47 protein-coding genes (1 of these 47 running past the window's edge) are annotated in these 57,671 nt (G+C 57.0%); 14 read left to right on the top strand and 33 right to left on the bottom strand.

The window, feature by feature from the left end:
• The 17 genes from QMX84_RS06450 to mtnA form a co-directional block, all read right to left on the bottom strand.
• Positions 1–801, bottom strand: partial view of a hypothetical protein gene (locus tag QMX84_RS06450; RefSeq protein ID WP_282363419.1) — the 5' portion only. Its footprint begins 426 nt before the window's first position; 801 of the gene's 1,227 nt are visible here — the first part of the coding sequence; the start codon lies at positions 799–801; the stop codon falls past the left edge of the window.
• A gap of 68 nt (positions 802–869) precedes the next feature.
• On the bottom strand, positions 870–1,427 hold the full coding sequence (gene rfbC / locus QMX84_RS06445; RefSeq protein WP_282363418.1) for a dTDP-4-dehydrorhamnose 3,5-epimerase: 558 nt from the start codon (positions 1,425–1,427) through the stop codon (positions 870–872).
• A complete protein-coding gene (gene rfbA / locus QMX84_RS06440) occupies positions 1,424–2,317 on the bottom strand; it encodes a glucose-1-phosphate thymidylyltransferase RfbA (RefSeq protein WP_282363417.1) in 894 nt (297 codons plus the stop codon). The genes rfbC and rfbA overlap by 4 nt, the downstream gene beginning before the upstream one ends.
• Positions 2,314–2,448: a hypothetical protein gene (locus QMX84_RS06435; RefSeq protein WP_282363416.1), complete on the bottom strand. Its 135-nt coding sequence runs from the start codon at positions 2,446–2,448 to the stop codon at positions 2,314–2,316. Before QMX84_RS06435 ends, rfbA begins: the two co-directional genes overlap by 4 nt.
• A 24-nt stretch (positions 2,449–2,472) precedes the next feature.
• Positions 2,473–3,000, bottom strand: coding sequence for a transcription/translation regulatory transformer protein RfaH (gene rfaH, locus QMX84_RS06430; protein ID WP_282363431.1), 528 nt, complete (start codon positions 2,998–3,000; stop codon positions 2,473–2,475).
• 88 nt (positions 3,001–3,088) lie between these two features.
• Positions 3,089–4,567, bottom strand: coding sequence for an MBL fold metallo-hydrolase (locus QMX84_RS06425; protein ID WP_282363415.1), 1,479 nt, complete (start codon positions 4,565–4,567; stop codon positions 3,089–3,091).
• Between the two features lie 46 nt (positions 4,568–4,613).
• The gene (locus QMX84_RS06420; protein WP_282363414.1) at positions 4,614–5,888 is read right to left on the bottom strand and encodes a Wzz/FepE/Etk N-terminal domain-containing protein; all 1,275 of its coding nucleotides are present in this window, start codon (positions 5,886–5,888) and stop codon (positions 4,614–4,616) included.
• Between the two features lie 255 nt (positions 5,889–6,143).
• Positions 6,144–6,392, bottom strand: a complete 249-nt coding sequence (locus QMX84_RS06415; protein WP_123750438.1) for a LapA family protein — start codon at positions 6,390–6,392, stop codon at positions 6,144–6,146.
• 24 nt (positions 6,393–6,416) lie between these two features.
• Positions 6,417–6,713, bottom strand: a complete 297-nt coding sequence (gene ihfB / locus QMX84_RS06410; protein ID WP_003447108.1) for an integration host factor subunit beta — start codon at positions 6,711–6,713, stop codon at positions 6,417–6,419.
• A 364-nt stretch (positions 6,714–7,077) separates the two neighbouring features.
• Positions 7,078–8,772 (bottom strand): 30S ribosomal protein S1, encoded by a 1,695-nt coding sequence (gene rpsA, locus QMX84_RS06405; protein ID WP_019826775.1) that lies wholly within the window; start codon positions 8,770–8,772, stop codon positions 7,078–7,080.
• Positions 8,773–8,895: 123 nt separating this feature from the next.
• Positions 8,896–9,582 carry a (d)CMP kinase gene (gene cmk, locus QMX84_RS06400; protein WP_153330386.1) on the bottom strand — a complete coding sequence of 229 codons (687 nt, stop codon included), beginning with the start codon at positions 9,580–9,582 and terminating at the stop codon, positions 8,896–8,898.
• A complete protein-coding gene (locus tag QMX84_RS06395; RefSeq protein ID WP_282363430.1) occupies positions 9,582–11,789 on the bottom strand; it encodes a bifunctional prephenate dehydrogenase/3-phosphoshikimate 1-carboxyvinyltransferase in 2,208 nt (735 codons plus the stop codon). The genes cmk and QMX84_RS06395 overlap by 1 nt, the downstream gene beginning before the upstream one ends.
• A gap of 28 nt (positions 11,790–11,817) precedes the next feature.
• Positions 11,818–12,930, bottom strand: a complete 1,113-nt coding sequence (hisC, locus tag QMX84_RS06390; RefSeq protein WP_282363413.1) for a histidinol-phosphate transaminase — start codon at positions 12,928–12,930, stop codon at positions 11,818–11,820.
• A 10-nt stretch (positions 12,931–12,940) separates the two neighbouring features.
• Entirely contained in the window at positions 12,941–14,035 is a 1,095-nt protein-coding gene (gene pheA, locus QMX84_RS06385) for a prephenate dehydratase (RefSeq protein ID WP_048368510.1), read from the bottom strand.
• The gene (gene serC, locus QMX84_RS06380; protein WP_262123916.1) at positions 14,035–15,120 is read right to left on the bottom strand and encodes a 3-phosphoserine/phosphohydroxythreonine transaminase; all 1,086 of its coding nucleotides are present in this window, start codon (positions 15,118–15,120) and stop codon (positions 14,035–14,037) included. The genes pheA and serC overlap by 1 nt, the downstream gene beginning before the upstream one ends.
• 184 nt (positions 15,121–15,304) lie before the next feature.
• Positions 15,305–18,076, bottom strand: a complete 2,772-nt coding sequence (gene gyrA / locus QMX84_RS06375) for a DNA gyrase subunit A (RefSeq protein ID WP_282363412.1) — start codon at positions 18,074–18,076, stop codon at positions 15,305–15,307.
• A 384-nt stretch (positions 18,077–18,460) separates the two neighbouring features.
• Positions 18,461–19,537, bottom strand: a complete 1,077-nt coding sequence (gene mtnA / locus QMX84_RS06370; protein ID WP_282363411.1) for an S-methyl-5-thioribose-1-phosphate isomerase — start codon at positions 19,535–19,537, stop codon at positions 18,461–18,463.
• A gap of 108 nt (positions 19,538–19,645) precedes the next feature.
• On the opposite strand from mtnA, the gene QMX84_RS06365 reads away from it, so the two are divergent.
• The 4 genes from QMX84_RS06365 (at position 19,646) to QMX84_RS06350 (ending at position 23,199) form a co-directional block, all read left to right on the top strand.
• Positions 19,646–20,977 carry a TRZ/ATZ family hydrolase gene (locus QMX84_RS06365; RefSeq protein ID WP_262123913.1) on the top strand — a complete coding sequence of 444 codons (1,332 nt, stop codon included), beginning with the start codon at positions 19,646–19,648 and terminating at the stop codon, positions 20,975–20,977.
• Between the two features lie 62 nt (positions 20,978–21,039).
• Positions 21,040–21,738, top strand: a complete 699-nt coding sequence (gene ubiG / locus QMX84_RS06360; RefSeq protein ID WP_262123911.1) for a bifunctional 2-polyprenyl-6-hydroxyphenol methylase/3-demethylubiquinol 3-O-methyltransferase UbiG — start codon at positions 21,040–21,042, stop codon at positions 21,736–21,738.
• A gap of 3 nt (positions 21,739–21,741) precedes the next feature.
• Positions 21,742–22,413 (top strand): N-acetylmuramic acid 6-phosphate phosphatase MupP, encoded by a 672-nt coding sequence (mupP, locus tag QMX84_RS06355; protein WP_262123910.1) that lies wholly within the window; start codon positions 21,742–21,744, stop codon positions 22,411–22,413.
• Between the two features lie 45 nt (positions 22,414–22,458).
• Positions 22,459–23,199 carry a YciK family oxidoreductase gene (locus QMX84_RS06350; protein WP_282363410.1) on the top strand — a complete coding sequence of 247 codons (741 nt, stop codon included), beginning with the start codon at positions 22,459–22,461 and terminating at the stop codon, positions 23,197–23,199.
• 76 nt (positions 23,200–23,275) lie between these two features.
• Here the strand turns inward: QMX84_RS06350 and QMX84_RS06345 are convergent, their stop codons facing one another.
• From QMX84_RS06345 to QMX84_RS06315, 7 genes are all read right to left on the bottom strand, one after another.
• Positions 23,276–24,061, bottom strand: a complete 786-nt coding sequence (locus QMX84_RS06345; RefSeq protein WP_262123908.1) for an iron-containing redox enzyme family protein — start codon at positions 24,059–24,061, stop codon at positions 23,276–23,278.
• A 45-nt stretch (positions 24,062–24,106) separates the two neighbouring features.
• The gene (locus QMX84_RS06340; RefSeq protein ID WP_262123907.1) at positions 24,107–26,566 is read right to left on the bottom strand and encodes an EAL domain-containing protein; all 2,460 of its coding nucleotides are present in this window, start codon (positions 26,564–26,566) and stop codon (positions 24,107–24,109) included.
• Between the two features lie 144 nt (positions 26,567–26,710).
• A complete protein-coding gene (locus QMX84_RS06335) occupies positions 26,711–28,528 on the bottom strand; it encodes an ABC transporter ATP-binding protein (RefSeq protein ID WP_282363409.1) in 1,818 nt (605 codons plus the stop codon).
• Positions 28,521–29,156 carry a DsbA family protein gene (locus QMX84_RS06330; protein ID WP_282363408.1) on the bottom strand — a complete coding sequence of 212 codons (636 nt, stop codon included), beginning with the start codon at positions 29,154–29,156 and terminating at the stop codon, positions 28,521–28,523. The genes QMX84_RS06335 and QMX84_RS06330 overlap by 8 nt, the downstream gene beginning before the upstream one ends.
• A gap of 1 nt (position 29,157) precedes the next feature.
• Complete coding sequence (locus tag QMX84_RS06325) at positions 29,158–30,096, bottom strand: rhodanese-related sulfurtransferase (protein WP_262123904.1); 939 nt, start codon at positions 30,094–30,096, stop codon at positions 29,158–29,160.
• A gap of 100 nt (positions 30,097–30,196) precedes the next feature.
• Complete coding sequence (locus QMX84_RS06320) at positions 30,197–30,493, bottom strand: BolA family protein (protein WP_048368522.1); 297 nt, start codon at positions 30,491–30,493, stop codon at positions 30,197–30,199.
• 11 nt (positions 30,494–30,504) lie between these two features.
• On the bottom strand, positions 30,505–31,023 hold the full coding sequence (locus QMX84_RS06315; protein ID WP_048368523.1) for a DUF2059 domain-containing protein: 519 nt from the start codon (positions 31,021–31,023) through the stop codon (positions 30,505–30,507).
• 194 nt (positions 31,024–31,217) lie between these two features.
• Between QMX84_RS06315 and QMX84_RS06310 the strand changes: the two genes are divergently transcribed.
• Entirely contained in the window at positions 31,218–32,609 is a 1,392-nt protein-coding gene (locus QMX84_RS06310) for a class II fumarate hydratase (protein WP_153338107.1), read from the top strand.
• Positions 32,610–32,708: 99 nt separating this feature from the next.
• On the opposite strand, the gene pap is transcribed toward QMX84_RS06310, so the two are convergent.
• Positions 32,709–34,235, bottom strand: a complete 1,527-nt coding sequence (gene pap / locus QMX84_RS06305; protein ID WP_123750424.1) for a polyphosphate:AMP phosphotransferase — start codon at positions 34,233–34,235, stop codon at positions 32,709–32,711.
• 138 nt (positions 34,236–34,373) lie between these two features.
• On the opposite strand from pap, the gene mnmC reads away from it, so the two are divergent.
• The 4 genes from mnmC (at position 34,374) to QMX84_RS06285 (ending at position 41,456) form a co-directional block, all read left to right on the top strand.
• Complete coding sequence (mnmC, locus tag QMX84_RS06300) at positions 34,374–36,353, top strand: bifunctional tRNA (5-methylaminomethyl-2-thiouridine)(34)-methyltransferase MnmD/FAD-dependent 5-carboxymethylaminomethyl-2-thiouridine(34) oxidoreductase MnmC (protein ID WP_262123903.1); 1,980 nt, start codon at positions 34,374–34,376, stop codon at positions 36,351–36,353.
• Positions 36,354–36,660: 307 nt separating this feature from the next.
• On the top strand, positions 36,661–38,433 hold the full coding sequence (locus QMX84_RS06295; protein ID WP_262123902.1) for an N-acetylglutaminylglutamine amidotransferase: 1,773 nt from the start codon (positions 36,661–36,663) through the stop codon (positions 38,431–38,433).
• A gap of 3 nt (positions 38,434–38,436) precedes the next feature.
• Positions 38,437–40,182 (top strand): N-acetylglutaminylglutamine synthetase, encoded by a 1,746-nt coding sequence (gene ngg, locus QMX84_RS06290; RefSeq protein WP_282363407.1) that lies wholly within the window; start codon positions 38,437–38,439, stop codon positions 40,180–40,182.
• An 86-nt stretch (positions 40,183–40,268) separates the two neighbouring features.
• Positions 40,269–41,456 carry an osmoprotectant NAGGN system M42 family peptidase gene (locus QMX84_RS06285; RefSeq protein WP_282363406.1) on the top strand — a complete coding sequence of 396 codons (1,188 nt, stop codon included), beginning with the start codon at positions 40,269–40,271 and terminating at the stop codon, positions 41,454–41,456.
• A 258-nt stretch (positions 41,457–41,714) separates the two neighbouring features.
• Here the strand turns inward: QMX84_RS06285 and cysG are convergent, their stop codons facing one another.
• From cysG to QMX84_RS06255, 6 genes are read right to left on the bottom strand one after another with little or no spacing between them, the layout of a single operon-like run.
• Positions 41,715–43,109 (bottom strand): siroheme synthase CysG, encoded by a 1,395-nt coding sequence (cysG, locus tag QMX84_RS06280; RefSeq protein WP_153334744.1) that lies wholly within the window; start codon positions 43,107–43,109, stop codon positions 41,715–41,717.
• Positions 43,110–44,390, bottom strand: a complete 1,281-nt coding sequence (gene serS / locus QMX84_RS06275; protein ID WP_048368531.1) for a serine--tRNA ligase — start codon at positions 44,388–44,390, stop codon at positions 43,110–43,112.
• A gap of 16 nt (positions 44,391–44,406) precedes the next feature.
• Positions 44,407–44,781 (bottom strand): fluoride efflux transporter CrcB, encoded by a 375-nt coding sequence (gene crcB, locus QMX84_RS06270; protein ID WP_048368532.1) that lies wholly within the window; start codon positions 44,779–44,781, stop codon positions 44,407–44,409.
• Positions 44,778–46,103, bottom strand: a complete 1,326-nt coding sequence (locus tag QMX84_RS06265; protein ID WP_048368533.1) for a replication-associated recombination protein A — start codon at positions 46,101–46,103, stop codon at positions 44,778–44,780. The genes crcB and QMX84_RS06265 overlap by 4 nt, the downstream gene beginning before the upstream one ends.
• Positions 46,104–46,130: 27 nt before the next feature.
• Positions 46,131–46,754, bottom strand: coding sequence for an outer membrane lipoprotein chaperone LolA (gene lolA, locus QMX84_RS06260; RefSeq protein WP_048368534.1), 624 nt, complete (start codon positions 46,752–46,754; stop codon positions 46,131–46,133).
• Between the two features lie 52 nt (positions 46,755–46,806).
• On the bottom strand, positions 46,807–49,209 hold the full coding sequence (locus tag QMX84_RS06255; protein WP_282363405.1) for a DNA translocase FtsK: 2,403 nt from the start codon (positions 49,207–49,209) through the stop codon (positions 46,807–46,809).
• A gap of 415 nt (positions 49,210–49,624) precedes the next feature.
• On the opposite strand from QMX84_RS06255, the gene aat reads away from it, so the two are divergent.
• The 3 genes from aat (at position 49,625) to infA (ending at position 51,386) form a co-directional block, all read left to right on the top strand.
• Positions 49,625–50,302 (top strand): leucyl/phenylalanyl-tRNA--protein transferase, encoded by a 678-nt coding sequence (aat, locus tag QMX84_RS06250; RefSeq protein WP_048387749.1) that lies wholly within the window; start codon positions 49,625–49,627, stop codon positions 50,300–50,302.
• 58 nt (positions 50,303–50,360) lie between these two features.
• Positions 50,361–51,068, top strand: coding sequence for an arginyltransferase (locus QMX84_RS06245; protein WP_262123897.1), 708 nt, complete (start codon positions 50,361–50,363; stop codon positions 51,066–51,068).
• A gap of 99 nt (positions 51,069–51,167) precedes the next feature.
• The gene (infA, locus tag QMX84_RS06240) at positions 51,168–51,386 is read left to right on the top strand and encodes a translation initiation factor IF-1 (RefSeq protein WP_002553999.1); all 219 of its coding nucleotides are present in this window, start codon (positions 51,168–51,170) and stop codon (positions 51,384–51,386) included.
• 284 nt (positions 51,387–51,670) lie between these two features.
• Here infA and clpA read toward each other — a convergent pair whose 3' ends face one another.
• Positions 51,671–53,941, bottom strand: a complete 2,271-nt coding sequence (clpA, locus tag QMX84_RS06235; RefSeq protein WP_262123896.1) for an ATP-dependent Clp protease ATP-binding subunit ClpA — start codon at positions 53,939–53,941, stop codon at positions 51,671–51,673.
• Positions 53,942–53,970: 29 nt separating this feature from the next.
• On the bottom strand, positions 53,971–54,333 hold the full coding sequence (gene clpS, locus QMX84_RS06230; protein WP_048368539.1) for an ATP-dependent Clp protease adapter ClpS: 363 nt from the start codon (positions 54,331–54,333) through the stop codon (positions 53,971–53,973).
• Positions 54,334–54,558: 225 nt separating this feature from the next.
• On the opposite strand from clpS, the gene QMX84_RS06225 reads away from it, so the two are divergent.
• Together QMX84_RS06225 and QMX84_RS06220 are read left to right on the top strand one after the other, a co-directional pair.
• The gene (locus QMX84_RS06225) at positions 54,559–54,837 is read left to right on the top strand and encodes a cold shock domain-containing protein (RefSeq protein WP_262123895.1); all 279 of its coding nucleotides are present in this window, start codon (positions 54,559–54,561) and stop codon (positions 54,835–54,837) included.
• Between the two features lie 461 nt (positions 54,838–55,298).
• A complete protein-coding gene (locus QMX84_RS06220; protein WP_262123894.1) occupies positions 55,299–57,524 on the top strand; it encodes an NADP-dependent isocitrate dehydrogenase in 2,226 nt (741 codons plus the stop codon).
• The last annotated feature ends 147 nt before the right edge of the window (positions 57,525–57,671 follow it).

Below are 57,671 nucleotides of genomic sequence, written 5' to 3'. Positions count from 1 at the left end.
TGGATCTCCTGCAGCAAGCCTGTTTAACACCAGCGGTTCTTCAGCATTGCTGAAAAACACGAACCCACCACTGTACAGTATCAACAAGCCTATGCCACACACGCCTAGCACCAATGAGCACAGAACGGCCGCTTTAGGTTTCAAGTATGCGCAGAGCACAACAAATAACAGCGCTATCACCGCAAGAATCAAAAATCCGGTTCGACTTGAGTCAGACTTCAACAAGAACAAACCGCCTAGCATGGCCAGCAGAGAAAGCATTTTATTCCCTGCCCCGAAAATCATTCCAGCAAACACAAAACCGACAAAAAATACGGGAGTTTTCCAAAGGACCCCTGGATAGGCAAATTGGCTGCCTTGACGCCCATCTCCCAACTCCACATAGAACTCGCGCAGGTAAAATTTAGATATCAAGAACATAAACAAGCCAATAGCAATACAGATCAGACTTATTTTATAGATATCCGCTCCGGCTAAATCACGGGCATTGATATAAATACAACAAAATGCCAATGCGATAAAAAACACTTTCACGCCCTGATAAATTGTATATTCATCCTGATTGATGATACCGCTCAGGAAAAACGACACTAGAATCAGAAAAAAACCTGTCATGTATACAAATAATTCAGCACTGATCGTTCGACCAAACTGACGCGATGAACACAAGAACCCTGCAAATATCACCGCACACCAAGCAACCCAATAACCGGCCGAACCAATGACAAATCGTACATCCCCCAACACGACCAACAGGCACGCTAATAAAATCACAAATACCGAAACTTTATCACTCTTCAACTTTGCCTCTCCGAATCAAAACACACAAAACACTTAATACCCAGCGTGCCCAGACTCCAGAAGATTTCTTATACGGGGAGTTTTACAAAAGCCGGTGCAGATTTGTCTTTGTCACTCAAATAATATTCAGCCAAGGTTGGCCATTGAATACCCAGATTAGCGTCGTCCCACACCACACTCCGCTCCGAATCCTTATTGTAATATTTGTCAACTTTATAACTGACGCACGTGTCTTCTTCCAAAGATAAAAACCCATGGGCAAACCCTGCAGGTATCCATACCATCTTTTTATTTACAGCACTCAATTCCAGTGCAAACCATTCGCCGTAACTTATTGAGTCAGGCCGCAGATCGACTGCCACATCAAAGACTGCTCCATGAAGAACGCTCACGAGTTTGCCTTGGGCATAGGGCTCGTGCTGATAATGCAATCCTCTTACCACACCCTTTTTCGAGCTAGACACATTATCCTGGACAAAATAGTCAGGACTATTTAAACCGAGTGCCAGTAAACCAGACTTAAAACCCTGTAGATTAAATATTTCCAAAAACCAGCCACGGTCATCCCTGAAAATATCAGGCTCAATAACCACTAACCCTGTAATAGATGTCGTCGTAAATTTCATGTATCACGCTTTTCCGTGAGCAAACGCAGGAGGTATTGCCCATAACCGGTTTTTTGAAACTTCACAGCCTGTCGTGCCAACTGCTCGGAGTCAATCCAACCAAAATTGAAAGCAATTTCTTCAAGGCATGCCACTTTTAAACCCTGCCGCTGCTCAATGGTTCGAACAAAACAACTCGCATCCAACAACGATTCATGGGTACCCGTATCTAACCATGCGAAGCCGCGCCCCAATATTTCAACTGTTAAACTACCCTGTTCTAAATAAAAACTGTTGATATCGGTGATTTCGAGTTCACCGCGTGATGAGGGTTTGATTTTCTTGGCAATATCCACAACTTGGTTATCATAGAAATACAGACCCGCCACGACATAGTTAGACTTCGGTTTCTCTGGCTTTTCCTCAATGCTGACGACTCGTCCAGCGTTATCGAATTCAACCACACCAAAGCGTTCAGGGTCAGAAACGTGATACCCAAATATTGTGGCCCCAGAAGGTTTTGACGTCGCTGCTTTCAGATTTTCTGAGAAGTAGTGCCCATAAAAAATATTGTCACCAAGAATCATGCAGACAGGATGATTACCAATAAACGTTTCCCCAATGATGAAGGCTTGCGCCAACCCTCCTGGCATAGGCTGTTGTTCATAACTCAACTCAATGCCGTATTGGCTGCCATCCCCCAGCAGTTTTCTGAAACAAAGCACGTCTTCAGGGGTTGTAATAATCAATATTTCACGGATACCCGCCAGCATGAGGACAGACAGCGGATAGAAAATCATGGGCTTGTCATAAATGGGCAACATTTGTTTGGACACCCCAAGTGTCAAGGGATACAAACGTGTACCTGCACCGCCAGCGAGGATGATGCCTTTACGTTGGAGGTTGGTCATGTAGCGAGTACTTCCTTAATTTTTCTGCGTACTCTTCCGGCCCCCTCAGGCACAGGAAAAGTCCTGCCTTCAAGCACGCTACCGCCCCAGGATTTATCGTTAATTTCCTGAGAACGGTTTTCCTTGGTCATGGCTAAGCTCCAGCCCTGATTTGCCTACCGAGTGGAAATACTCGTGACAGGCAAACTGATTTGCTGCTGACGGTTCATCAGGTTGATGAGCAGAATGACCCGCTCCTCGCCGTCCATAGACATGAATATGGACTCAATACCCGCGAAGCCTTGGTCAAGGATGGTGACTTTGTCGCCAGCATTAAATTTGGAGATGACGTGCGTATTTGCACGTGATTGTAGTTGAAGGATCAACTCGTGACTGACGGCCAATGGTCGCCCGCCAAATGCAACAACCCGCGCGACTCCACGGGTTGAGCGTAGGGGTGCCCAGTTGGCGCCTTCCGGCATGTTGATAAACAGATAGCCAGGGAACAAAGATTCTTTAACGCAGCTCAGCTGACCACGTAGCAACTTTTCACGTCGGCAAACCGGGCGTGAGCATTCGTAGCCTTGGCGCTGGAGATTTTCCTCTGCACGTTCGTCTTGTTTGGGCTTGCATTGCACCAGGTACCAGTCATCAGATTTCGGCGTGCTGGGATCAGGCGGTACTGGGGTGTTTGTTATTTGCATGGGGACTTCATTAATGGGTTCATCCGTGTTTACCATTTTGCTCTGCATCTGCGCATGGTAAGCCACTGGGTTCTTATCATGACTGCAATCAGCTTCGCGCAAGCGGCTCAGCGCCTGTCGGGACAAGGACATCGACAACTCTGTTTTGAGCGCGATACAGGCTCAACAGTTCCCTTGCCAATGCTTTCTTTGCCGGCTCATCACCGTGTACCAAACGTATCTCTTCAGGCCATTCAGTCATGCCTGAAACAAAGTTGAGCAAGTCTTGCTGGTCGGCATGGGCGGAATATCCACCCAATGTGCTGACGCCAGCATGGATCATACAGCGCTCACCTTCCAATTCAACAAAACCGCCTGACGGAGCGTATTTTTGTATAGCCGCCCCAGGTGTTCCCTTCGCCTGATACCCCGTAAAAAGCACATTATGCCGTTGGTCAGCCAACATCCTTTTCAGGTAATTGACTATGCGACCGCTGGAACACATCCCTCCTCCGGCGATGACGATTGCCGGACGCCCCGTGCTGGCCAGATAGTTAACGGTCTGCAAGTGCCGGGCATGGCTGTCGATAGTGATCAATTGCTCAAAATGCAAAGGTTTGCGTCCATGCCCCAGACGCACTTGCGCCTCTTCATTCCAATAATCGTGCAACTCACGATAGACCTTGGTTAGACGACTTGCTAACGGGGAATCAAGAATAACCGGTACTTGTGGCCATGTGATGGGAAGAAATTGATCGTCATCACATACAGCTTGCGCCGGCCCAAGCAACGCCTTGCGATGCAGGATATCTTCGATTTCGTAGAGTAGCTCTTGAGTACGGCCCATGCTGAATGCCGGTATCAATAACGTTCCATGATCAGCCAAAGCCCTGTCGATAGCGATTTCCAGGCGTTCTTGGCGGTTCAGACGATTTTCGCGTAAACGGTCGCCGTATGTGCTCTCAAGAATTAACACATCTGCTCTCTCGGGCGACACAGGCGCGGGCAAAAATGGCGAATGCGGAGCCCCCAAATCACCCGAAAAGACGATGCGTCGCGTCAACGCTGCCTGAGGATAATCAAGATCGCACTCCACATAGGCTGATCCCAGTATGTGACCTGCTCTCTGCAGCCTGATTTGAGCGCGCAGGTTATCTGTTTGCTCGATGTTGAACCAATGGCCAAAAGGCAGCGCAATCACTTGTTGGTGCACACGCTGTAAATATCGCTCGATGATCTTCGGCTCACGGCTCACCTCAAGCTTGAATGCATCTTCAAGTATCAATGGCAGCAATTTGGCTGATGGCTCACTGCACAGGATCGGCCCCTTGAATCCTGCAGCCAGCAAATGAGGAAGACGCCCCACATGGTCGGCATGGATATGGGTGATGACCAAGGCCTTTATGCCTTCAAGCGAAAAGTCGATTTGCGGGTACCGTGGGTTCCTGTCTAAAGCGATACGTTCGTCACTGCCTTGAAAAAGCCCGCAGTCGATCAGAATACTGCTCTGGTTTGTCATCTGTAATTGATGACACGAGCCTGTGACGCCGTTGATGGCACCATGATGTTTTACAATCGGATATGCCATGTACTGCTCTCGCCAGTCAGACCTAGGGGCATTCGACATACGAGCTTTAGAATCTGCGCGCAGCCAACGAATCTCGCATCAACACAATCAAGGCCCCTGCCGCACAACCAAAAGCCACACCCAGAACTACAAACAAGATTTTCCTGGGTTTGATAGGACTCAGAGGTTCCAGTGCTTTACGGTCAATTGCCACTAACTGAATACCACTGAAATCAAGATTGCCAGCCTTACCCAAGCGTGAAATTTCAGCTCGAAAGGGCTGTACCCCATTCAGGAAAACCTCTTCATTTTCACGCTGTTCAAGCACTTCAACTTCACGATTATTTTGTAGCATCCACATTTCACGCGCGATGTGAGCGATACGCACCTCAGTGAAGTCATCACTGTTACGCTTCAACAATGCAGAGCGTTCCGCTTCGAGGATCTCGACCCCCATAAAATAAAGTGGGATCTGCTGATTATTGATCTCGGTGTACATGGTAGGCCCTTCACCCGCGCGAGAACTCTCAGCCAAACCCGAAGGCGTCGTTGGCTTTTGAATCCCCAGCGATTGAGCAATATCGATGGCCTCCTTTAATTGAGCAATTCGATCCCTTCGCCCAACCTTGAGCTGCTTACGCAGCGCGACAAGTTCGTCCTGCAATTGCGAACGCTGCACGCCATCGGCCTCCAGCAATGTTGCAATGCGGGCTTGCTTGCTCACGTCATATTCAGCGCGAGCCGCGTCGATGCTGCCCTCAAGCTCCACAAGACGGTTCTCGATGATGATTTTTAGGTCAGCTTCGATCCGTTTACGCTCCACTTCAATTGCATATTCAACGAAGCCATTGAGAATTTGTGCACCGTCAACGCCTTCGGGATAGTTCAGCTCCAGGCGAATAAGAGCATTTCTCGACCCGTCCTTGCTGATAGAAGGCGTGATCACCTTCAACGAAGCTCTATTGAAAGACTCAAAGCTCTGCTCAAGCGTAACGCCTGGCCGCTGCAAATAACTGAACAGTGCCTGATTCGCTTTAAAAAAACCTAAGCGCACTCCATATGACTCAAGAGCTGAGCCCACTCTTGTCAGTGCCTCATCGGGAGGAAGTGTGTATACACCTGAACGATTAAGTGCATCCAGCGCATTAAGCGCAACCGGACGAAGCACGCTGGCAACCTGATACTCAGATGTGACGAGCCTGGTATAGGTATAAGCAGACAAACCAAAGAGTGTGCCCAGTAGCAGAATCAGACGCCTGCCCTGCCAAATCAGTTTGTAAATGCCAAAAATATCGATGTTATGCCTTGAGACGGCACTGGAAACAGAGGAAGTATTGCTCACCAACAAAGCCTGCTTTCAATGAAACATGGCGGGCTCGGTTGCAGGGATATTCATTGCTGGACAGCAGGTGTGTAAATCAGAGCACCTGAATAAGCAGGGAAATAGCTGGCAATCGAGGATTGGCCGTATTCTGCATGCATTACCAAGGCGTACATAGAATACGAAGCCTGACTTTCTGTAGGATTTTTCCTATGAAAAGCGACTACTACCAACCAAGGAGGCGCTCCTTGCCCCGATGCATCAAGCTCTTTGTTTTTAAGGCTGCAACACGCTGCGCTTCAATCTGGCAGCCTTTCGCTTGTATGCAATAAAGCCCATTGCAGGCCCAATCAGCATGCCGAGCAGCAATGCGCCGATAAAAAACAGTGAAGCTGGCAGCTCAGGTGTACGCCACCCTAGAAAAACCAAAGACGTGGGCTGCTGGTTTTCGAGAATGAAAATCATCGTCCCGAAAATAACTACCAGCGCAAAAGCCACCAGAACTGCACGCTTAACGCTACTCATCTGTAACTCCCATGTCCTTAAGGATTAAATATCGTCTTCCTCATCTTCGTTCACTCGATCCCGTAGCTCTTTGCCCGGCTTGAAATGAGGAACAAATTTACCGTCGAGACTTACAGACTGGCCGGTCTTTGGGTTACGGCCGACCCGTGGTGCACGGTAATGCAGCGAAAAACTACCAAAGCCACGGATTTCAATTCGATCTCCGGTCGCCAGGCACTGTGACATTTGTTCAAGCATGGTCTTGATAGCCAGCTCTACATCTTTGGATGAGAGTAGCCCTTGATGGGTGACAATTCGTTCGATCAACTCCGACTTCGTCATATTTTTCCCTTCTTTTTCAAGCAGCTAGATCAGCGCTCCAAAGGTTTTAGCATGATCAATCGAATTTGAACAGCCCAGATCTTGACTTATCTTTGCAGACCTCTGCGCATTTGCTCAGGTATGCCTGTCATACCTGTCAACCATCACTTCAGATGCAGCGCACCATCAACCTGCCCAACATGCGCGCAGAGAGCTCCTGACCGGTAATTGAGACAGATACCGTATACAGGAGCCGAGCACCACAAAAACCTCCAGAATCGCGTCGTACTGGCTCTGTATGCTTTATGCCTAAGAAAACAATACTCAAATCGCAGGCACAAAAAAGGGCGACCTAAGTCGCCCTTTTTCTATGGCCAATCAGAACTTAGTTCTGTTTTTCCATTTGTGCACGCAGCAGGTCGCCCAGAGTGGTCGGACCAGCAGCGATCTCAGAGGTAGCTGGCTTGTCGCGCAGGCTCTGGATTGCTTCCTTCTCGTCTTCAACGTCTTTCGACTTGATGGACAGTTGGATTACGCGGCTCTTGCGATCAACGCTGATGATCTTGGCTTCTACTTCTTCGCCTTCTTTCAGAACGTTACGCGCGTCTTCGATGCGGTCACGGCTGATTTCGGAGGCTTTCAGAGTTGCTTCGATATCGTTGGCCAGAGTGATGATGGCGCCTTTAGCGTCAACTTCTTTCACGATGCCCTTAACGATTGCGCCTTTGTCGTTCTCTTGTACGTACTCGGAGAACGGATCGCTTTCCAGCTGCTTGATACCCAGGGAGATACGCTCACGCTCTGGATCAACAGACAGGATAACGGTGTCAAGCTCGTCGCCCTTCTTGAAACGACGTACAGCTTCTTCGCCCACTTCGTTCCAGGAGATGTCGGACAGGTGAACCAGGCCGTCGATGCCGCCGTCCAGACCAATGAAGATACCGAAATCGGTGATCGACTTGATGGTGCCGGAGATTTTATCGCCCTTGTTGAACTGGCCAGAGAAATCTTCCCATGGGTTAGATTTGCACTGCTTGATGCCCAGGGAGATACGACGACGCTCTTCGTCGATGTCCAGAACCATAACTTCCACTTCGTCGCCGACTTGTACGACTTTCGAAGGGTGGATATTTTTGTTGGTCCAGTCCATTTCAGAAACGTGTACCAGACCTTCAACGCCTTCTTCCAGCTCAGCGAAGCAGCCGTAGTCGGTCAGGTTGGTTACACGAGCGGTAACGCGAGTGCTTTCTGGGTAACGGGCTTTGATAGCAACCCATGGATCTTCGCCCAGTTGCTTCAGGCCCAGGGAAACACGATTGCGTTCGCGATCGTACTTCAGAACCTTGACATCGATCTCGTCGCCAACGTTGACGATTTCGGAAGGATGCTTGATGCGCTTCCAGGCCATGTCAGTGATGTGCAGCAGGCCATCAACGCCACCCAAGTCGACGAATGCGCCGTAGTCGGTGAGGTTTTTGACGATACCTTTAACTTGCTGACCTTCTTGCAGGGATTCCAGCAGAGCTTCACGCTCAGCCGAGTTCTCTGCTTCAAGTACGCTGCGACGCGAAACAACAACGTTGTTGCGCTTCTGGTCAAGCTTGATGACCTTGAATTCCAGCTCTTTGCCTTCCAGGTGCGTGGTGTCGCGCACTGGACGAACGTCAACCAGAGAACCTGGCAGGAACGCACGGATGCCGTTAACGTCGACAGTGAAGCCGCCTTTAACCTTACCGTTGATAACGCCCTTGACCACTTCTTCAGCTGCGAAGGCTGCTTCCAGAACGATCCAGCATTCAGCGCGCTTGGCTTTTTCACGGGACAGCTTGGTTTCGCCAAAGCCGTCTTCGACCGCGTCCAGCGCAACGTGAACTTCATCACCGATGTTGATGTTCAGTTCGCCAGCGTCGTTGTGGAACTGCTCCAGCGGGATGAGGCCTTCAGACTTCAAACCAGCGTGAACGGTAACCCAACCAGCTTGGTAATCGATATCAACGATGATAGCGGTGATGATCGAGCCAGCCTGAAGATTCAGGGTTTTTAGGCTTTCTTCAAACAGTTCTGCAAAGCTTTCGCTCATTTTAATTCCTGTTGATCAAGGGCGAAGGAATACGCCCATCTGCCACATTCCAGACAATGTGGGTTACGTTCATATAAAAGAAGGCATGCAGGACTATTTCTGGTCTCCTGCACGCGTTCTTGGTCATCCGGCGAGATCGCGAAGGGCGATTTCACTCTTGATGCGTTCTAACACCTGCTCGATGGATAACTCCGTGGAGTCAAGCTGTATGGCATCAGCCGCCGGCTTTAGCGGGGCTATTGCACGCTGCGTGTCACGCTCATCACGGGCACGTATCTCATCCAACAGACGCGGGAGACTAACATCATCCCCCTTGGCCTTCAACTGCAAGTAACGGCGACGGGCCCTCTCCTCGGCGCTGGCCGTCAGGAAAATCTTCAGCGGCGCCTCAGGAAAAACCACTGTTCCCATGTCGCGACCGTCGGCAACCAGCCCCGGAAACTCCCTGAATGCACGCTGACGCTGCAGCAAAGCCTCGCGAACAGCGGGTAACGCCGCCACTTGCGATGCACCCTTAGCAACCGTCTCATTACGAATAGCCAGCGTGACGTCTTCACCTTCAAGCACGATCCGCGCCGACTTACCTTCCGTCGCCCCGACGAACTGCACGTCAAGGTGAGCCGCCAACTGACTTAACAACGCTTCGTTATCGAGCGCGACACCATGATTAACAGCAGCAAACGCCAGCAAACGGTACAAGGCGCCAGAATCCAGCAATGCCCAGCCCAAATGCTCGGCCAGGCGACCTGCAACGGTGCCCTTGCCCGAACCGCTAGGTCCGTCGATGGTGATGACTGGCGCCACCGACATCACGACTGCGCCTCTTGCGCCACACGAATACCGACCTGCTTGCACAGCGCCAGGAAGTTCGGGAAAGACGTCGCGACGTTAGCGCAATCGTGAATACGGATTGGCGCCGTAGCACGCAGCGAAGCAATGCTGAATGCCATCGCAATACGGTGGTCGCCATGACCATGAACCTCACCGCCACCGATGGAGCCGCCATCAATAATGATGCCGTCCGGGGTCGGTTCGCATTTGACGCCCAAGGTCAGCAAGCCGTCAGCCATCACCTGGATACGGTCCGACTCCTTGACCCGCAGCTCTTCGGCGCCGCGCAGAACAGTACGACCTTCAGCCACCGCCGCAGCCACGAACAGCACCGGGAACTCATCGATGGCCAATGGCACCAGCGCTTCCGGGATATCGATGCCTTTAAGCTTGGCAGCCCGTACACGCAGGTCTGCCACCGGCTCGCCACCCACTTCGCGCTGGTTTTCGAGGGTGATGTCAGCACCCATCAAGCGCAAGATGTCGATCACGCCTGTACGAGTAGGGTTGATACCTACGTGCTCAAGTAACAGGTCCGAACCTTCAGCAATAGAAGCCGCTACCAGGAAGAACGCAGACGACGAGATATCGCCTGGCACTTCGATATGCGTCGCCTTGAGCTTGTGGCCCGATTCGACCGACGCCGTAGGTCCGTTGACGCTGACCGGGTAACCAAAACCACGCAACATGCGCTCGGTGTGATCGCGGGTTGGCGCTGGCTCAGTGACAGAGGTCGTGCCTTCGGCATACAAACCCGCCAGCAACAGGCAGGACTTCACCTGGGCACTGGCCATTGGCAATGTGTAGTTCACACCTTTGAGCGCGTGACCGCCACGAATGGTCATGGGCGGGCGACCCTCAGCCGCCGTTTCAATCACAGCGCCCATTTCACGCAGCGGGTTGGCCACACGGTTCATTGGGCGCTTGGTCAGCGATGCATCACCGGTCAGCGTCGTGTCAAAGCTCTGTGCGGCCAAAAGACCCGACAACAAGCGCATCGACGTACCCGAGTTACCCAGATATATGGGCCCGGGCGGCGCTTTCAAGCCATGAAGGCCAACGCCGTGAATGGTCACGCGCCCCTGGTGCGGTCCTTCAATGACAACGCCCATGTCACGGAACGCCTGCAACGTTGCCAGAGCGTCTTCGCCCTCAAGAAATCCTTCAACCTGCGTCGTGCCCTCAGCCAACGAGCCGAGCATGATCGAGCGGTGAGAAATGGACTTGTCGCCTGGCACACGGATTTGGCCAGTTACAGTGCCACCTGGTTCAGCCAGGAAAATCAGATCATTTGAATTCATAGGGTCCACATATGCCCGGCGGGCCAGGATTTTACTGAAATGCTCTCGAGCAACCCGGGCGCGGGTAAAAACGCCCAGCAATTGATGCCCGTCCCCTGCATCGACCGCGTCGCGCAAGGCGTCGAGGTCGCTACGAAATGTATCCAATGTGCGCAGCACCGCCTCGCGGTTAGCGAGGAAGATGTCATGCCACATTACCGGCTCGCTCCCGGCGATTCTTGTGAAATCGCGGAAGCCCCCCGCAGCGTACCGAAAGATCTCCAGATTCTCATTGCGCTTGGCAAGCGAATCGACCAACCCAAACGCCAGCAGGTGCGGCAGATGACTGGTTGCAGCGAGGACTTCGTCGTGGCGTTCGACCTGCATGTGTTCTACATCTGCACCCAGTGCGCGCCATAGCGCATCGACCAGGGCCAGCGCAGCAGGATCGGTTTCAGCCACAGGCGTCAAAATGACTTTGTGCCGCTCGAACAGGCTGGCATTTGAAGCCTCGACACCGCTTTGCTCAGACCCGGCAATAGGATGACCCGGCACGAAACACGCCGGCATGGCACCAAACGCCTGAGCAGCAGCGCGCACCACGTTACCCTTGGCACTGCCGACATCGGTCAATACCGCGTGGCCCAGATCAATGCCCGCCAACAAGCCGAGCATTTTCTCCATGGCCAGAATTGGCACGGCCAACTGAATAACGTCGGCGCCACGGCAAGCCACCGCCAGCTCAGCTTCACAGCGATCAACCACACCCAGCTCGACTGCCAGGGCTCGCGACTTCGGGTTCAGATCAACACCGACCACCTCGCCACACAAGCCACTTTCACGTATACCTTTAGCGAAAGAGCCACCAATCAGGCCCAATCCTACAACCACCAGCCGACCTACAATAGGCGCAACAGGTTTCAGCGATATAACATCAACCACGAGCAAGAACCTTGGCCAGCGCCTCAAGCAAGCGGGTGTTTTCCGCTGGCAGACCAATGGTGATACGCAAGTGATTCGGCATGCCGTAGTTGGCCACCGGACGCACAATTACGCCTTCACGCAACAAGCCTTGATAAACCGGCGCTGCAACCTGCCCCAGATCCACCGCAATAAAATTGCCTTTGGAGGGAATCCACTGCAAGCCCAACTCACGGAAGCCGTCTTGCAACTGCTGCATGCCCCCCTCGTTGAAGCGGCGGCTTTCGGCCAGATAATCGGCATCTTGCAGCGCAGCGCAGGCCGCGGCCAGCGCCAGGCTGTTGACGTTAAATGGCTGGCGAACGCGGTTCAACACGTCAGCCACCACAGCGCTCGACAACCCGTACCCTACCCGCAAGGCGGCCAGGCCGTATGCCTTGGAGAAGGTTCGCGAGACCAGCAAGTTAGGGTAAGCCGACAAAAACTCCACGCCATCCGGCAATTCACTGCCTTCAGCGTATTCGATATACGCCTCGTCCAGAACCACCAGCACGCGCTCAGGCACATCCTGCAAAAACTCGTTGAGCGCATCGGCGCTGAACCAGGTACCCGTCGGATTGTTCGGGTTGGCTAGGAACACCACACGTGTGTTCTCGTCTATCGCCCCCAGCATGGCTGGCAAGTCATGGCCCCAGTCTTTGGCCGGGACAACATGCGCCGTCGCGCCAATGGCCTGGGTCACGATCGGATACACCGCAAACGCATGCTCGCTGAACACGGCATTCAGGCCTGGCGCCAGGTACGCACGAGCAACCAGTTCCAGGATATCGTTGGAACCATTGCCCAGCGTCACTTGATTCAGTTGCACGCCAGTTTGCTCAGCCAGCAAGGTTTTCAGGGCGAAACCGTTGCCGTCTGGATAACGCGTCAACTCAGCCAGTTCTTCACGAATGGCCGCCAGCGCCTTGGGGCTTGCACCCAAAGGGTTTTCATTGCTGGCCAGTTTGACGATGGTCGCCGGATCAATATCCAGCTCACGCGCCAGCTCGTCCACAGGCTTGCCCGGGACGTATGGCGAAAGTTGCTGCACGCCCGGCTGTGCCAGGGCGAGGAAATCACCGCTCATATAAACCGCCTCAGAGAACCGCTTTCGGATAGGAGCCCAGCACTTTGAGCGCTACGGCTTCCTGACTGATCTGCTCCAGCACACTTTTGACCAACGGGTCGCGGTGGTGGCCTGCAAAATCAATAAAGAACACATAGGTCCACTTACCACTGCGCGATGGACGCGTCTCGATACGCGTGAGGTCGATGCCGTTTTCATGGAATGGCACCAATAGCTCATGCAGCGCACCGGGACGGTTGCTCATCGACACGATAATCGAGGTTTTGTCGTCCCCGGTCGGCGGCACTTCCTGGTTGCCAATCATCAAGAAACGCGTGGAGTTATCCGGGCGATCTTCGATTTTTTCAGCCAGACGGGTCAGACCGTACAGGCCTGCCGCCATGTCGCCAGCAATGGCAGCGGAGTTCCACTCGCCCTTGACCCGCTTGGCTGCCTCGGCGTTGCTCGACACGGCAATGCGCTCAACGTTCGGGTAGTGCGCGTCCAGCCATTTGCGGCACTGGGCCAACGACTGGGCATGCGAATAGATACGGCTGATGCTGTCAGTCTTGGTGTTTTCGCCCACCAGCAGGTGGTGATGGATACGCAGCTCAACTTCGCCGCAGATCACCATATCGTGCTCAAGAAAGCTGTCCAGCGTATGGTTAACAGCGCCTTCGGTGGAGTTCTCTACCGGCACCACACCAAAGTTCACCGCCCCCGCCGCCACTTCACGGAACACTTCATCAATCGCAGCCATCGGCTTGCTGATGACCGCGTGACCAAAGTGCTTCATGGCCGCAGCTTGGGTAAAGGTGCCTTCAGGGCCCAGATAAGCCACTTTCAGCGGCTGCTCCAATGCCAGGCAAGAAGACATGATTTCGCGGAACAACCGCGCCATTTCTTCGTTGCCCAACGGGCCCTTGTTGCGCTCCATCACACGCTTAAGGACCTGAGCTTCACGCTCAGGACGGTAAAAGACCGGCACTTCGCCTTCAGCCAGCGACGCCATCTTGACCCGTGCCACTTCCTGAGCGCAGCGGGCACGCTCACTGATCAGCTCCAGAACCTTCTCGTCCAGGCTGTCGATACGCAGGCGCAAGGCCTTGAGTTCTTGCTCGGACATTAGCCGTGTTCCTTCTCGAACTCTGCCATGTAAGCCACCAGCGCATTCACTGCGTGGATGTCCACGGCGTTATAGATCGACGCGCGCATGCCGCCTACCGAGCGATGGCCTTTGAGGTTCAACAGGCCGCGAGCTTCAGCACCCGCCAGGAATGGCTTGTCGAGACGATCGTCAGCCAGACGGAACGGCACGTTCATCCACGAGCGGTCAGTCTTGTTGATCGGGTTGCTGTACAAGCCACTGGCATCGATGAAGTCATACAAGGTGCGCTTTTTAACTTCATTGAGCTTACCGATGGCCTCAACGCCACCCTGCTCTTTCAGCCACTCAAACACTAGGCCAGACAAGTACCAGGCCAGCGTTGGCGGGGTGTTGTACATCGAGCCATTATCAGCGGCGACCTTGTAATCCAGCATGGTCGGGCAGAACGAGCGGGCACGCCCCAGCAGGTCTTCGCGAACGATGTTCACCACGATACCGCTTGGGCCGATGTTCTTCTGCGCGCCAGCGTAGATCATGCCGAAACGGGAAACGTCGACTGGACGCGACAGGATGTCCGAGGACATATCGGCAACCAGTGGAACGTCGCCGGTTTGCGGAATCCAGTCAAACTCCAGGCCGCCGATGGTTTCGTTCGGCGCATAGTGAACATAGGCCGCGTCTTTGGAGAGGTTCCACTCGTTCTGGCCAGGAATCGCAAAGTAATCGTAGTTCTTGGCGCTGGCAGCCACGTTGATGTGGCCATAGCGTGCCGCTTCTTCGATGGCTTTTTGCGACCAGATGCCGGTATCGATGTAATCCGCCGAGCCATTTTCAGGCAGCAGATTCAACGGGATCTGGGCAAATTGCTGGCTTGCGCCGCCTTGCAGAAACAGGACTTTATAGTTCGAGGGAATAGACAGCAGGTCGCGCAGATCCTGCTCAGCCTTGGTTGCAATGGACACGAACTCATCGCTGCGATGGCTCATTTCCATAACCGAGAGGCCCTTGCCATGCCAGTCGAGCAACTCAGACTGGGCACGCAACAGGACGGCTTCAGGAAGCGCAGCAGGACCTGCGCAGAAGTTATAGGCTCGTTTGCTCACATCCACTCTCGCTCTGATTTGGTGGGTCATGCAATAAATCAACAAGAGCTGCACCGCATGGCAAAGCGGCAATCTGTTCTGTGCACACCGGTCTGGCGACTCAAAAATCAGTGCCTCGCTACACGTTGCAGCCCCAACACATACAACAAGGGGGCGAATCTTCATCCGCCCCCTGTGTGTCCGCTTATTCCTGCGGTTCTTCTTCGTCAGCGCCAGTCTCTAGCGGCTGCTCGGCGTCAACGCCATCCTGGATGGCCTCGCCCTCGAGCTCAACGTCATCGTCGAGTTCTTCGCCTTCCACTTCCGAAGGCTCTTGCACCCGCTCAAGCCCGACCAGCTTTTCATCGCTGGCCAGTTTGATCAAGGTAACGCCCTGGGTGTTACGACCCAGGCTCGACACTTCGTCAACACGTGTACGCACCAACGTCCCCTGGTCAGAAATCAGCATGATTTCTTCGCCATCCTGAACCTGAACAGCGCCAACCAGGCGACCGTTACGCTCGTTGCTGACCATGGCAATAACGCCTTGACCGCCACGCTTGTACTCAGGGAACTCACTGATCGCCGTACGCTTGCCGTAGCCACGCTCGGACGCTGTGAGGATCTGGCTGCCTTCTTCCGGGATCAACATCGAGATCAGCTTTTGACCTTCTGGCAGACGCATGCCGCGAACACCACGGGCCGTACGACCCATCGCACGTACGTCAGACTCTTTAAAGCGAGTCACCTTGCCACCGTCGGAGAACAGCATGACTTCGCGCTCGCCATCGGTAATGGCGGCGGAGATCAGAATATCGCCTTCGTCCAGCTCCAGCGCGATCAAACCGACGCTGCGCTGACGACTGAAGGCCACCAGCGGGGTCTTCTTGACGGTACCGTTGGCGGTTGACATGAAGATGAACGGTGCCTTCTTCTTGTCCGCTGCCTTGATGCGCGCCTTGCGCTCATCTTCGGTTTCGTTGCTGTTTTCGACGTCTTCTACATCAGCCTCGGTGCCTTCGGCTTCTTCTTCATCAGCCTGACGCTTCATGGCTTCGAGATCGACCGGCAGCATGGTGGTGATGTATTCACCCTCGCTCAGCGGCAACAGGTTGACCAGCGGACGACCGCGCGCGGCACGGGACGCTTCTGGAATTTCGTAAGTCTTGAGCCAGTACACCTTGCCCTTGCTGGAGAACAGCAACAGCGTAGTGTGGCTGTTGGCTACCAGCAGGTGAGCGATGTAGTCCTCATCCTTCACGCCAGTGGCCGACTTGCCTTTACCGCCACGACGCTGAGCCTGGTACGCAGCCAACGGCTGGGTCTTGGCATAGCCACCGTGGGAGATGGTTACCACACGCTCTTCTTCCGGAATCATGTCGCCCAGTGTCAGGTCGAGACGATGATCCAGAATTTCGGTACGGCGCACGTCGCCGTATTCCGCACGAATGACTTCCAGCTCTTCGCGGATCACTTCCATCAAGCGCACAGCGCTGTTGAGGATGCGGATCAGCTCGCCGATCTGGTTCAGAATCTCTTGGTACTCAGCCAGCAGCTTCTCGTGCTCAAGACCGGTCAAACGGTGCAGGCGCAATTCAAGAATAGCCTGAGCCTGTTCTGGCGACAGGAAGTACTTGCCGTCGCGCAGACCATATTGCGGGTCAAGGTTTTCAGGGCGGCATGAGTCGGCACCGGCACGTTCAACCATCGCCACTACCGCCGTCGACTCCCAAGGGGTGCTGATCAGCGCTTCCTTGGCTTCAGATGGCGTAGGAGACGCTTTGATCAGCGCAATCACCGGGTCGATGTTGGACAGTGCAACGGCCTGACCTTCAAGGATATGGCCACGCTCACGGGCTTTACGCAGCTCGAAGACGGTACGACGGGTCACCACTTCACGACGGTGACGCACGAACGCTTCAAGCAGGTCCTTGAGGTTCAGGATGCGCGGACGGCCGTCGATCAGGGCAACAATGTTGATCCCGAACACGCTTTGCAGCTGGGTCTGTGCATAGAGGTTATTGAGAATAACCTCAGGCACTTCACCACGACGCAGCTCGATCACAACACGCATGCCGTCTTTGTCGGACTCGTCACGCAGCTCGGTGATGCCTTCGAGCTTCTTCTCTTTAACCAGTTCAGCGATCTTCTCGATCAGACGCGCCTTGTTCAACTGGTAAGGCAGCTCAGTGATCACGATCTGCTGACGGCCGCCAACCTTGTCGATGTCTTCGATAACCGAACGGGCGCGCATGTAAATGCGACCACGGCCAGTGCGATAGGCTTCGATGATGCCGGCACGGCCGTTGATGATGGCCGCTGTTGGAAAATCCGGGCCCGGGATGAACTGCATCAGTTCGTCGACGCTCAACTCCGGGTTGTCGATCAACGCCAGGCAGCCATCAATGACTTCACCCAGGTTGTGCGGCGGGATGTTGGTGGCCATGCCCACAGCAATACCGCTGGAGCCGTTGACCAACAAGTTGGGAATACGCGTTGGCATGACCGCCGGGATCAGTTCAGTGCCGTCATAGTTCGGCACCCAATCCACGGTTTCTTTATGCAAGTCGGCCAGCAGTTCGTGAGCCAACTTGGTCATGCGCACTTCGGTGTATCGCATGGCAGCGGCGTTGTCGCCGTCAACCGAACCGAAGTTACCCTGACCGTCTACCAGCAGGTAGCGCAGGGAGAATGGCTGAGCCATTCGAACGATGGTGTCGTAAACGGCCGTATCACCATGCGGGTGATACTTACCGATAACGTCACCGACCACACGGGCAGATTTCTTGTACGGCTTGTTCCAGTCGTTACTCAGTTCGCTCATCGCAAACAGCACACGCCGGTGCACGGGCTTCAAGCCATCGCGCGCATCAGGCAGTGCCCGGCCGACAATTACGCTCATTGCGTAGTCGAGGTAGGACTGTTTCAGCTCGTCTTCGATATTGACCGGGAGGATTTCTTTGGCCAGTTCGCCCATGAGAAGCCTGATTCCTTTTTCGGGTGAAACTTCGCCACATCCATTCGGGACGAACGAAGCTCGCCGCCGCTGGCCACGTGCCACGCAACGACTTACGACAAATCAACGAGTTAACCTACGGATTTGCGCAGTAAGGGCAACCCTTGCAGGGCACCCCGGAAACCGCCGGATGTTATCACAATCGCCGCCACGCACCTATCCCCCAGATGCGCATGGAGCATAGTAATTGGACCGATTGCAGGCTTGAGCGTGTCCAGAGGGACTCTGAGCCCACTTGAGGGGCCCTGCCACCCAGGTTTTTAGTGAGCACCGAAGGCTGCGATAGGCGCCGCAGGCCTTCGTTTGTATCATCTGGCAATAAGGGGGGGAGCCTGCGTCAGCGCATCAATGCAACCGCTTGCGGCACATCAATTGCGCCATTTTGGCAGCGTCCGGGCGCTCAACAATGCCCTTCTCGGTCACGATCACGTCAATCAGGTCTGCCGGGGTCACGTCAAACACCGGATTGAACGCCTGAACGTCCGCGCCGACACGCTTGCCACCCACTTCCAGCAATTCACTGCCGTTACGCTCTTCAATCGGGATGTCTTCGCCGCTGGCCAGATCCATGTCGATGGTTGAACTCGGCGCAACCACCATAAAGCGCACACCGTGGTGCATGGCGTTGACCGCCAACTGATAGGTGCCGATCTTGTTTGCCACGTCACCGTTGGCGGTAATCCGGTCAGCGCCGACAATCACCCAGGTCACGCCCTTGGTTTTCATGATATGGGCTGCGGCCGAGTCCACGTTCAAAATCACCGGGATCCCTTCGTTGGCCAGTTCCCAGGCAGTCAGGCGCGAGCCTTGCAGCCACGGCCGGGTTTCATCGGCATACACCTGCTCGATCATGCCCTCGATCCATGCGCCGCGAATCACCCCCAGTGCCGTGCCAAAGCCGCCGGTTGCCAGCGCTCCGGTGTTGCAGTGGGTCAATACGGTTTGAGCATTGCCCTGATGGCGACGAATCACATCGACACCCAACTGCGCCATCGTCAGATTGGCCTCGCGGTCGCTCTCATGGATCGCGACGGCTTCGTCTTCCAGCGCCTGCAGCGCATCGGCGTTGTCTTTGCAGCGCTCCAGACGGTCGCGCATGCGGTTAAGCGCCCAAAACAGGTTCACTGCGGTCGGTCGCGAGTTCGCCAGCAGGGAAAAATCCTGCTCCAGCGCCGCCACCCAGTCACCGCCTGCCGCCTTGCGATCACGCGCCGCCAGCACTACGCCATAGGCCGCCGCAATACCAATCGCCGGGGCGCCACGCACCACCATGTCACGAATGGCCTGGGCAACCCCGTCAGCGCCGGTATAGGCCAGCCAGTTCTCTTCAAAAGGCAAAATGCGCTGATCCAGCAGATGCAGGGCTTCACCCTGCCAATCAATGGCCTTTACCTTTTCAGCGGCCAACAGTCGATCGCGCATGACTTCCCCTATCACCCTGATACAAAACCGCCGATTATAGCGAGCCCGCCCCCAAGACGCTCGGGTATACTTCGCGTCCTTTTTATAATGCACCGGAAGTCGTTTTTGATGCCAACCCAGCCCCTGACCTTCGACTTATTGCTGCTCCCCACCTGGCTCGTACCTGTTGAACCCGCCGGAGTCGTACTCAAGGACCATGCTGTGGGCATCCAGGACGGACGCATTGTATTCATGGGGCCACGCCACCTCGCCGAAAAACACACCGCCCTTGAAACCCGCGAACTCCCCGAAATGCTGCTCAGCCCGGGGTTGATCAACGCTCACGGTCACGCGGCAATGACGTTGTTCCGCGGCATGGCCGATGACCTGCCCCTGATGACCTGGCTGGAAAACCATATCTGGCCGGCCGAGGCCAAGTGGGTCGATGAGGCGTTTGTTCGCGACGGCACCGACCTGGCCATAGCCGAGCAGATCAAAGGCGGCATCACCTGCTTCAGTGACATGTATTTTTTCCCCAAGGTGGCCAGCGAGCGCGTGCACAACAGCGGTATCCGCGCACAAATTGCCTTCCCCATCCTGGACTTCCCGATTCCGGGCGCCAGCACCGCAGACGAATCCCTGCGCCAGGCGGTAGAACTGTTTGGTGATTTGAAATACCACCCGCGCATCAAAATCGCGTTCGGCCCGCACGCGCCGTATACCGTCGGTGACGAAAACCTCGAGAAAGTCCGGGTAATTGCCGACGAACTCGATGCTGCCGTACAGATGCATGTACACGAGACCGCCTTCGAAGTGCAACAGGCCGTCGAGCACAATGCCGAGCGCCCGGTGGCCCGCCTTGCCCGCCTGGGCTTGCTGGGCCCGCGCTTTCAGGCCGTGCACATGACTCAAATCAACGATGAAGACCTGAGCCTTCTGGTAGAAAGCAACTCCAGCGTGATCCATTGCCCTGAATCCAACCTCAAATTGGCCAGCGGTTTCTGCCCGGTTGAGCGTTTGTGGCAAGCCGGCGTCAATGTCGCGGTTGGCACCGACGGGGCCGCCAGCAATAATGACCTCGATTTGCTCGGTGAAACCCGCACTGCTGCCCTGCTGGCCAAAGCCGTATCCGGCTCGGCCACGGCACTGGACGCTCACCGCGCACTGCGTATGGCAACGCTCAACGGCGCTCGCGCCCTGGGCCAGGAGAGCGAAATCGGCTCGATCGAAGTCGGCAAAGCGGCTGATATGGTGGCATTCGATCTGAGCGGTCTTGCCCAGCAGCCGGTCTATGACCCCGTCTCACAGCTGATCTACGCCACTGGCCGCGATTGCGTGAAGCACGTGTGGGTCGCCGGCAAACAACTGCTGGACGACGGCCAACTGACGCGCCTGGACGAGCAACAACTGTGCGCCACTGCCAAAGCCTGGGGCGAGCGTATAAACAGCCATACTCATTGATTCCAAGCCTCAGGGCCCCGGCCCTGAGTTTTACCGGTTTTTTAGCTTTAGAGGATTTACCCATGAGCAACGTCGACCACGCCGAGATCGCCAAATTCGAGGCGCTTGCCCATCGCTGGTGGGACCGCGAAAGCGAGTTCAAGCCGCTGCACGACATCAACCCGCTGCGGGTCAACTGGATTGACGAGCGCGTTCATCTGGCCGGTAAAAAAGTCCTCGATGTAGGCTGCGGCGGCGGCATCCTCAGTGAGTCCATGGCTCAGCGCGGGGCTAGCGTCACCGGGATCGACATGGGCGAAGCCCCCCTCGCTGTCGCGCAACTGCACCAGCTCGAGTCCGGTGTCAACGTTGAGTACCGCCAAATCACTGCCGAAGAACTGGCGCTCGAAATGCCGGGCCAGTTCGACGTCGTCACCTGCCTTGAAATGCTCGAACACGTGCCGGATCCTGCGTCAGTCATCCGCGCCTGCTACCAGATGGTCAAACCGGGCGGCCAAGTGTTCTTCTCGACCATCAACCGCAACCCCAAGTCTTACCTGTTCGCGATTATCGGCGCCGAATACGTCCTCAAGCTGATGCCACGCGGGACCCACGACTTCAAGAAGTTCATTCGCCCTTCCGAGCTGGGCGCCTGGAGCCGCCAGGCAGGTCTTAGCGTCAAGGACATCATCGGCCTGACCTACAACCCGCTGACCAAGCACTACAAACTGGCCAACGATGTAGACGTCAACTACATGATCCAGACCCTTCGCGAGGAGTAATACATGCGTTTAAGAGCAGTTCTTTTTGACATGGACGGCACCCTGCTCGACACCGCGCCGGACTTCATCGCCATCTGCCAGGCCATGCGCGCAGACCGTGACCTGCCACCCGTGGCCGACAAACTGATTCGCGATGAAATATCCGGCGGTGCCAAGGCGATGGTTGCCGCGACGTTTGGCATCAGCCCTGACGCAGACAACTTCGAAGCCCTGCGCCTTGAGTTCCTTGAACGCTATCAGCGTGACTGTGCAGTCCACAGCAAGCTGTTTGACGGCATGGCCGAACTGTTGGCCGACATCGAAAAGGCGCATTTGGTATGGGGCGTTGTTACCAACAAGCCCGTACGCTTCGCCGAGCCGATCATGCAACAGCTTGGGCTGGCCGAGCGTTCCGCCCTGCTGATCTGCCCCGATCACGTCACCCGCAGCAAGCCCGACCCTGAGCCGCTTATCCTGGCCTGCAAGATGCTCGACCTGGACCCGGCCAGCGTACTGTTTGTCGGTGACGACCTGCGTGACATCGAGTCTGGCCGCGATGCCGGGACCAAGACAGCCGCTGTGCGTTATGGCTATATCCACCCCGACGACAACCCTGACCATTGGGGCGCTGACGTGGTGGTCGACCATCCGGCCGAATTGCGTAAAGTTCTGGATAACGCTATGTGCAGTTGCTGACACCCATGCGCTGCACATGTTTCCTGCTTTTTGTTGAGGTGCTTTATGTTTGATTACACCGCCCGCCCCGACCTGCTTCAGGGCCGCATCATCCTGGTCACGGGGGCCGGTCGTGGTATTGGCGCAGCCGCTGCCAAAACCTATGCAGCCCACGGAGCGACCGTGTTGCTGCTCGGCAAGACAGAAGCCAACCTGAGCCAGGTCTACGACGACATTGAAGCCGCCGGGCACGCCAAGCCGGCGGTTATCCCGTTCAACCTCGAAACCGCCCTGCCGCATCAGTACGACGAACTGGCGGCCATGATTGAAAGCGAGTTCGGGCGCTTGGACGGGCTCCTCCACAACGCCTCGATCATCGGCCCGCGCACGCCGCTGGAGCAACTGAGTGGCGAGAACTTCATGCGCGTGATGCACATCAACGTAAACGCCATGTTTATGCTGACCAGCACGCTGCTGCCGTTGCTCAAACTGTCTCAAGACGCCTCGGTGATCTTCACCTCCAGCAGCGTTGGCCGTAAAGGCCGTGCCTACTGGGGCGCTTATGGCGTGTCCAAGTTCGCCACCGAAGGCCTGATGCAAACCCTCGCCGACGAAGTTGAAAACGTCTCGGCGGTGCGTTCCAACAGCATCAACCCGGGCGCAACCCGCACCAGCATGCGCGCGCAGGCCTACCCCGCAGAAAACCCGCAGAACAACCCTGAACCGCAAGACATCATGCCGGTTTACCTTTACCTGATTGGCCCGGACAGCACCGGGATCAATGGGCAGGCGTTCAACGCACAGTAAAAACCCATAAAAAAACCGGAGCCTGCCCATGCAGCCTCCGGTTTTTTAAACCCTTCAGGTCGTCATCTTCCGACAATCAGGACTCGACCAGCTCGCGCCGCGCACGCACTACCGGCGCCCCCTCAAACTGCAAGCAGCTCTGCAAAAACAGGTACTTGTAGTCATAGCTCTTGCAAATCGCTTTACGCAACTCGGTTTTCAGCTCTTCCGAAGGGTTCAACCCCGCCAGCGTGCAAATGATCTCCAGCGCTTCCCACGGGTGCTCATCGTCATACTGCGCGTGCATCTTCAGCCATTTCATGGAGCGCTTGCGCCCTTCTTGCGGAAACGACTCTTCGTAGATGCTTTTTGAGCACACCACAGCCGCCCACTCACCGACTGCGCCTTCGATGGCGTAGTTGGTGGCGGCCATCGCCACGGCTAACGAGTCGGTAGCACAGCTGTGCCAGCACCAGTCGTTGAGCGCCTGAAACTCTGCAGGTATGTCCTGCGCGTTCATGTCTTCAAGGCTTACACCGTGTGCACGCGCCCAATGCACCCAATAGTCGGCATGGTTAAGCTCGACACGAATGTTGCGGATAAGCCAGCGCCGCGCCATGTCCTCACCCGGATGGCGCCCATAACGGGTTTTGCCCAGGTTATGACCCATGTACAACGAAAACTGCTCGACCACTGGCCAGCCGCCGATCAGGAAAATACGCATGGTCTTTTCGCTGAGGGTGTTGTCGCGCATGCGTCGGTAAATTTCGTGTTCAACAACCCGGCGTTTGCTCTCGCTGCAGTCGCGGATCAATTGCTGAGCCCACTCGGGGTAGCTGGTCGCCTCCATCAGAGGGCCAGTTCGGTTATAGGTCTCGGTCACTATCAGGCTCCTTATGACACGCTGGTTTTCCAAATCCGGAAATACTTAACGCAACGTGCCTGGCGACTTCAAGGCCAAAGGCGCGGGACGTTTGGGCCGGCACCACAAACTGTCACACGTCAGCACGTGAGGACGTTCAACTGCATATCCCTGCGCATAATCGACACCGATCTCGACCAAAGCCTGCTCAATGTGCGAAGACTCAACGAACTCTGCAATCGTACGCTTACCCATCACGTGCCCAATGTGATTAATCACTTCTACCATAGCCCGATTAATCGGATCATCCAGCATGTCTCTGACGAAACTGCCATCAATCTTCAAAAAATCCACCGGCAGGTGTTTTAGATAAGCGAACGAAGACATTCCCGCACAGAAGTCATCCAGCGAGAAACGGCACCCCAGCGCCTTCAGGTCATTGATAAAGCGAATGGCGCTACCGAGATTGGCGATGGCGCTGGTTTCAGTGATTTCAAAGCAGATTTGCCCGGGCGAAACGCCATAGCATTCAAACTGTTCGTGCAAGAACGCCAGAAACTCATCATCACCAATGGTCGTGCCAGACAAGTTAATCGCACACATTTCCATCGGGCGCCCGGGGTGCTGAGCCGTGCATTCGGAAATGATCTTGAACACATTCTCGACCACCCAGCGGTCAATCAATGGCATCAAGCCATAACGTTCGGCGGCCGGGATGAAATGGTCAGGCATGATCATGCGTTCATTTTCATCATGCAGACGCAAAAGAATCTCAATGTGACCGCTGTGCTCCTCCACGTGCCCCAACGGAACGATTGCTTGGGAGTAAAGGCAAAAGCGGTTTTCTTCCAGTGCCACGTGCAGGCGCTGCACCCAGTTCATTTCACCAAAGCGCAGGGATAGCTCAGAGTCGTCCTCGTGATACACCTGCACCCGGTTTCGGCCTTTCTCTTTGGCCATGTAGCAGGCCATGTCGGCAGCCCGCATGCAGCCTTCCAGCGTGATCGGGACGTCGTGAATATGCACCAGGCCAATACTGATGGTGTTGAGGAACGGGCGGCCCTTCCAGGCAAAATGCAGACTCTGCACGGCATGCCGCAACCCTTCGGCAATTTTCTCGGCCACATCGGCCGGGCAGTTTTCCAGCAAAATGCCGAATTCATCTCCGCCCAGCCGCGCCAGGGTATCGCCTTCACGCAGACCGGATTGCAGCAGCGCACAAATATGGCGCAGAAGCTCGTCACCCGCCGCGTGACCGCAGGTGTCATTCACCAGCTTGAATTGGTCCAGATCCAAAAACATCAGCGCATGCCGACCTTGTTGCCGCGCCAGGTTTTGCAGCACCAGTTCCAGGCGGTATTCGAACTCACGCCGGTTGGCCAGCCCGGTGAGCGCATCATGGGTGGCCTGCCACGACAGATTGGCGATGTACTGCCGCTCCTGGGTCATGTCATGCAGCACCAACACCGCGCCGCTGAGTTTGCCCGCGTGCAAGATCGGCGCGCCGGTCAGGGTGACCGCCACGGTGCTGCCATCCATACGCTGGATAAACCTGGAGTTCTCACTGTTGCTGCCCAACTGGCCGCTGAGCACATGATCAATCAGCTTGAAGCCTTCATCCGGCCTGTTGTCATCAAGGATTTTGAACAGCGCCCCCAGAGGTACACCCCGGGCCTGTTCGGATTGCCAGTGAGTCAAGTGCTCGGCAGCCGGGTTCATGTACGTGATGGCACCATCAACATCGGTACTGATCACGCCATCTCCAATGGATTCCAGGGTAATTTGCGCCCGCTCTTTTTCGAGTTGCAGCGCTTCGGCAAAGATGCGGCTCTGAACCAGAATCTTGTGGGTGCGCAACAACGCCAGGCAAATCAACCCCAGGGCCACGGCCAGGTTGACCGCCACCAGCAACTTCAAAATAAACCGTGAGGCTTCACCCAAGGCATCGCTAAACGCCTTGGCAGCGGGGGTGACCGCGTCGTTGATGGCATAAATCTGCGCGCGCCATTGCGCGACATCGGCCTCTGACACCTGATTCGTGCTGACCTGGCGGTGTATCTCTTGCGCCAGATTATCGAGCTTGTCCAGATACTCGTCGCCCACGCTCCATTTCGCGATGGCTTTCTCCAGGTAGCTGAAATGTCGGAAATTTTGATAAAGCCAAATCAGCCCGTAGACGTCTTCGGGGCGATTACCCCCTTGCAGAATGCCTTCGCGTGCGGCCTGCATATCTGGTTCAGGCTGGTCCAGGGCCACCCGTAGTTTATGGCCGCCCTGAGGCACGCGAATGGCTTGCTGATACTGCGCATAGGTCGCGGGGTCGCGATTATCCGCGTACAAGCTCAAAAAATAGATGGCGTCTTTCTGCCCCTTGGACCACAAGCTCTCGCCTGCGACATAGCCCCTTACGGCCGAAAGCATATAGAGACTCATGCAGCCCAATAAAACCTGAAACAGTACAACCGCAATAAAGGGCCAGACAATCCCGAGCAGGTGGGGCGTCCCAAGCGTACGTTTTGGCTTCATGAGTTCCCTTTGCATCAAGCAGTCAGATGAAAACCAGAGGAAAAGCCTCAAAGAACTGAGACTAGGCCAACAACCGACATTTGGGATACCTCAGAGTGCTAACTAGCCCTCAAAAAATACATTAAGGGCAAATACGCCGCGCCCTCAACTTTGCTGCAAGTGGCCATACAACTGCGCATAAAGGCCGCCCTCGGCGATCAACTGGTGATGCTCGCCGTCTTCGGCAATGCTGCCACCGTCAAACACCAGCACCCGATCTGCCTGTTTAACCGCAGACAGCCTGTGCGCGATGATCAGCGTCGTGCGCCCGCTCAAAAAGGCACCTAACGCGTGGTGCAAGTTGTATTCAGTGGCCGCGTCCAGTGCGCTGGTGGCCTCGTCGAGGATCACCACACGGGGCTCGGCCAAAACCATGCGCGCTATCGCCAGGCGCTGGCGCTGACCGCCCGACAAACGTACCCCGGAACGCCCGACAATGCTGTCCAGACCTTGTGGCAGGGTCATGATGGTGCCATCCAGCTGAGCGATTTCCAGTGCGCGCCAGCAGGCTTCGTCCGTGCGCTCACGGCCCATGGTCAAGTTGGCGCGCACCGTGTCGTTGAACAGCGCCGGATGCTGCAACACCACCGCCACATGCTCGCGAATAGCCTCAAGGCCAATATCCGACTGGCGCACACCGCCAAACGAAATGCTTCCGGACTGTGGCGTGTACAGCCCCAGCAGCAATTGCACCAAGGTGCTTTTACCACCGCCGCTGGTGCCGACAATCGCCACTTTCTCGCCAGGTGCGATGCTCAGATTAAGCGTGTCCAGCACCCGCTCTTCGCCGTAGCTGAAGCTCAGGTCGCGGATATCGATGCCAACTGTTTCACGCCCGGCAAACGGATCAACGCCGCCCGGATAGTGAGGTTCATCCTCACGCGCCAGCAGCTGGTTGATGCGTGTCACCGCGCCGTCCGCCGCGTAAAAAGCGTATTGCAGGTTCAGCAACTGTTCGACCGGGCCGATCATGAACCAGAGATAACTGAATACCGCCAGCATTTGCCCGATCGACAGGTCAGAGAACAGCACCGTCAACATGGCGGCCGCGCGGAAAATATCGATGCCGAACTGGAACAACAACCCGCTGGCCCGGTTCGAGGCGTCGGTTTTCCACTGCGAGTTCGCAGCAAAATCCCTGACTTCACGGGCACGCTGCTGTAAGCGACCGAGGAAAAAGCCCTGACGGTTGCCCGCTCGCACTTCCTGGATTGAATCCAGAGTTTCGGTCAGCGCCTGGGTGAAACGCCCGGTGCTGTCGTTTTCGAGCTTTTTCAGATGTTTGACGCGTTTGCCCAGTTGCACCGTGGCGTAGATCACCAACGGGTTAAACAGCAGGATCAGCAGCGCCAACTGCCAGTTCATCCACAACAGAATTGCCGAGGTGCCGATCAAGGTGAGCATGGCCACCAAAAACCGGCTGAGGGTTTCGCCGACAAACTTGTCGAGGGTATCGAGGTCGGTGACTAAGTGCGTGGTCACCGTGCCACTGCCCAAGCTCTCGTACTCCGCCAGCGAAATGCGCTTCAAGCGCTCAATCAAACGCACCCGGATACGGAACACGATGTCTTTGGCCAGCCGTGAAAACAGCCGCGATTGCAGGACGTTAAACAACAATGCGCCAACGCGCAGCAGCAACGTCACCACCAGCATCAGGCCGATATACCCCACCGAGCTCTGCCAGGCGGCGGGCAGCCAGTGGTTCATGACTTTCAGGGCCGCGTCGCCATGCCCCAGCAGCACTTCGTCCACCAACAGCGGCAGCAGCAACGGAATCGGCACACTGCACAGCGTGGCCAGCACAGCCACACCGTTAGCAATCCACAGGGCTTTTTTATGCCGCAGGGCCAGACGGCGAATGTCAGCCCAGCCCAGCCGGTCTGGCGTGCGGGCAGTTGACGGCTTGGCCTGGGGATCAAGCACTCGTGGCACGATCCAGCCAGCGGCCGAGCAATTCAGACAACGGCTCAAGCGGTTGATAGCCATTGGTCAACAAGGCCAATTGGCCATTACGCTCGGCCAGCAACGTCGGGAACCCGGCAATACCCAGGTCCTGCACCCAGGTAAAGTCCGCAGCCGTCGCGGCCTGTTGCTCGACGCTGTCAAAGGCCGCCGCAAATTCTGCCCGTGGCAACCCGGCCTGCTCGGCCAACTCTACCAGCACGCTGCTTTGCGTGACGTCCCGGCCTTCTGCGTAAAACGCGTGCTGGATACGCTTGAGCAAGGCCCAGGCACACGCCGGCGCCAGGCCGCGTGCTGCCACTATTGCCCGGCAAGCGGGCTCGCAGTCGTAGACAAAACCGTCGGGCAAGGCGCCGTCAAAGTTGAACGGCTGCCCGGTAGCGTCAGCCACGGCCTGCCAATGCTCAAGGATGTAGCGCCGCGTCGAGGGCTCAAGCGCCGTACTGTTACCGGTGCGCAAACCGCCCACCACCAGGTGCAGTTCCACACCTGCGGCTTGCGCCTGCTCGATCAGGGCTTGCGCGACAGGCGCAAAACCCCAGCACCATGAACACATCGGGTCCATCACATAGAGCAGGCGCGCAGACATATCAGGCCTCGGCAGATTTACGGTAGTTGTGACCAATCGGGTGCGGCTGATTGCGGGCCTTGGCCAGTTCAATCTGCTTTTGACGATCAATCGCGCTGCGACGAGTTTTCTCGCTCAACGTGTCCCAGCAATGCGGGCAGCTGATACCCGGCTGGTAGTGCTCGGACTCACGATCGGCAGCGTCGATCGGCATGCGGCAGGCGTGGCACTGATCGTACTCACCTTCGCTCAGGTCGTGACGCACGGTGACGCGGTTATCAAACACAAAGCAGTCACCTTCCCACTTGGACTCTTCCTGCGGCACCTCTTCGAGATACTTCAGAATCCCGCCTTTTAGGTGATAGACCTCATCAAACCCTTGACTGAGCATGTAGCTCGAGGCTTTTTCACAACGTATGCCGCCAGTGCAGAACATCGCGACTTTTTTGTGCACAGCCGGGTCGAAGTTGGCTTTGATGTAGTCAGGAAACTCACGAAAGCTCGTGGTTTTAGGGTCGATGGCGCCTTCAAAGGTGCCAATCGAGACTTCGTAATCGTTACGGGTGTCAATCAGCAACACCTCTGGATCGCTGATCAAGGCGTTCCAGTTTTCGGGGTCGACATAAGTACCGACTTTTTTGTTCGGGTCTACGCCTTCAACGCCGAGAGTGACGATCTCTTTTTTCAGCTTGACCTTGGTCCGGTAGAACGGCTGGTCATCGCAGTAGGATTCTTTGTGGTCAATATCGACCATGCGCGGGTCATTCTTGAGCCATGCCAGCAGGCCGTCGATGCCTTCACGGCTACCGGAAACGGTGCCATTGATGCCTTCTTCAGCGATCAGCAAAGTGCCTTTGATGCCGTTATCCACCATTGCCTTGAGCAACGGCTCACGCAGTTCAACGTAGTCTTGCAGGGTGACGAATTTATACAGTGCAGCAACAACAATTGGCGCGGTCATCGTGAATCTCTCCAGGTGGCTACCCTCGTAAAGGGTGAACCGGATGCAAAAAAAACGCGCCGACTAAGCGGCGCGTTGCGGATTCTAGCAAAAACGTGTGTTAGTGCCCACCGCCAGCGCAGGTCGGCGAGGCCGGGGCTGCGTCGATTTTCGCCCATTCTTCAGGCGTGTACGTGTGCAGTGCCAACGCATGGAACTCGCCCATCAGGTCACCCAGGGTGGCGTAGACCTTTTGGTGACGCTTGACACGGTTGAGCCCGTCGAACTGCTCGCTGACCACCACCGCCTTGAAGTGAGTCTGCAACCCACGGCTGTGCATGTGGCTCTCATCCAGCACGCTCAAATGCTCGGGTTGCAACGCGCTCAGCGTCGTTTCAATACGTTGTTGCATGCTCATTCAGACTCCGCTTACTTCTTTTTGGCCGGGGCCGGTGCAGCCGGTACCAGTTCGTTGGTCATGTCTTCCAACAACTTGTTGACCACAGGCACGGCGCTTTCCAGCTTGGCCTGAGTCATCTGGGCAGACTGTTGAGTCAGTTGCGGCATTTTTTCCAGCACTTTCTTGCCCAATGGCGACTGGTAGAACTTCACCAGGTCGTTAAGCTCGGATTCGCTGAAGTTGGCGGTGTAAAGCTTGACCATGTCCGGCTTCAGCTTGTCCCAGCCAATGGCTTGGTCCAAGGCAGTGTTGGCTTTGGCCTGGTAGGTTTCCAGCAAGGCTTTTTTCGCAGCTGGCGCTTTGGTTTGTTCAAAGCGTTGAGCAAACATTTGCTGCACTTGCATGTACACCGGCGTCCCCAGTTTGTCGGCGTGTGCCAGCTTGAGGAACGTTTCAGCACTGGCAGCGTGGCTGGCAGCATCGGCGAATACCTGGCCGCTGGCGCATACCAGAGCAACTGCAGTACAGATGGCGCGAAGACGAGTCATCGAGTTTCCTTTATCTAGCAAGCGAGGTCGTACCCCAGGGGCCACCATTCTGCGCCTAACAAAGTGTGTCACTCAACCCCGAGACTGATAGCGGTTCTCAACAATCCGACAAAAACCAATAAAACTAAAGTTTGAACTCCTACAGGCGATTGAGCGCCTAAGCTCACTGATCAACCTTTAGGAGAAACGACCTGATGAGCCGCATCGAAACCGACAGCCTGGGTGAAGTGAACGTACCGGATGAGGCCTATTGGGGCGCTCAGACTCAGCGCTCGCTGATCAACTTTGCCATCGGCAACGAAAAAATGCCGCTGGCCGTGCTGCATGCCCTGGTGCTGATCAAAAAAGCCGCGGCCCGCGTCAACGACCGCAACGGCGACTTGCCAGCAGACATCGCGCGCCTGATCGAACAGGCGGCCGACGAAGTACTCGGCGGCCAGCACGATGACCAATTCCCCTTGGTGGTCTGGCAAACCGGCAGTGGTACCCAAAGCAACATGAACGCCAACGAAGTGATTGCCGGGCGCGCCAACGAACTGGCCGGCAAAGGCCGTGGCGGCAAGTCGCCGGTGCACCCCAACGACCACGTCAACCGCTCGCAAAGCTCCAACGACTGCTTCCCGACGGCCATGCACATTGCGGCGGCCAAGGCGGTGCATGAGCACCTGCTGCCAGCGATCAGTGAATTGTCCGGCGGGCTGGCTGAATTGTCAGCCCGCCACATGAAACTGGTTAAAACCGGTCGCACCCACATGATGGACGCGACCCCTATTACGTTCGGCCAAGAGCTGTCGGCTTACATCGCGCAACTGGATTACGCAGAAAAAGCCATTCGCTCAGCCCTGCCGGCTGTTTGCGAACTGGCGCAGGGCGGCACCGCCGTGGGCACCGGGCTGAATGCTCCACACGGTTTTGCCGAAGCTATTGCCGCCGAACTTGCCGCCCTGTCGGGCCTGCCGTTTGTCACCGCCCCCAATAAATTTGCCGCGTTGGCCGGGCATGAGCCACTGACCACCTTGTCGGGTGCCCTGAAAACCCTGGCCGTAACCTTGATGAAACTGGCCAATGACTTCCGCCTGCTGGGTTCCGGCCCACGCGCAGGGCTGGCCGAAATCAAACTGCCGGCTAACGAACCGGGCAGCTCGATCATGCCGGGCAAGGTCAACCCGACCCAATGCGAAGCGTTGTCGATGCTCGCCTGTCAGGTGCTGGGCAATGACGTGGCGATTGGCTTTGCCGCCAGCCAGGGGCATTTGCAGCTCAACGTGTACAAGCCGGTGATCATTCACAACCTGTTGCAGTCGATCAAACTGCTGGCCGACGGTTGCAGCAACTTCAATGAACACTGCGTGACCGGGCTTGAACCGGACGCGGGCAAAATGGCCGAACACCTGGAGCGCGGCCTGATGCTGGTGACTGCACTCAACCCCCATATCGGCTACGACAAATCGGCGCAAATCGCCAAAAAAGCCTATGCCGAAGGGTTGACCTTGCGCGAAGCGGCGCTGGAGTTGGGTTATCTGACTGACGAAGAATTCAACGAGTGGGTACGCCCGGAAAACATGCTCAGCCCCGGCAAGCATTAAAACTGTAGGAGCGAGCTTGCCTCGCGATCTTTTGATGTTTTAAAAGATTGCGAGACAAGCTCGCTCCTGCAATTACTAAGGCGTAGCGCGACTCAACGCCTAGATACGGATCATGGCCTTGCCCTTCTTGACGTGCTTGTCGCTTTTGGCAAAGGCGGCTTCCAGTGCTTCGTTGATGGTGCGCAACACTTTTACCCGTGCACAGCGTTTGTCATTGGCCGCGACCAGTGTCCATGGCGAAATCTCCGTGCTGGTGCGGTCAACCATGTCGCACACGGCGGTGCGGTACAGGTCCCACTTCTCGCGATTGCGCCAGTCTTCTTCAGTGATTTTGAAACGCTTGAACGGGATGGCTTCCCGTTCCTGAAAACGCTCCAACTGCGTGTCTTTATCAATCGCCAGCCAAAACTTGACGACGATCACCCCCGAATTCTTCAGTTGTTCTTCGAAATCATTGATTTCGCCGTAGGCGCGCATCCAGTCGGCCTGGGTGCAAAAATCCTCGACCCGCTCTACCAGCACCCGCCCATACCACGAGCGGTCAAAGATGGTGAATTTGCCGCGCCCCGGAATCTGTCGCCAAAAGCGCCAGAGGTAAGGTTGTGCACGCTCGTCCTGCGACGGCGCAGCAATCGGCACGATGTTGTATTGACGCGGGTCGAGTGCCGCCGCAACGCGGCGAATGGCACCGCCCTTACCCGCCGCATCGTTGCCCTCGAACACCGTAATCAAGGCATGACGACGCATGCGCTTGTCACGCATCAGGCCCGATAACCGCGCCTGTTCGGTGACCAGTTGCTCTTTATAGTCATCCTTCTCCAGCACCTGGGTCATGTCCAGACAATCGAGCAGGCTCAACCCATCTCGGCTTTCAGGCAGCAACGGCACATTGATTGAACGCGGGCGTGCTTTGGGCGCACTAAGCGCGGCTTGCAGCCCTTCGAGTAAAATCTTGCCCACGGTCAGGCCGCGGTAATGCGGGTCGACACCTTCAACGATATGCCAAGGCGCGTAATCACGGCTGGTACGCCGCAGTACACGCTCGCCGTAACGCACAAATTTGTCGTAGGTTTTGGATTGCTGCCAGTCCAGCGGGCTGATTCGCCAGCTGTGCAGCGGGTCATCCTTCAGAGCTTTGAGCCGTGCTTTCATTTGTTTTTTGGACAAGTGAAACCAGAATTTGAAAATAACCGCGCCTTCGTCACAGAGCATGCGTTCCAGGCGCTCAGCCCCGGTGATCGCTTGATCCAGCACCGCGTCCTTGATCACACCGTGCACCCGGGCCTGGAGCATCTGGCTGTACCAATTGCCGAAAAACACACCCATGCGGCCTTTGGCCGGCAAATGACGCCAGTAACGCCACGCCGGCGGACGCGCCAGTTCTTCGTCCGATTGCTGATCAAAGGTACGCACCTCAATCAGCCGAGGGTCCATCCACTCACTCAGCAGCTTGACTGTTTCACCCTTGCCAGCGCCCTCGATGCCGTTGATCAGCACAATCACCGCTGCGCGCTTTTGCTGGTGCAAGTCGTACTGCGCCTCAAGCAAAGCCTCGCGTAGGGCAGGAACTTCTCTGTCGTAGGTTTCTTTGTCGACGCAATGACCGATTTCTGCAGATTCGAACATGGAAAGCTCCCTGGCAAGATGTCACAAGCCTAGACGATTGATGCCTGCGCGTAACAACAAAACGCATAAAACTGTCATCAATCCGTCGTGCTGTGGCCGATCGGCTAGAATGGCCGCCTTGCCGATGCAGAGCCTCACATGACCATTGAAATGCCCAATGCCCAGCTCGACTGGGATGACCAGGGTCGCCCCCATTCGCGACTGTTTGACGACGTGTATTTTTCAGACAAGTCCGGACTTGAAGAAACCCGTTACGTCTTTATTGAACAGAATGCCTTGCGCGAGCGCTTCAGCGCCTTGCCCGCCAACGCGCATTTTGTGATTGGTGAAACCGGCTTCGGGACCGGCCTCAACTTTCTATGTGCGTGGCAACTGTTCGACGAAACCGCGCACCCTGAGGCCCGGCTGCATTTCATCAGTGCCGAAAAATACCCGCTGGCCCGCGATGACCTGCAACGCGCCCTCGCTCTCTGGCCAGAGCTGGCGCACTACAGCGAGCAACTGCTGGCCAGCTATTGGGCCATCCATCCGGGGTTTCAAACCCTCAGCCTGGCCAATGGCCGGGTCACGCTCACGCTGCTGATCGGCGATGCGCTGGAGCAACTGCCACAGCTCGATGCGCAGATCGACGCGTGGTTTCTGGACGGCTTCGCCCCCGCGAAAAACCCGGACATGTGGACGCCAGAACTGTTCGCACAACTGGCCCGTTTGGCCGCTCCCGCGTCCACCCTCAGCACCTTTACCAGCACCGGCTGGGTACGCCGCGCGCTGAATGAGGCCGGCTTTAAAATGCGCCGCACGCCGGGTATCGGCCACAAGTGGGAGATCCTGCGTGGGGTCTTTCTCGGCTTGCCAGAAACCGCTTTGCCCGGCGCCACAGTCAAACCCTGGTTCGCTCGCCCGCCACAGATCAGCGGCCCGCGCACCGCGCTGGTGATCGGCGGCGGTTTGTCCGGTTGCGCCAGCGCCAACAGCCTGGCCAATCGCGGCTGGAAGGTGCTGCTGCTGGAGCGTCACGAACGCTTGGCCAAAGAAGCCTCCGGCAACCCGCAAGGGGTGTTGTATCTCAAGCTGTCCGCCCACGGCACGGCACTGTCGCAAATGATCGTCTGTGGCTTTGGCTACACCCGCCGCGTGCTCGAGCACTTGCAGCGCGGACGCGACTGGGATGATTGCGGCGTGTTGCAACTGGGCTTCAATGCCAAGGAGGCCGAGCGTCAGTCGCAGCTGGCCGCGGCCTTCCCGCCCGCGCTGGTGCACGTGCTGGATCAACCCCAGGCGCAAGCCTTGGCAGGCATAGACCTGGCCCATGGCGGGCTTTTTTACCCGGAAGGCGGCTGGGTGCATCCACCCGCTTTGTGCCAGTTCCAGACGCTGCACCCCAACGTCAGCGTCTTGACCCACCATGACGTGCTGCAACTCAATAAAGTGCAGGGCCAATGGCAGGCCTGCCAGGGCGAACAGGTACTGGCCAGCGCACCTGTGGTGATTCTGGCGGGGGCGGCCGAGGTCAAACGCTTCCCGGCCAGCAGCGGTTTGCCGCTTAAGCGCATTCGCGGGCAAATCACCCAATTGATTGAAACCCCGCAAAGCGCGGTGCTTAACACCGTGGTCTGCGCCGAAGGTTATGTGGCGCCGGGGCGTTTAGGCGAGCACACGGTGGGCGCCAGCTTCGATTTTCATAACGAAGACCTGACCACCACACCAGAAGGTCATCAGGGCAATCTGGATTTGCTGGAAGAAATTTCGCCTGACCTGGTACAGCGTCTCGGCGAAGCAAACCTCAACCCGCAGACCTTGCAAGGCTGGGCCGCGTTTCGTTGCACCAGCCCAGACTACTTGCCGATTGTCGGGCCGCTGGCCGATGCCGAAGCATTCAGCCAAGCCTACGCCGTGCTCAGCAAAGACGCCCGTCAGGTGCCCGATACCCAATGCCCGTGGCTTGACGGTTTGTACGTCAACAGCGGCCATGGCTCACGCGGTTTGATCACCGCACCGCTGTCTGGCGAACTGCTTGCCGCCTGGATAAACGACGAACCCCTGCCTCTGCCCCGCCCGGTCGCAGAAGCTTGCCACCCTAACCGTTTTGCCGTGCGCGCCCTGGTGCGCAGGCTTTAAAACCGGCCTTCAATCCGGCAGTGCGCCCCCGCGCTGCCGGGGCCAACCGCACCTTGCGTAGACCCGATCCGCGCCGCGAACAAGCACCGTTGGTAAATTTTATTGAACGATCCAGACCACGATCACTCGATAAAACACGGTCATTCATCGCGGCGCGCGGCATTTTTATCGCCTGTGCGTCGTTTGGGCTGAAGGCATGGCAACCCGCCACGCCTTCTCTAAACCGTGCCCGCGCTGCCCACATCCCTAGGGATGGCGACTGAAGCGGTAGTGACACACATGCCGAAATACCAAGGATTTACACACCATGTGCGGATTAGCTGGCGAGTTACGTTTTGATCATCAACCTGCCGACCTGGCGGCCATCGAACGCATCACCCACCACCTTGCTCCACGTGGCCCCGATGCCTGGGGTTTTCATAGCCAAGGGCCGATAGCCCTGGGCCATCGTCGTCTGAAAATCATGGATTTATCGGACGGCTCAGCGCAACCCATGATCGACAACCAGTTGGGCCTGTCGCTGGCGTTCAACGGGGCGATCTACAACTTCCCCGAGTTGCGCGCCGAACTCGAAGCGCTTGGCTACGCCTTTTACTCCGGCGGCGACACCGAGGTCTTGCTCAAGGGTTACCACGCCTGGGGCGAAGCCTTGCTGCCCAAGCTCAATGGCATGTTCGCTTTTGCCATATGGGAGCGAGATGCAAAACGCTTGTTCATTGCCCGCGACCGTCTGGGCGTAAAACCCCTGTACCTGTCACGCACCGGCGAACGCCTGCGCTTTGCCTCCACCCTGCCCGCGCTGCTCAAAGGCGGCGATATCAACCCGATGCTCGACCCGGTCGCGCTGAACCACTACTTGAACTTCCACGCCGTGGTCCCGGCCCCGCGCACCCTGATTGCCGGCATTGAAAAACTGCCGCCTGCTACGTGGCTGCGCATTGACGCCGACGGCACCACCGAGCAGAAAACCTGGTGGACACTGCCCTACGGCCCGCATGCAGATGAGACCAATCTGACGTTTGAAGACTGGCGCGAACGCGTGCTGGACAGCACCCGTGAAGCCGTCGCCATTCGCCAGCGCGCTGCGGTAGATGTCGGCGTGCTGCTGTCAGGCGGTGTCGACTCCAGCCTGCTGGTCGGTTTGCTGCGGGAAGTCGGCGTACAAGACCTGTCGACCTTTTCCATTGGCTTTGCAGACGCAGGCGGCGAGCGCGGGAATGAATTCGAGTATTCGGATCTGATTGCCGAGCATTACGGCACCCGTCATCACCAGTTACGCATTGGCGAAAACGAAATCATCGAGCAATTGCCGGCGGCCTTCCGGGCCATGAGCGAGCCGATGGTCAGTCACGACTGCATCGCCTTTTACCTGCTGTCGCGCGAAGTCGCCAAACATTGCAAGGTGGTGCAAAGCGGCCAGGGCGCTGATGAACTGTTTGCCGGTTACCACTGGTACCCGCAAGTAGACGGCGCCAGCGATCCTTACGCGGCCTACCGCGAGGCCTTTTTTGATCGCAGCTATGCCGAGTACCAGGCCACCGTGCAGCCACAATGGCTGACCGCCAACGATGCTGCCGGCGATTTTGTGCGCGAGCACTTTGCCCAGCCCGGCGCCGATGCGGGCGTCGACAAGGCGCTGCGTCTGGACAGCACGGTAATGCTGGTGGATGACCCGGTGAAACGCGTCGATAACATGACCATGGCCTGGGGCCTTGAAGCGCGTACACCGTTTCTGGATTACCGCCTGGCTGAACTGTCGGCGCGCATTCCGGCGCGTTTCAAGCTGCCCAACGGCGGCAAACACGTGCTCAAGGAAGCCGCCCGCCTGGTGATCCCCAGCGAAGTCATCGACCGCAAAAAAGGCTACTTCCCGGTACCCGGTCTCAAGCACCTGGAAGGCAACACGCGCAATTGGGTCCGTGATCTATTGCTGGACCCAAGCCAGGATCGCGGGCTGTTTCAGCCGGCCATGCTGGATAGCTTGCTGAGCCATCCGCAAAGCCAACTGACGCCACTGAACGGTTCCAAACTGTGGCAATTGGCAGCCCTGAATCTGTGGCTGAGCGAACAAGGAATTTGATCAATGAAACCCCTTGCCACCGCCTATAGCCAACGTTTACTGCGCGGGCAAACGCCCTCCTACGAGCGACTCCAGGCACGCTTTGCCGAAGATGGCAGCGCGCTGGACGCGCAACCGGTCGCCGTGCATTGCGGCTGGGGTCGCTTGCTGATCGGGCATACCTTCCCCGACCCTGCCCGTCTGGCCAACGAACTGCTGAACGAACAAGCCGGTGAACGCGATATCGCCCTGTATGTGGCCGCGCCGCAACAGGTCTTGGCGCAGTCACCGCAACAACTGTTTCTCGACCCCTCGGACACCTTGCGCCTGTGGTTCACCGATTACCGCCCGGCAACTCGGGTGTTTCGTGGTTTCCGCATCCGTCGCGTGCGTAGCGAAGCTGACTGGAACGCCGTCAATGCCTTGTATCAGGCGCGCAACATGCTGCCGATCGACCCGGACTTGCTGACTGCGCGCCATAACGGTGGCCCGGTGTACTGGCTGGCCGAAGACGAGGACAGCGGCGCGGTGATTGGCAGCGTCATGGGCCTGAACCACCACACGGCATTCCATGACCCGGAAAACGGCAGCAGCCTGTGGTGCCTGGCGGTTGACCCACAGTGCTCGCGCCCCGGTGTTGGCGAAGTGCTGGTGCGGCATCTGGTCGAACACTTTATGAGCCGCGGTTTGAGTTATCTCGACCTGTCGGTGCTGCACAACAACCAGCAAGCCAAGAACCTCTACCGCAAATTGGGCTTTCGTACCCTGTCGACCTTTGCCATCAAACGTAAAAACGGTATCAACCAGCCGCTGTTTCTCGGCCCCGGCCCGGAGGCAGGGCTTAACCCGTATGCGCAGATTCTGGTTGAGGAAGCCTACAAACGCGGCATCGATGTGCACATCGATGACGCCAACGCCGGGCTGTTCACACTCAGCCATGGCGGACGGCGCATTCGCTGTCGCGAGTCGCTGACCGATCTGACCAGCTCCATCAGCATGAGCCTGTGTCAGGACAAGAGCCTGACCCACAAAGTGCTCAGCGCCGCAGGTTTGAACGTGCCCACGCAACAACGCGCAGGCAATGCCGATGACAACCTCGCGTTTCTCGAAGAACACCTGCGGGTGGTAGTCAAACCGCTGGATGGCGAGCAAGGCAATGGGGTGGCGGTCGATCTGCAAACCATTGAACACGTGCAGGATGCGATCAAGGCGGCGCAGGCTTTTGACAGCCGGGTGTTGCTCGAAAGCTTTCACGAAGGCCATGACCTGCGCATCGTAGTGATCGGTTATGAAGTGGTCGCGGCCGCTATCCGGCGCCCGGCGCAGGTCATCGGCGATGGCCAGCACAACGTCCGGCAATTGATCGAAGCGCAAAGCCGTCGCCGCCAGGCCGCCACCCAAGGCGAAAGCCGCATCCCGCTGGACGCCGAAACCCTGCGTGCTGTGCAAGCGGCAGGTTACGACTACGACAGCATCCTGCTTGCTGGCCAGTTGCTGGCGGTGCGCCGCACGGCCAACTTGCATACCGGCGGCTGCCTGGAAGACGTCACGGCCATCCTTCACCCGTTGCTCGCCGATGCGGCCGTGCGGGCCGCCCGAGCTCTGGATATCCCGGTGGTTGGGCTGGACATGATGGTGCCCGGCGCCGACCAGCCCGAGTACGTGTTTATCGAAGCGAACGAGCGCGCCGGGCTGGCCAACCATGAACCGCAGCCCACCGCCGAACGCTTTATCGACTTGCTGTTTCCGCACAGCCAACCCGCCCCCTGAACGTTGGGGTCTGTTGATGTTTCATCGCCTGTGCATTGAAACGTCAACAGCCCCTATGTGCCGCCTCTCCCGCAAAAGGAGCTTTTATGAGTCATGCCCTGCCAGAACCGGACCTTGAGTACCTGCAACGGGTTCTCCTGGAAATGCTTGCCATCCCCAGCCCGACCGGGTTTACCGACACCATCGTGCGTTACGTCGCTGAGCGGCTTGAAGAATTGGGCATCCCCTTTGAACTGACCCGGCGCGGCACCTTGCGCGCCACGATTAAAGGCCAGCAGAGCGGCCCGGACCGCGCCGTGTCAGCTCACCTGGACACCATTGGCGCCAGCGTTCGGGCCATCAAAGACAACGGCCGTCTGGTGCTGGCCCCGGTCGGCTGCTGGTCCAGCCGCTTTGCCGAAGGCAGCCGGGTCAGCCTGTTCACCGACAACGGCGTGATTCGCGGCAGCGTGTTGCCGTTAATGGCGTCCGGCCATGCGTTTAATACCGCAGTGGATGAATTGCCAGTGAGCTGGGACCACATTGAGTTGCGCCTGGACGCCTACTGCGTGACGCGTGCCGACTGCGATTCACTGGGGGTCAATATTGGGGATTTTGTCGCCTTTGATCCGCTGCCCGAGTTCACCGAAAGCGGCCATATCAGCGCCCGGCACCTGGACGACAAAGCTGGCGTTGCTGCCTTGTTGGCCGCACTCAAGGCTATCGTCGAGAGTGGTGAACAACCACTGATCGACTGCCATCCGCTGTTCACCATCACCGAAGAAACCGGCAGTGGTGCGGCAGCTGCCTTGCCGTGGGACGTCAGTGAGTTTGTCGGCATTGATATTGCGCCCGTCGCCGAGGGCCAGCATTCCAGTGAACATGCAGTCAGCGTGGCCATGCAGGATTCGGGGGGCCCGTATGACTACCATTTGTCACGCCACCTGTTGGGTTTGGCGACCCACAACGACATATCGGTACGCCGCGATATGTTCCGTTACTACTTCAGTGATGCGCATTCAGCCGTCACAGCGGGGCACGACATTCGCTGTGCCTTGCTGGCATTTGGTTGCGACGCGACCCACGGCTATGAGCGCACGCACATTGATAGCCTGGCGGGGTTGAGCCGTTTGTTGAGTGCTTACCTGCTGAGCCCGCCGGTCTTTGCCAGCGACGCCCAACCGGCGCAGGGCTCACTGGACCGTTTTAGTCACCAGTTGGAGCACGATGCCCAGATGGAAAGCGATACCCGCGTGCCGTCGGTCGACAGCTTGGTGGGAGAAAACAGGAGCTGAAACCCAAGATCAAAAAACCCTCACCCTAGCCCTCTCCCAAGGGAGAGGGAACTGATTGGGGGATGTATTAGATGTTCGGCGGCCTGCAAGCCATGCACTGAACTTGAGAACACTTCGGTAGAGCTCCCTCTCCCCTGGGAGAGGGAACTGATTGGGGTATGTTGTTGAGGTTCGGCGGCCTGCAAGCCAAGCACTGAAGCTGAGAACACCTCGGTAGAGCTCCCTCTCCCCTGGGAGAGGGTTGGGGTGAGGGAGCTTTTAAACCTGCGACTGGGCGCCTTCGAACCACGCCAGCTTCTCACGCAGCAACACCACTTCGCCGACGATCACCAAGGTCGGGGCATGCACTTCGTGCTCTGCGACCAAGGTCGGCAGGTCTTTCAACGTGCCGGTAAACACTCGCTGGTTAGACGTGGTGCCTTGCTGGATCAATGCAGCCGGGGTGTCTGCCGAGCGACCATGGGCAATCAGTTGCTCGCAGATAATCGGCAAGCCAATCAGGCCCATGTAGAACACCAAAGTTTGCGCCGGAGCGACCAGGTCGTTCCAAGGCAAGTTGCTGGTGCCGTCTTTGAGGTGGCCTGTCACGAAACGCACGGATTGCGCGTAGTCACGATGGGTCAATGGAATACCGGCATAGGCCGCGCAACCGCTGGCGGCGGTAATGCCCGGCACCACCTGGAAGGGAATCCCGTGGGCTGCCAGCTCTTCGATTTCTTCGCCACCACGGCCAAAGATGAACGGATCACCGCCTTTGAGCCGCACCACGCGCTTGCCTTGCTTGGCCAAGTCCACCAGTTGCTGGTTGATCTGGTCTTGCGGCACCGCGTGATCAGCACGTCGCTTGCCTACGTAGATACGCTCGGCATCGCGGCGGCAGAGTTCCAGAATCGCCGGTGCCACCAGACGGTCGTAGAGCACCACGTCCGCCTGCTGCATGAGGCGCAAGGCGCGGAAGGTCAGCAGATCCGGGTCACCCGGCCCGGCGCCCACGAGGTAAACCTCACCGGTGGTCAGCGTCGCTTCGCCATTGATCTTGGCTTGTAGCAGACGTTCTGCCTCTGCGCCCTGCCCGGCCAGTTGACGGTCGGCAATCGGGCCCTGAAACACGTCTTCCCAGAAGCCGCGACGCTGTTGCACATCCGGGAACAGGTTTTTTACCTGGCTGCGAAAACGCGCAGCCAGACCCGCCAGTTGCCCATAGGTCGAGGGGATCCAGGTTTCAATCTTGGCCCGAATCAACCGCGCCAGCACCGGCGCATCGCCGCCACTGGAAATGGCAACGATCAACGGCGAGCGATCAACGATGGCAGGGAAAATCACGCTGCACAGCGCAGGCGCGTCGACCACGTTGACCGGCACGCAACGTCGATGGGCATCAGCGGACACTTGAGCGTTGAGCGGCTCATCGTCGGTGGCAGCGATGACCAGCCCGCACCCGTCAAGGTCGGCCTCGACATAACCGCGCAATACCTGCTCACCGCCGCTACTGTTTACCAACTCGCACAACTGTGGCTCTATCGCGGGCGCAACGACCCGCAACACCGCACCGGCATCGGCCAGCAGGCGAGATTTGCGCAAGGCAATCTCGCCACCGCCGACCACCAGCACACGGCGGCCACGCAGGTTATGAAACAGCGGCAGAAACTCCATTTAGCCGATGACCTCAATACCGCCCATGTAAGGCTTGAGCACTTCTGGCACACGGATCGAGCCGTCGGCCTGCTGGTAGTTTTCCAGCACGGCAACCAGTGTACGACCGACCGCCAGACCGGAACCGTTGAGGGTGTGAACCAGCTCAGGCTTGCCGGTTTCGGTGTTACGGAAACGCGCCTGCATACGACGGGCCTGGAAATCGCCGCAGTTGGAGCACGACGAGATCTCGCGGTACTTGTCCTGGCTCGGGATCCACACTTCCAGATCGTAGGTTTTGCTTGCGCTGAAGCCCATGTCGCCGGTGCACAGCGCCAAGGTGCGGTATGGCAGCTCGAGCAGTTGCAGAACTTTTTCGGCGTTGCCGACCAGGCCTTCCAGTGCGTCCATCGAGGTCGAAGGCTCGACGATCTGCACCATTTCAACCTTGTCGAACTGGTGCTGGCGAATCATGCCGCGCGTGTCGCGCCCCGAAGCACCGGCCTCACTGCGAAAGCATGGCGTGTGCGCCACAAACTTGATCGGCAGCGATTTGTGATCGACGATCTCGCCCGCAACGATGTTGGTCAGCGACACTTCAGCGGTCGGGATCAAGTACAGATCAGCTTCGCCTTCGCGGCTGATCTTGAACAGGTCTTCTTCGAACTTGGGCAACTGGCCAGTGCCCTGCAGCGCAGGTGCCTGAACCAAGTACGGCGTGTATGCCTCTTCGTAGCCGTGTTCGTTGATGTGCAGGTTGATCATGAACTGCGCCAGGGCGCGGTGCAGGCGAGCGATCGGCCCACGCAGCAAGGCAAAACGGGCACCGGACAATTTGGCGGCGGTTTCAAAATCCAGCCAGCCGTGTTGCTCGCCCAGGGCGACGTGGTCCTTGATTTCGAAATCAAAGGCTTTTGGCGTGCCCCAGCGGCGAACTTCGACGTTGTCGTCTTCGTCCGCACCCACCGGTACCGATTCATCCGGCAGGTTCGGCAGGCTCAACAGAATCGAGTCCAGTTCGGTCTGGATGGCATCCAGCTCAACCTTGCCGTTGGCCAGATCGCTGCCCATGGTTTCAACACTGGCCATCAGTGGCGCGATGTCTTCGCCGCGCGCCTTGGCCTGGCCAATACTCTTGGAGATGGCATTGCGCTCAGCCTGCAGACGCTCGGTCAGGGTTTGAACTTCTTTACGCTTGGCTTCCAGCGCGTCGATGCGCGCCACGTCCAGCTTAAAGCCACGGGATGCCAGGCGATCCGCTACGTCCTGCAGGTTCGTACGTAACAGTTTGGAATCGAGCATGTCGGTTTCTCGTTTATCAAAGTTTGGTCAGGGACAGGCCAGCCCAGGTTGCAAGCAGCCCGCCGAATACGCTAATGGCTGCATAGCCCAGTGCCAAAGGCACTTGCCCGCTTTCGAGCAGGCGCACCGTATCCAGTGAAAAGGATGAAAAAGTGGTCAAACCACCCAGGAAACCGACCATTAATCCGGCGCGGACTTCAATCGGTACTTCCGGGCGGATTAAAAAAAGTCCGTAAAGGATGCCAATCAGCAGGCAGCCCACGATATTAACGGCCAATGTCGCGGTATAGAAGTGCTTTGGCCAATTGGCGTTCACCCAATTGCCCGTGGCGAAACGCAACAATGTACCTGCAATACCGCCCACCGTTACCGCAGCGATCAAAGGAATCAAGGTTTTCTCCGCTGTAGAGGGCTGGCCCGATCAAGTGCAGCCAGGTGTTTAAGCTTCTCGCCAATCTTCAATTCGAGCCCGCGCGGGACGGGCTGATACAACGGTAACGGCTCCAGCTCATCCGGGAAGTAGTCTTCACCGGCAGCATAGGCATCAGGCTCATCGTGGGCGTAACGGTATTCGTCGCCATAACCCAATTGCTTCATGAGCTTGGTCGGCGCATTGCGCAAATGCAGCGGGACTTCGAGCGAACCGTATTCGGCGGCGCTGCGCAGCGCGGCCTTGAAGCCCATGTACACCGCATTGCTTTTCGGCGCACAGGCCAGGTAAGTGATGGCTTGGGCCACGGCCAGCTCGCCTTCGGGGCTGCCGAGTCGCTCTTGCACGTCCCAGGCTGACAGGCACAGGCTCAAGGCCCTCGGGTCAGCATTGCCGATGTCTTCGCTGGCCATGCGCACCACCCGGCGGGCGATGTACAGCGGGTCACAACCGCCGTCGATCATGCGCGCAAACCAGTACAACGCACCGTCCGGATTGGAGCCACGCACCGATTTGTGCAAGGCCGAGATCTGGTCGTAAAACGCTTCACCGCCTTTGTCGAAGCGCCGCTGGGTATCGCCCAGCAAGTCATGCAACAGGTCGACGCCGATTTCACTGTGGTCTTCGGCCAGGTCAGAGGCGTTTTCCAGCAGGTTGAGCAAACGTCGGCCATCGCCATCAGCGGCCCTGAGCAACGTCTGGAAACCCTCATCGCCCAAGGTCAAGCCGCGTTTGCCCAGGCCTTTGTCTTCGGTCAACGCCCGGTGTACCAACTTGCGCAACGCCGCCTCGTCGAGGCTTTTGAGCACGTAGACCCGCGCCCGTGACAACAGGGCGTTGTTGAGCTCAAAGGAGGGGTTTTCGGTGGTCGCACCGATAAAAATCAGGGTGCCGTCTTCAACGTAGGGCAAGAACGCATCTTGCTGCGACTTGTTGAAGCGGTGCACTTCGTCGACAAACAGAATGGTCCGCCGCCCGTACTGGCCGGCTTGCTGCTTGGCGATTTCCACCGCCTGGCGGATCTCCTTGACCCCGGCCAGGACGGCCGAGACCGTTTCAAAATGAGCATCCGAGACTTCAGCCAGCAGCCGCGCCAGCGTGGTTTTACCCACACCGGGCGGCCCCCAGAAGATCATCGAGTGCAGCGCGCCCTGCTCCAGCGCTTCACGCAGGGGCTTGCCCCGGGCGAGCAGGTGTTGTTGACCGACATACTCATCCAGATTGGTCGCCCGTAGACGGGCGGCCAAGGGCTGGGCAATCGGTGCACTTCGAAACAGATCCATAGCAGCGTTTGAAACCTCGTCCAGGGCTTATTCCTGGATGACATCAGCCCCTTTCGGGATATCGAACTTGAATTTGGACGCCGGGATCGGCTCGTTGGCCTTGACCCCGGTGAACAGCAGATCAGTGCGCTGACCCACGCTATCAACCAGACGCATGTTATTGATCAGGCCACTGCGAAACGACAGGTTCAGCGAGTCAAACAGGGTGTCTTTGGTTTTTGGCTTGAGCGTGAAGTCGATCACCTCACCCGACTGCTTGGAGGTGATATCAAAGCTTTCGCTGATTTTTGAGACATCACCCGAGAGCAGCAAGGCCGGGGTCTGGGTCAGGCGCTGATCAAGCTTCTTGATGGTGACCTGCTCCAGGTCCGGGTCCCACAAAGTAACTTTCTGGCCATCAGAAACCATGGTCTGCTCGTTCGGCGCATCAGTGTGCCAGTAGAACAACCCCGGACGCTGCAAGGCCATTTGCCCTTTGGTGTCTTGCAACTGGGTGCCGCTGCCATCGAGGGTCAACTGAGAAAAATTGGCCGTCAACGTTTTCGACCGTTCCAGAAGGTTGGTCAGGCTCTGTACATCCGCCGGAGCGGCACTGGCGGAAAAGGCAGTCAACGCCAAAACCGGTAGCAACAACATGCTGACAAAACGCATGGAAATCCTCATTGATTAGTTAAACCCTGCTTGCAGATTACCTGCGAGCAGATCAGTCGCGCATTGGAGCCGGCGCTATCACTTCGCGCGAGCCGTTGGTATTCATTGCGGTCACGACCCCGGCCATTTCCATGGACTCGATCATGCGTGCCGCGCGGTTGTAACCGATCTTCAGTTTGCGTTGAACCGCAGAGATCGAAGCGCGACGGCTTTCGAGCACGAACTGCACAGCCTCGTCGTACAGCGCGTCGGTTTCAGCGTCATCGCCGCCATCACTGCTACCGCCATCAAAGCCGCTGCCCGGCTCTTCGACGCCTGCCAGGATGTCATCGTTGTAGTCCGGTGTACCACGCTGTTTCCAGGCTTCAACCACACGGTGCACTTCTTCGTCAGACACGAACGCACCGTGCACCCGAATCGGCAAGCTGGTACCTGGCGGCATGTAGAGCATGTCACCGTGGCCCAGCAGTTGTTCGGCGCCGCCCTGGTCGATGATGGTACGCGAGTCAATTTTGCTCGATACCTGGAACGCCATACGGGTCGGGATGTTGGCCTTGATCAGACCGGTGATCACGTCTACCGATGGGCGCTGGGTCGCGAGGATCAAGTGGATCCCGGCTGCCCGCGCTTTCTGGGCAATACGGGCAATCAGTTCTTCGACCTTTTTGCCGACGATCATCATCATGTCGGCAAATTCGTCGACCACCACCACGATGGTCGGCAGTTTGGTCAGCAGCGGCGCCTCATCATGGATGCTTTCGCGCTTGTACAGCGGGTCGCTGATTGGCTCCCCCACCGCTTCGGCATCTTTGATCTTCTGGTTGAAACCGGCCAGGTTACGCACGCCCATCTTGGCCATCAGCTTGTAGCGGCGCTCCATCTCGGCAACGCTCCAGCGCAGGGCGTTGGCCGCGTCTTTCATGTCGGTCACAACCGGGCAGAGCAAATGCGGAATGCCTTCGTAGATCGACAGCTCAAGCATTTTCGGGTCGATCATGATCAGCTTGGCGTCTTCCGGGCCCGACTTGAACAGGATCGACAGGATCATCGCGTTCACGCCCACCGACTTACCGGAACCGGTGGTACCGGCCACCAACAGGTGCGGCATTTTTGCCAGGTCGGTGATCACCGCCTTGCCGCCAATGTCATGACCCAAGGCCAAGGTAACCGGCGATTTGGCGTCATCGAACTCAGGGGTCGACAGCACTTCGGAGAAGCGCACGATCTGGCGATCTTCGTTGGGGATCTCGATGCCCACCGTGGTTTTACCCGGAATCACCTCAACCACCCGCACGCTGGTCACGGCCAGCGAACGTGCCAGGTCTTTGGCCAGGTTGGCGATACGGCTGACCTTGACCCCGGCCGCTGGCTGGATTTCATAACGGGTAATGACCGGGCCCGGGTGAATCGAGTCCACCGTCACCTCGACGCCGAATTCCTTGAGTTTGATCTCAAGCAAATGGCCTACAGCCGCCAGGGATTCAGGGGAATAGTTGAGCTGCTTCTTCTCGGCCGGGTCCAGAATCGAGATCGGAGGCAAAGTGCCTTCAACTGCGCTGTCGACAAACAGCGGCACTTGTTTCTCTTTTTGCACACGCTTGCTCGGCTCCGGCGCTTTGGCCGGTGCCGGGGTAATCACGGCCGGCACGTGTTTTTCACGCTCGGTCATGTGCTTGGTCAGCGCTTGTTCACGTTCAATCAGGCGTTCTTTGGCCTTGGCCTGTTCACGCTTGTCGGGAACGCTTGGGGCAACCACTTCGTTAACCCGGGTGTCGACTTCACGCAATTGTGCAACCAGTTGCTTGCGTTCGTTACGGTCAGACCACCAGCGATTCGCGGCGCCCTGGATCAACTCAAACAGGTCGAGGGTGATTTTGCCGGTCACGTCCATGACCTTGAACCACGACAAATCGGTAAAAACAGTCAAACCGAACAGGAACAAGGCGATCAGCAACAAGGTGCTGCCTTGAATGTTCAGCGCGTTCTTCGCCAAGTCACCCAGGCTTTCGCCCAGCGCACCGCCAGCACCAGCGGGCAAGCCAATGGCCGAGTGGAAGTGGATATGCGCCAGCGCGGCACCCGAGAGCACCAGGAAGATCAGGCCGACCAGACGCCACGAAAACAGCAGGCCGCTCCACTGCCACGGCTGATGCCGCTCGCGGAAGATCTGATACGCCTTGATCGCCAGCAGCAGCGGAAAGATGTAGGCAAAATAGCCGAGCACCATGAACAGGATGTCCGCGCTGTAGGCGCCCGCAGGCCCGCCAAAGTTCTGCACATCCACCACGCGGCTATTGTGGCTCCAGCCGGGATCGTCCTTACCGTAGGTGAGCAAGGCCATCATCATGAACAGGCATAGAGCGCCAATAGCGAGCAGTGCACCTTCCTTGAGCCGGTAGTGCAATTGCTGACGCCAGAGTGGAACTGTTTTAGGTGCTGCTGTGGATTTCTTCAAAACGCGTCTTTTCCTGCGCCTGTGGCGCGCCCAACAATTGATTGACTGCAAAATACTGCTCAATTCGAGCAGGTGACAAGTTCAGACATGAAACTGGACTAGCCTTGCACACAGCCTTGTAATATGACTCGTCACCCCAAGACCAGCCCGCCAGGGAGTGAGGCGAATGCTGTGCAGTTTAGAACAGCTCAAACAGGCGGGCCATTGTACGGGTTTAAGCCGTGGATGCCACGCTGACGCCAGCGCCGGGCGCGATCATCATGCGCCTGCCCGAGAGCCGCCAATTTGAGCATGCATTGCCTTGTGTGACAAAGACTTATAGCGCTGTCGCGACAGCCACGGATCCGCTCGACTCAGACCGCGGCAACGCGACAGAGTTGCAGCCCCCCTCCCCTCTTCTGTAAGACCGATTGCCATGCTGACCTGGTTAAAACGCGACACCCTGACATTCCCGCCACTGACAACGGCCATGCGCGAACCCAATGGCCTGCTCGCCGCCGGCGGCGATCTGTCCCCTGACCGGCTGATCCAGGCCTATCGCCATGGCTGCTTCCCGTGGTTTTCCGAGGGCCAGCCGATACTCTGGTGGTCGCCCGACCCGCGCACGGTGTTATTCCCGCAAGAGCTGCATGTCTCGCGCAGCCTGGCAAAACTATTGCGCCAGCAACGTTACCACGTGACGTTCGACCGCGACTTCGAAGGGGTTATAAGGGCCTGCGCCGAACCGCGAAGCTATGCCGACGGCACGTGGATTACCGAAAAAATGCAAGATGCCTACATCGAGCTTCACGCACGCGGCCACGCGCATTCGGTAGAAGTCTGGGACAACGGCGAGCTGGTTGGCGGTTTGTACGGCCTGGCGATGGGCCAATTGTTTTTTGGCGAGTCCATGTTCAGCCGCGCAGACAACGCCTCAAAAGTGGGCTTTGCGACGCTGGTCAGTCACCTGAAGGCCTGGGGTTTTGTGCTAATTGACTGCCAGATGCCGACCAATCACCTCGAAAGCCTAGGCGCACGTTCAATTCCACGGCAACAATTCGCCGATTACCTACACAAACATCTCGATCTACCTACAAACGCAGAGTGGGTTTGATAGGCGAGTTTTGCTGGCTGGCTTACACTTAATTCAAAGATTTCCCTGAGGGCCCATCATGACCGAGCTGGCGCGCTTGAAGTTTTATGCCACTCAACCTCACGCTTGCAGCTACCTGCCCGATGAACAGGCGACCACACTGTTCCTCGACCCCAGCCAGCCGATGGATGTGCAGGTCTATGCCGACTTGTCCGAAATGGGCTTTCGTCGCAGTGGCGACCACCTTTATCGCCCCCATTGCGTGAAATGCGATGCGTGTACGCCTGCGCGCATTCCGGTACAGACGTTTATCCCCAACCGCCAGCAAAAGCGTATTTTCAAACGCAATGCCGACCTCCAGGTCAAGGCAGCCAAACCCGGCTTTAGCGATGAGTACTTCGCCCTCTACAAGCGCTACATCGAACAACGGCACGCGGACGGCGACATGTACCCGCCAAGCCGTGAGCAGTTTTCTACGTTTTTGGTGCGCGACTTGCCGTTCTCGACGTTCTACGAGTTCCGCCTCGACGGACGGTTACTGGCCGTAGCGGTCACTGACGTGCTGCCCAATGGTTTGTCGGCGGTGTATACGTTCTACGAGCCTGACGAAGAGCGCCGCAGCTTGGGCCGCTACGGAATTCTCTGGCAAATTGCCGAAACCCGCCGCCTGGGCCTGAATGCGCTGTACCTCGGGTACTGGATCAAGAACTGCAAAAAGATGAATTACAAGACTGAATATCGGCCCATTGAGCTGCTGATTAATCAGAGATGGAGCACTCTTTACTGAACCCCTTGGCTTAAACCCTACTTTTCGGGCACAATGCACGCCGCTTTTGCCTGGCGCAGTTGCACCGGGCCATTCACTGGACACCGAGGGCTTTACTGCATGTCGAAAGAAGACAGCTTCGAAATGGAAGGCACTGTCGTCGACACCCTGCCCAACACCATGTTTCGTGTGGAGTTGGAAAATGGGCACGTCGTAACCGCGCATATTTCCGGCAAGATGCGCAAGAACTACATTCGTATTCTTACCGGTGACAAAGTGCGCGTCGAACTGACGCCCTATGACTTGAGCAAAGGGCGCATCACTTACCGCGCTCGTTAATCAAGTCAATACAAGACGCCCGGCTCTGCCGGGCGTTTTTGTTTGCCTGCGATATGACGAGCGCCAGCCCTGACTGTAGGAGCGAGCTTGCCTCGCGATCTCTTGATCTAAGCCCCCTCACCCTAGCCCTCTCCCGCAGGAGAGGGAACCGATTGGGGGATGCTGAAGATACTCGCCGGCCTGCTTGCTACGCGACAGCGCGGCGTCGAAGACGAGGCGGCAGCCCTACAGTGCTTACCTATAAAAAAAGCGCCTTTCGGCGCTTTTTTTATTTCACGGGCACATCAAGCCATCTCAACGTCTGTTTCGAACTCGAAGATCAGCTCGCCATCTTTGAGGTCGATGTTAACCACGCCGCCATGATCGGCCAGCTCACCAAAGAGAATCTCTTCAGCCAGTGGACGCTTGATTTTGTCCTGAATCAGGCGCGCCATCGGGCGAGCGCCCATGGTCACGTCGTAGCCGCCAGCCGCCAGCCAGCCACGCGCGGCATCGGTCACCACCAGTTGCACGTGCTTGTCTTCCAACTGCACTTGCAACTCGGTGAGGAACTTGTCCACCACGTGCTTGATCACTTCATGACTGAGGCGACCAAATTGAATGATGGTGTCCAGGCGGTTACGGAACTCAGGGGTGAAGCTCTTCTTGATCACTTCCATTGCATCGGTGGCGTGATCCTGCAAGGTAAAGCCGATCGATGCCCGCGAAGCCGTCTCTGCACCCGCGTTGGTGGTCATGATGATGATCACGTTACGGAAATCAGCCTTGCGACCGTTGTTGTCGGTCAGCGTGCCGTGGTCCATGACCTGCAGCAGCAGGTTGAAGACCTCAGGGTGCGCTTTCTCGATTTCATCCAGCAGCAGTACGCAGTGCGGTTGCTTGGTGATGGCTTCGGTGAGCAGGCCGCCCTGATCAAACCCGACATAGCCTGGAGGCGCACCGATCAGACGCGATACGGTGTGGCGCTCCATGTACTCGGACATGTCAAAGCGAATCAGCTCAACACCCAGCGCCTTGGACAACTGGCGCGCAGCTTCGGTTTTACCCACACCGGTCGGGCCTGCGAACAGGAACGAACCGACAGGCTTGTCTGGCGACTTGAGCCCGGCTCGCGACAGCTTGATGGCCGTCGACAAGGAGTCAATCGCCGCATCCTGGCCAAACACCGTCAACTTAAGGTCGCGCTCAAGGTTACGCAGCAGCTCTTTATCGGAGCTGGAGACGCTCTTAGGCGGAATACGGGCGATTTTCGCCACGATGTCTTCGACCTGTTGCACATCGATACGCAGAGCACGTTTTTCAACCGGCTGCAGGCGCTGATACGCCCCCGCCTCGTCGATCACGTCAATGGCTTTGTCCGGCATGTGCCGGTCATTGATGTAGCGTGACGCCAGCTCTGCCGCCGCACGCAGGGCCTCATCAGTGTATTCAATACCGTGATGCTGCTCGAAACGCCCTTTAAGGCCGCGCAGAATACCGATGGTGTCTTCAACCGAAGGTTCGGACACGTCGACTTTCTGGAAGCGCCGCGCCAGAGCACGGTCTTTTTCAAAGATCCCGCGAAATTCCTGGAACGTGGTCGAACCAATGCAACGGATCTCACCCGAGGACAGCAGGGGCTTGAGCAGGTTGGAAGCATCCATTACGCCACCGGACGCCGCGCCCGCACCAATAATGGTGTGGATCTCGTCGATGAACAAAATGGCTTGCGGACGCTTTTTCAGCTCACCGAGCAACGCCTTGAAGCGCTTCTCGAAATCGCCGCGGTACTTGGTACCGGCCAGCAATGCCCCTAGGTCCAGCGAATAAACGATGCTATTGGCCAGCAGGTCCGGCACCTGATTATCAACGATGCGCTTGGCCAGGCCTTCGGCAATCGCGGTTTTACCCACGCCCGCCTCGCCCACCAGCAGCGGGTTGTTTTTACGCCGACGCGCCAGAATCTGCGCAACGCGCTCAACTTCGTTTTCACGCCCCACCAGCGGATCAATCCGGCCCTGGCGAGCCAGCTCGTTCAGGTTGCTGGCGTAAGCATCCAGAGGATTGCTTGAAGAAGACGACTCACCGCCCTCTTCATCCTGCATTTCGTTCTCGTTTTCAGCGTGATCGCCATGGCCCGGCACTTTGGAAATACCATGCGCGATGAAGTTGACCACATCGATGCGGGCAACGCTCTGTTGCTTGAGAAAGAACACCGCCTGGCTTTCTTGCTCACTGAAGATCGCTACCAGCACATTGGCGCCGGTGACTTCACGTTTGCCGGAGCTTTGTACGTGGAACACAGCGCGCTGCAAGACCCGTTGAAAACCCAGGGTTGGCTGAGTTTCACGGTCTTCGTCGTGGACAGGGATCAGGGGGGTGGTGGAATCAATAAACTCTTGCAGGTCATGCTTGAGTTTGTCGAGGTTTGCGCCACAGGCGCGTAGAACGGTTGCGGCCGCCTCATTATCCAGAAGCGCTAGAAGGAGGTGCTCGACCGTCATGAACTCATGACGCTTTGAGCGTGCTTCCTTGAAGGCCAGATTGAGGGTGACTTCGAGCTCGCGATTTAACATGGCTTCACCTCATACCCAAGTGGTCGGCGTTAACCGTCCTTCTCGATTTCACAGAGTAGCGGATGCTGGCTTTCGCGTGCGTACTGGTTTACCTGCGCCGCCTTGGTCTCGGCGATGTCGCGGGTAAAGATGCCGCACACTGCCCGTCCTTCTGTATGAACGGCCAGCATGACCTTGGTCGCCAATTCGCGATTCAAGTTAAAAAACACCTCAAGCACTTCGACAACGAAATCCATGGGTGTGTAGTCATCGTTGAACAAAACCACCTTGTACATCGGCGGTGCCTGAAGCGCAGGCTTAGCCTCTTGCACAGCCAAGCCAGCGGAATCTTCGTCATCATAATCGGGCTGATCATGATTGGATGTTAGTCGAATCTGGCTGATTGCATGCATGGAAAGAAAGGTTCGTCTTTGATCGATTACAGTGATGGAGGCAGACGTAGCAAATTTCAACTGCGCCGCCGCGTGACCTTGACTATCGGTAAAACGGTGTTACAACCAATAGAACCCACAGTGGGTAATAAAGGTCCGTGCAGTCAACCATATTTCGTGGTTTCTGCGCGAGTGAACTGGATGATACTCCAGTGATGGAGTTGTTTGCAGCAGAGGGAGATGAGTATGCAAGGCAAGGTCAAGTGGTTTAACAACGCCAAAGGCTTCGGCTTTATCAATACGGAAGCCAAGGAAGGCATCGACGAGCATGGACATCCAATCGACTTCTTCGCCCATTTTTCCGCCATTCAGATGGACGGCTACAAAACGCTGAAAGCAGGCCAGCCTGTCAGCTTTGAAATCATTCAGGGGCCAAAAGGCCTGCACGCTGTGGCAATCACCGACGCCAAGGTGCTGACACCACCACCCGTGACGGCATCAGGCACTACCCGCCTGTCGGTCTGAGCTCGCGAGCACAGCCCGTCATGAAGAACGGCCGATTCTCACACAGGATCGGCCGTTTTTTTATTGCACTAGCCGCCATGCGCGCGCATACCCCACCCTAAAAACCCCAGAAAAGCCCCGTAAACACGGGCGCATCAGGCCAAAACCAAGGGCATTTTGCCGCAGGTTCTTAGACCAATTGATGATTTGTGTTAGGCCACCCCCCTCGCAGCAACCTTAGTGACCTATGTATACTGCGCCGGTGACCACGGAGTCACTCAGCAACACCTACTGGAATGAGTCTTTCAGGCCTAGAAAGGCTGAGCCGTTACCCCGGCTCGACCGCTTGACGCTCTACTGATGCATTCACATCACAGCGAAGAACCTCGACTTTCGGCTCATTGTTCACTGTGTACGAAAGCGCCTACCCTGCGCATCTCGAGTATCTGAGCACGCTCAGCAAAGAAGAGAGTTAATCCGAAATGCCCAACCGTTCGAAGATCATCTACACCTTCACCGACGAAGCTCCGGCGCTCGCCACCTATTCACTGCTGCCTATCATCGAGGCTTTCACCGCCAGCGCTGATATTGACGTTGAGACGCGCGACATCTCTTTGGCAGGCCGCATCCTCGCCAGCTTCCCCGAGCAATTGGGTGACAAGGCCGTAGCAGACCACCTCGCCGAACTGGGCGCCCTGGCTGTTACCCCTGAAGCCAACATCATCAAGCTGCCTAACATCAGCGCCTCGGTTCCTCAGCTGCAAGCTGCCATCAAGGAACTGCAAGCACAGGGCTTCAACATCCCTGACTACCCGGACACAGCGACGACTGACGCCGAGAAAGACATCAAGGCGCGTTACAGCAAAGTCATGGGCAGCGCCGTAAACCCGGTACTGCGCGAAGGCAACTCGGACCGCCGCGCCCCGCTGTCGGTTAAAAACTACGCTCGCAAGCACCCGCACAAAATGGGCGCTTGGGCTGCAGACTCCAAGTCTCACGTGGCTCACATGAGCGAAGGCGATTTCTACGGCAGCGAAAAAGCGGCCCTGATCGAAGCCCCGGACAGCGTTAAAATCGAACTGATCGCTCAAGACGGCACTACCACCGTCCTGAAGGAAAAAACCGCCGTACAAGCCGGCGAGATCATCGATTGCTCCGTTATGAGCAAAAATGCCCTGCGCAAGTTCGTAGCGGCCGAAATCGAAGACGCCAAGAAACAAGGCGTGCTGTTCTCGGTTCACTTGAAAGCCACCATGATGAAGGTTTCCGACCCGATCATGTTTGGTCAGATCGTGGCTGAGTTCTACAAGGACGCGCTGGCCAAACACGCCGACGTCCTGAAAGAAATCGGTTTCAACCTGAACAACGGTATTGGCGACCTGTACGCCCGCATCAAGGCACTGCCAGCCGAGAAGCAAGCTGAAATCGAAGCTGACATCCAGGCTGTCTACGCCAACCGTCCTGCTCTGGCGATGGTCAACTCTGACAAAGGCATCACCAACCTGCACGTACCAAGCGACGTGATTGTTGACGCCTCGATGCCAGCGATGATTCGTGATTCCGGCAAGATGTGGAACACCGAAGGCCAACTGCAAGACACTAAGGCCATCATCCCGGATCGCTGCTACGCAACCATCTACCAGGCCACGATCGAAGACTGCAAAAAGCACGGTGCTTTCGATCCGACCACCATGGGCAGCGTGCCAAACGTTGGCCTGATGGCGCAAAAAGCCGAAGAGTACGGCTCGCACGACAAAACCTTCCAGATCAAAACCCCTGGCGTTGTTCGGGTAACCGACAGCAACGGCAACGTGCTGATGGAACAAAAGGTTGAGGAAGGCGACATCTGGCGCATGTGCCAGGCCAAAGACGCACCGATCCGCGACTGGGTCAAACTGGCCGTTAACCGCTCCCGCGCCAGCAACACCCCGGCTGTATTCTGGCTGGACCCTAAGCGTGCCCACGACGCACAGATGATCAAGAAGGTTGAAACCTACCTGAAAGATCACGACACCAGCGGCCTGGACATTCGCATCATGTCGCCTGTCGACGCCATGAAATTCACCCTGGAGCGCACCCGTGCCGGCCTGGACACCATCTCGGTGACCGGTAACGTACTGCGCGACTACCTGACTGACCTGTTCCCGATCATGGAACTGGGCACCAGTGCCAAAATGCTCTCGATCGTCCCACTGATGAATGGCGGCGGCCTGTTCGAAACTGGCGCAGGCGGTTCGGCACCCAAGCACGTGCAACAACTGCTGGAAGAAAACTTCCTGCGTTGGGACTCGCTGGGTGAGTTCCTGGCACTGGCTGCTTCCCTGGAGCACCTGGGCACCACCTACAACAACGCAAAAGCGTTGGTGTTGGCCAAAACCCTGGACCAGGCCACTGGCCAGTTCCTCGACAACAACAAATCGCCATCGCGTAAAGTCGGCAACATCGACAACCGCGGCAGCCACTTCTACTTGGCGCTGTACTGGGCTCAAGCCCTGGCGGCCCAGACTGAAGACAAAGAGCTGCAAGCCCTGTTTGCCCCAGTGGCAAAAGCCATGACCGAGAACGAGGCAAAAATCGTTGCCGAACTCAACGCCGTGCAGGGCAAGCCTGTGGACATCGGTGGTTACTACCACGCCGACGCCGACAAGGTGAGCACCGTAATGCGCCCTAGCGCCACGCTGAACGATATCATCGCTTCTCTGGTGTAAGAGCAACAAGCAACAGCACAGACCCCGGCCCACGACGCCGGGGTTTGTGTTTTTACGGGCCATACAAACCCTGTGGGAGCGGGCTTGCTCGCGATAGCATCAGCGCGTAAAAAGCACAGACTGAAGCGCCTGCATCGCGAGCAAGCC

Origin of the sequence: Pseudomonas sp. PS01297, assembly GCF_029959305.1 — a bacterium.
Taxonomy (GTDB): Bacteria; Pseudomonadota; Gammaproteobacteria; order Pseudomonadales; family Pseudomonadaceae; genus Aquipseudomonas; species Aquipseudomonas helleri.
This window is presented reverse-complemented; position numbering and strand designations above follow the sequence as displayed.

Coding starts and splice junctions, on each gene's coding strand:
- rfbC (WP_282363418.1), bottom strand. CDS start 1,427: ATGAAATTTACGACGACATCTATTACAGGGTTAGTGGTTATTGAGCCT.
- rfbA (WP_282363417.1), bottom strand. CDS start 2,317: ATGACCAACCTCCAACGTAAAGGCATCATCCTCGCTGGCGGTGCAGGT.
- QMX84_RS06435 (WP_282363416.1), bottom strand. CDS start 2,448: ATGACCAAGGAAAACCGTTCTCAGGAAATTAACGATAAATCCTGGGGC.
- rfaH (WP_282363431.1), bottom strand. CDS start 3,000: ATGCAAATAACAAACACCCCAGTACCGCCTGATCCCAGCACGCCGAAA.
- QMX84_RS06425 (WP_282363415.1), bottom strand. CDS start 4,567: ATGGCATATCCGATTGTAAAACATCATGGTGCCATCAACGGCGTCACA.
- QMX84_RS06415 (WP_123750438.1), bottom strand. CDS start 6,392: ATGAGTAGCGTTAAGCGTGCAGTTCTGGTGGCTTTTGCGCTGGTAGTT.
- ihfB (WP_003447108.1), bottom strand. CDS start 6,713: ATGACGAAGTCGGAGTTGATCGAACGAATTGTCACCCATCAAGGGCTA.
- rpsA (WP_019826775.1), bottom strand. CDS start 8,772: ATGAGCGAAAGCTTTGCAGAACTGTTTGAAGAAAGCCTAAAAACCCTG.
- cmk (WP_153330386.1), bottom strand. CDS start 9,582: ATGTCGGTGGCGCCAGTCATCACCATCGACGGACCTAGCGGTTCGGGC.
- hisC (WP_282363413.1), bottom strand. CDS start 12,930: ATGAGCGGTGATTTCCTCGCCCTGGCACAGCCGGGCGTGCAGCAACTT.
- pheA (WP_048368510.1), bottom strand. CDS start 14,035: ATGTCCGAGCAAGAACTCAAGGCCTTGCGCCTGCGTATCGACAGCCTG.
- gyrA (WP_282363412.1), bottom strand. CDS start 18,076: ATGGGCGAACTGGCCAAAGAAATCCTCCCGGTCAATATCGAAGACGAG.
- mtnA (WP_282363411.1), bottom strand. CDS start 19,537: ATGCGCGATCGACTGTTGGCCGCTGAAAAGGTAAAGGCCATTGATTGG.
- QMX84_RS06365 (WP_262123913.1), top strand. CDS start 19,646: ATGCCAACCCAGCCCCTGACCTTCGACTTATTGCTGCTCCCCACCTGG.
- ubiG (WP_262123911.1), top strand. CDS start 21,040: ATGAGCAACGTCGACCACGCCGAGATCGCCAAATTCGAGGCGCTTGCC.
- mupP (WP_262123910.1), top strand. CDS start 21,742: ATGCGTTTAAGAGCAGTTCTTTTTGACATGGACGGCACCCTGCTCGAC.
- QMX84_RS06350 (WP_282363410.1), top strand. CDS start 22,459: ATGTTTGATTACACCGCCCGCCCCGACCTGCTTCAGGGCCGCATCATC.
- QMX84_RS06340 (WP_262123907.1), bottom strand. CDS start 26,566: ATGAAGCCAAAACGTACGCTTGGGACGCCCCACCTGCTCGGGATTGTC.
- QMX84_RS06330 (WP_282363408.1), bottom strand. CDS start 29,156: ATGTCTGCGCGCCTGCTCTATGTGATGGACCCGATGTGTTCATGGTGC.
- QMX84_RS06325 (WP_262123904.1), bottom strand. CDS start 30,096: ATGACCGCGCCAATTGTTGTTGCTGCACTGTATAAATTCGTCACCCTG.
- QMX84_RS06320 (WP_048368522.1), bottom strand. CDS start 30,493: ATGAGCATGCAACAACGTATTGAAACGACGCTGAGCGCGTTGCAACCC.
- QMX84_RS06315 (WP_048368523.1), bottom strand. CDS start 31,023: ATGACTCGTCTTCGCGCCATCTGTACTGCAGTTGCTCTGGTATGCGCC.
- QMX84_RS06310 (WP_153338107.1), top strand. CDS start 31,218: ATGAGCCGCATCGAAACCGACAGCCTGGGTGAAGTGAACGTACCGGAT.
- pap (WP_123750424.1), bottom strand. CDS start 34,235: ATGTTCGAATCTGCAGAAATCGGTCATTGCGTCGACAAAGAAACCTAC.
- mnmC (WP_262123903.1), top strand. CDS start 34,374: ATGACCATTGAAATGCCCAATGCCCAGCTCGACTGGGATGACCAGGGT.
- QMX84_RS06295 (WP_262123902.1), top strand. CDS start 36,661: ATGTGCGGATTAGCTGGCGAGTTACGTTTTGATCATCAACCTGCCGAC.
- ngg (WP_282363407.1), top strand. CDS start 38,437: ATGAAACCCCTTGCCACCGCCTATAGCCAACGTTTACTGCGCGGGCAA.
- QMX84_RS06285 (WP_282363406.1), top strand. CDS start 40,269: ATGAGTCATGCCCTGCCAGAACCGGACCTTGAGTACCTGCAACGGGTT.
- cysG (WP_153334744.1), bottom strand. CDS start 43,109: ATGGAGTTTCTGCCGCTGTTTCATAACCTGCGTGGCCGCCGTGTGCTG.
- serS (WP_048368531.1), bottom strand. CDS start 44,390: ATGCTCGATTCCAAACTGTTACGTACGAACCTGCAGGACGTAGCGGAT.
- QMX84_RS06265 (WP_048368533.1), bottom strand. CDS start 46,103: ATGGATCTGTTTCGAAGTGCACCGATTGCCCAGCCCTTGGCCGCCCGT.
- lolA (WP_048368534.1), bottom strand. CDS start 46,754: ATGCGTTTTGTCAGCATGTTGTTGCTACCGGTTTTGGCGTTGACTGCC.
- aat (WP_048387749.1), top strand. CDS start 49,625: ATGCTGACCTGGTTAAAACGCGACACCCTGACATTCCCGCCACTGACA.
- QMX84_RS06245 (WP_262123897.1), top strand. CDS start 50,361: ATGACCGAGCTGGCGCGCTTGAAGTTTTATGCCACTCAACCTCACGCT.
- infA (WP_002553999.1), top strand. CDS start 51,168: ATGTCGAAAGAAGACAGCTTCGAAATGGAAGGCACTGTCGTCGACACC.
- clpA (WP_262123896.1), bottom strand. CDS start 53,941: ATGTTAAATCGCGAGCTCGAAGTCACCCTCAATCTGGCCTTCAAGGAA.
- clpS (WP_048368539.1), bottom strand. CDS start 54,333: ATGCATGCAATCAGCCAGATTCGACTAACATCCAATCATGATCAGCCC.
- QMX84_RS06225 (WP_262123895.1), top strand. CDS start 54,559: ATGCAAGGCAAGGTCAAGTGGTTTAACAACGCCAAAGGCTTCGGCTTT.
- QMX84_RS06220 (WP_262123894.1), top strand. CDS start 55,299: ATGCCCAACCGTTCGAAGATCATCTACACCTTCACCGACGAAGCTCCG.